We start from the raw sequence: 40,801 nt of genomic DNA on the forward strand, positions 1-40,801 counted from the left end.
GACATCGCCGAGGGCCGCGAGGTCGGCGACACCACCACCCTCGCCGACTCCTCGGTGATGAACCTGATCCAGTCCCAGCTGCCGTCCGGCAACACGGACGGCGAGAGCTGAGCCGCGGCTGACGTCGGCCCGGCCGGTGAGAGCCGTGGCCGGTGAGAGCCGACGCTGACGAGCCGCAGCCGGTGGGGGTGCCGTTCGGGCACCTCCACCGGGCTCCACCTCACCGCCCGCCCGGCCGGGCACCAGTGCTGATCCCAAACCAGCCTCAGCCCGGCAGCTGAACCAACACCACAACTCCGGCCGCAGACCGCGATCTGCGCGGCTGAGCCGCCGTCGGGTGCGCCGTCGCAACCGATGCCCCAAGGTCGAACCCGTGACGCCATCATGGGCCCGATGAAGACGAGCGAGCACACAGGTCAGCGACCGCCCGACCGGACGGTGATCCGCCGGATCCTGCGGGAGCCGTTCACCGCACGGTCCTGGCGCGGGGTGCTGTACTCGCTGCTGAGTCTGCCGCTGGCGCTGCTCGGCCTGGTCGCGGTGGTGCTGACGGTCGTGTTCGGCGTCCTCTCGGCTGGTTTGCTGGTCTCACCGGTGCTGGCCCTCTTCCTCGGCCTGGACCGCTGGTTCGGCGCTCTGCACCGACTACTGGCCCGTCTGCTACTGGAGTTGGAGATCCCGGCCCCGCACCGGCCGCGCCGCGCGCCCGGCCTCTCCGGCTTCCTCGGGCACCACCTCGGCGACCCCGCGGCCTGGCGGTCGGTGGCGTATCTGTCCCTGCGAGTGCCGCTGGGGCTGGTGCAGTTCGCGCTCGGCTTCGGCTGGTGGGCGTACGGGGTGCTGTTCCTCTGCTACCCGGTGCTGCGGCTGGTGGAGCCGATACGGGAGACGGACGCGCACGGGGTCAGGCACGAAGTCGGTTTCGAGGTGAACGGGTTCCACTTCGACACCTGGCAACGCGCTCTGCTGGTCAGCGCGGTCGGCCTGCTGCTCCTGCTGATCGCGCCCTGGCTGGCCCGCGGGCCACTGGCGCTGGACCGGTGGCTGCTCCCCCGGCTGCTGGGGCCGTCCGCGACCTCGCTCCGGCTGGCCCAGCTGCTCGAGACCCGCGAGCACGCGATCAACGAGGCGGCTGCCACACTGCGCCGGATCGAACGCGATCTGCATGACGGCGCGCAGGCCAGGCTGGTGGCGCTCGGGATGCGGCTCGGGCGGGCGGAGAGCCGGCTCGCCAAGGGGGACACCGTGAAGGCGCAGGAACTGCTCAAGGAGTCCCGACAGGAGACCAAGGAGATCATTCAGGAGCTGCGCGAACTGGTCCGCGGCATCCACCCACCCGCACTCGACTCCGGTCTCGGGCCCGCGCTCACCACCCTGGCGGCGCGGTCGGCCATCCCGACCGCGGTGAGGGTCGAGACACCCGGGCGTCCGGCCGCTCCGGTCGAGACGATGCTCTACTTCGCCGCCGCCGAACTACTGGCCAACGCGGGCAAGCACAGCGGCGCCGGACGGCTGGCGGTCTCGGTGCTGCAGCACGGGGACGGTCTGCGGCTGCTGGTCACGGACGACGGCCGGGGCGGCGCCCGGCTGGACGGCGCGGGAAGCGGGCTGCGCGGGCTGGCCGAGCGGGTACGCACCGCGGACGGTGTCCTGACGGTGGACAGTCCGCCCGGTGGGCCGACCACGGTGACCGTCGATCTCCCGGGCAGACTGTGACGGCGGCGCGGCCAAGCGCGCCGGCGGTCCGAGGAATCAACAGGGGGATGACCGTGCGAGTTGTAGTGGCCGAGGACACGGCGATCCTGCGGGTCGGTCTGGTGCAGTTGCTGGAGGACGAGGGCCACGAGGTGGTGGCCGCCGTCGCCGACGGCGAGCAGCTGAAGGCGGCGGCGGCCGAGCACCGGCCCGACGTCATCGTCTCCGACATCCGGATGCCGCCCACCCACACCGACGAGGGCCTGCGCGCGGTGATCGAGCTCCGGGCCGCCCAGCCCGGACTAGCAGTGCTGATCTTCTCCCAGTATGTGGAGGCGGAGTACGCGACCCGGCTGCTGGCCGCCGGCTCGACCGGGGTCGGCTACCTGCTCAAGGAGCGCGTGCTGGACGCCCAGGACTTCGTGGACGCGCTGGAGCGGGTGGCGCGCGGCGGTACGGCGCTGGACCCCGAGGTGGTGACCCAGCTGGTCGGCGCGAGCCCGAGCCGCCGGTCGGTGGACGCGCTCAGCCCGCGCGAGCGCGAGGTGCTCGGCCTGATGGCGGAGGGACGGTCCAACGGGGCCATCGCCGACCGGCTGGTGGTGACCGAGCGGGCGATCGAGAAGCACGTGGCGAACATCTTCCTGAAGCTGGACCTGCCCGTCTCCGCCGCCGATCACCGCCGGGTACTGGCCGTGCTGCGCCACCTCGGGGCCTGAACGTGCCCTGCGGCCGCCCGTAGGGCCCAGGCCGCCGCCAAGAGCCACCTCGGCGCCTGGGACCGCCTACCGCCAGACACCCGGCTCGGCATGCCCCGACAGAGGCGGACATAAGGAATAAAATACGACAAGACGGAAATCGCGCCACCGTTCCCAGTAGACTGTCAAAAACGCAACAAGATCTCTGAGGCGCGCCGGGAAGTCTGGTCGGCACCGCACCACTGGTGCATCCAGCTGCCGTCCCCGACTGGAGGTCCCCCGTGGCCACGCCGCCGTCCACCGATCGTCGCCAGTTCCTCGGCCTGCTCCCGCTTCCCGAACGCCGGTACATCACCGACGCACTGCGCACCGAGACCGTCGGCGGCATCCTGCTCCTCGCCGCCGCCGTGATCGCCCTCGCCTGGGCGAACGTCTGGCCGCACGGGTACGAGAGCGTCCTGAGCCGGACGATAGGCCCGCCGGGCCCGCTCCACCTGAACCTGAGCCTGGAGAACTGGGCCAAGGACGGGCTGCTGACCGTCTTCTTCTTCGTCGCCGGGATCGAGCTCAAGCGCGAGTTCGTGGCCGGCGAGCTGCGCAGCCCCAGCGCCGCCGCCCTGCCGGTGATCGCCGCGGCCTCCGGCGTCGCACTGCCGGCGATCGTGTTCACCGTCGCCAACAGCGGCCCGGGCGGCCATCCCGCCGGCTGGGCCATCCCAACCGCCACCGACATCGCCTTCGCCCTGGGCGTGCTCGCAGTGGCGGGCAGTCACCTGCCCTCGGCGCTACGGGCGTTCATGCTCACCCTCGCGGTCGTGGACGACCTGATCGCCATCCTGATCATCGCGATCTTCTACAGCTCCGGCATCAGGTTCTGGGCACTCGGGCTCGCCTTCGCCGGCCTGGTGCTGTTCTGGTTCCTGCACCGGCGCGGCGTCCACGGCTGGTACCTGTACGTGCCGCTGGCCCTGGTGATCTGGGCGCTGATGCACGAGAGCGGGATCCACGCCACGGTGGCCGGTGTCGCCATGGGCCTGATCCTGCGCTGCCACACCGAGGGCGACGAGAAGCACTCCCCCGGCGAGCGCATCGAGCACTTGGTGCGCCCGCTCTCCGCCGGCGTCGCGGTGCCGCTCTTCGCACTGCTCGCGGCCGGGACGACCATCTCGGCCACCACGCTGTTCCAGGTCTTCACCCAGGCGACGCCGCTCGGCATCATCCTCGGCCTGCTGGTCGGCAAGACGGTCGGCATCTTCGGCGGCGCCTGGCTTGCCGCCAGGTTCACCCGGGCCGAACTCAACCCGCAGCTCAGCTGGGCGGACCTGTTCGCGGTCGCCACGCTCGCGGGCATCGGCTTCACCGTCTCGCTGCTGATCAGCGAGCTGGCCTTCCCGCACGACGGCGCCCTCGCCGACCGTGCCAAGTCCGCCGTCCTGGTCGGCTCGGTGCTCTGCGCGCTGGTCGCCACCGTGCTGCTCAAGCTGCGCAACCGGCACTACCGGCAGCTGTGCGAGGAGGAGGACCGCGACTCGGACGGCGACGGCATCCCGGACGTCTACCAGCGCCAGGTCGGATGACTCGGCCGCGGTGACACATCGCCCGGGAGAGGCCCCCGGAGTGGTGCCTGACTGACCGGTAGGGGCATGATTCTGAGCAGTCGAGCAGACCGTGTTGACCGTGCTGACCGAGTTGACCGCGTTGAAGGAGAACAGCTGATGCCCTCAGGAACCGCAGACCCGTCCAGCGACGGCCGGGTGCCCTACGAGGGCGAGCGTTCGGTGGGCCAGCTCTTCGCTGCGGCCACCGCCGATCTGTCCGCCCTGCTGCACGACGAGATCGCGCTCGCCAAGGCGGAGATCCGGCAGGACGTCAAGCGCGGCGTCTCCGGTGGCGTCTCACTGAGCGTCGCGGGCGTGGTGGCGCTGGCCGCCATCCCGATGCTGAGCTTCGCCGCCGCGTACGGTCTGCACGCGCTGGGGCTGACGCTCGGCTGGTCGTTCCTGATCGTCGGTGGTGCCTACCTGGTGCTCGCGGCCGTGCTCGGACTGCTGGCGCTGCGTTCGTTCAAGAAGATCGAGAAGCCCCACCGCACCTTCGAGGGTGCCCAGGCGACCGCGGACGTCCTGAAGCACGCCCGCCCGCGCCCGGCCACCAAGGAGGAGATCGACCGGGCGCTGGGCCGCATCCCGTAGCAGCCGTCTCCGGCCGCCCGCCGGCGCCGAGGGAGGCCGGACGAGTGCCGGGGACGTGTTCGGCGCCGTGGGAGGCGGGCGAGTGCCGGGGACGTGTTCGGCGCCAAGGTATGACAGGCTCTCGGTATGCCGTTGGACCAGAAGCCCGTGCCCGCCCCGGCCTCCGACCCCGGGCCCGCCGAGACCGCCTGGACCGTCCGCTCGGACGGTCCCTGGACGCACCGCGACCTGGCGGCCAACGGTGCCCGCTTCCACATCGCGGAGGTGGGCGACGGCCCGCTGGTCCTGCTGGTGCACGGCTGGCCCGAGTACTGGTGGGCCTGGCGGCACCAGCTCACTGCCCTCGCCGAGGCCGGTTTCCGGGCGGTCGCCCTCGACCTGCGCGGCGTGGGCGGCAGCGACCGCACCCCACGCGGCTACGACCCCGGCAACTTGGCGCTCGACATCACCGGCGTGATCCGCTCGCTCGGTGAGCGGCGGGCCCACCTGGTCGGCCATGGCAGCGGCGGTTCGCTGGCCTGGGTGGCGGCCGTGATGCGCCCCTCGGTGATCCAGAGCCTGACCGTGGTCTCCGCCGCGCACCCGCGCCGTTTGCGCCGGGCCCTGCTGACCGACCGCAGGCAGATGGCCGCCTTCGACCACGTCCTCGGCTTCCAGCGGCCGTGGATACCGGAGCGCCGGCTGGTCGCGGACGACGGCGCCCTGGTCGCCGAGTACCTGGACGCCTGGAGCGGCCCGAACCGGCTGCCGGCCGACGCCGTCCGGGCGTACCGGCAGGCCATCCAGATCCCCAGCACCGCGCACTGCTCGATCGAGCCGTACCGCTGGCTGCTGCGTTCGATGGCCCGACCGGACGGCATCCAGTTCGCCCGGCGGATGAAGAAGCCGATCACCGCGCCCACCCTGCACGTCCAGGGTGCCGCCGACCCCGTGGTGCTCTCGCACACGGCGCTCGGCGCGGGCGACCACGTCGAGGCGCCGTACCGCTGGCGACTGCTGCCGGAGATCGGGCACTTCCCGCACGAGGAGGCGCCGGAGCAGTTCTCGACCGAGCTGATCAACTGGGTGCGGGAGCACAAGGCATAGCGGATCACTCGCCAAATTGACGGATGATCATATGACAATTGCATAGGACAAATGGACCGCCCTCATGCGGTTACCCCCCTCGGCCGACGGGCATCCATCCGGTATGACCTGGATGCCCGATCGCTACGCCTCGCCGCGCCGAAACCGCAGCAGCTCGCAGCACCTCGTTCAGCAGCCCGAATGGCCGTTCGGCGGCGATGGGCGGCCACGACGACCGGGTGCACACCGGATGGGCATCCCGCGCATCCTGGGGCGACGCGCCCGCTGGGTGAGCGCGCGCCTGCGGCGCGACGGCTGAGGGGCGCGCCCCGGCCTGGAGCACGCCCCTGCTATCCGCTGATCCCGGTCAGTTGACGACGGTGGGCCCCAGGCAGGCGAACCCCAGCATCACGAAGGTCACCGCACTCATGATCGGGACCAGGATGTTGGTCTCCATCTTGTTGCCGGTGCGCTTGATCAGGACGATCTCGTAGCGCTCCTTGTGCGGCCACAGCAGCGGCGCACCCATCTTGGTGAGGCAGTCGCCCAGCAGGTGCGCCACCGTGCCCAGGGCCACCGCGTACGGCAGCCAGCCGGGGGCGTCCGGCATGAAACGGTCCATGACCGCCGTGCCCAGCACGGCGAGTCCGACCACCGTCAGCCAGGTGTGGTGGCCGTGGCCGGGCGCATGGGCGTTGAGCGCCTTGAGCGCCATGGCCAGCAGGAAGAACGAGAAGCCGATGGTGAACCAGCGGCCGCCGAAGGTCACGCCCGCCCAGGTGCCGCCACCCATCAGCGCGACGAACAGCAGCGAGTGCGTGGCGTGCCGGTGGCCGCCGGAGGCCCAGGAGACGAACCGGCAGAGCGCCTTGGAGACCGGGCCCAGGAAGTTGGCGATGGTGCCGTCGTGGTGGTCCAGGTCGGGCAGCAGTGCGGCGCCCGCGCAGAGCACCGTCCCCATCAGTATGTCCGCCGGCCTCAGGTGGGTGCCCAGGAGCAGCGGGGGCAGGAACGGCGCGGAGACCGCGTACAGCATTGCGCCGCTTACCGCGTGCGAGTGACCCATCATGACGTTCTTCTGACCTCCCGTCGGCCCCGTTCCGGTACTGCTCGGTTGAGCCGAACGGGTGAGCGCGGCCGACGCTACCAGGAGCAACTGACGCACCGCCGGATCCTTGACCCGGCGGTGCGTCAGTGGAGGTCGGCGCGGGCGGTCAGAGTGCGCAGCCCTCGGTGTCCGCCCGGTCGGTGGCCTCGGTTCCGAGTGCGGCGTCCCGGCGGACCTCGTCGGCGGTCAGCACGTACCCCGTGTCCGAACTGTCCAGGGACTTGGCGAAGACCACCCCGTACACCTGCCCCTCCGGGCTGAGCAGCGGGCCGCCGCTGTTGCCCTGGCGGACCAGGGAGCGGATCGAGTAGACGTCCCGGACCACCTGGCCCCGGTGGTAGATGTCCGGGCCGTTGGCCTGGATACGGCCGCGGATCCGGGCGGGCTGGACGTTGAAGCCACCGTTCTCGGGGAACCCGGCGACGATGGCGCTGTCGTTGGTCCTGGCCTCGCCGGCGAACGGCAGCGCGGGGGCGTTCAGCTTCGGGACGTCCAGGACGGCGATGTCCCGCTGCCAGTCGTAGCGGACCACCGTGGCGTCGTACAGCTGTCCCGTGCCGCCGATCTGTACGGTGGGCTCGTTGACGCCGCCGACCACGTGGGCGTTGGTCATCACCCGGTGCGGGGCGAAGACGAACCCGCTGCCCTCCAGGGTCTTGCCGCAGGAGGTGGCCGTCCCGACCACCTTGACCAGGCTCTTCCGGGCCATCGCCACCGCTTCGCTGTCCGCCAGCGACGGGTCGGGCTCCTCCACCTCGGTGATCGGCTCGTGCTCGAAGGGATTGAACACCTGCGGGAAGCCGTTGCGGGCCAGCACCTTGGTGAAGTCGGAGAACCAGTTCGGTGCGTCGGACGGCAGCGTGCTCTGCACCCCGCCGAGCACCTTGGAGGTGCGCACCTGCTTGGAGATGGTGGGCAGCGAGGTGCCGGCCAGCGCGGAGCCGATCAACCAGGCCACCAGCAGCATCGACACCACGTTGACCACCGAGCCGCCGAACGCGTCGACGGTTCTGGCCTGGCGGCGGCCGATGTGGCCGCGCAGCTTCCAGCCGAAGTGCGTGGTCACGGCCTGGCCGACCGCCGCGAAGACGATCACCACCAGCACCGCGACCACCGAGGCCGTGCCGCCCGGGCTGAGGTGGCGCAGCAGCAGGGGCAGCAGTTGCACCGCGATCAGGCCACCGCCCAGGAAGCCCACGACGGAGAGCACGCCCACCACGAAGCCCTGCCGGTACCCCGACACGGCGAAGCCAAGCGCGGCGGTGATCAGCAGCAGATCCAGGACATTCACCCCGATACCCTCCCACGTGCACCCACCCGGAGGGCGGCGGCCCCGGTCGTCGCGGCCGTGGCGCACGGGCCGGGGCGCGCCACGGGAGCCGGTCGCGGCTTCACGGGCGGGCCGGCCGCGGGCCCGGCCCGCCGGTGCGTACGGCCCGGCCGGCGGCCGGGAGCGGAGGCGTGAGGGCGGAGTCCGCCGGCGTCAGCGGTTCGGGCCGCCGGCGCTGCGGAGGGCGAGACCGGCCGCCTCGTCGGAGAGGGTGAGGGTACGGGTGGTGTCCCATGGACGCTCCAGTCCGCCGTAGTGCAGCACACGGTCGATCACCCCGGCCGTGAAACCCCAGACCAGCCGTCCCGCGACCTGGAAGGCCGGGCCGAGGTGGCCCGAGGGGTGCCTCAGCCGGGCCCGGTTCACCGGGTCGGCCAGGTCGGCGATCGGCACCCGGAACACCGCACCGGTCTCGGCCGGGTCCACCGGCGCGACCGGCGTCTCCCGGCGCCACCAGCCGAGCACCGGGGTCACCACGAAGCCGCTGACCGGGATGTAGAGCGCGGGCAGGATCGCGAACACCTGCACGCCCGACGGGTCCAGGCCCGTCTCCTCCTGGGCCTCGCGCAGTGCGGCGGCCACCGGCCCGGCGCCGTCCGGGTCGCCGTCCACCGGGTCCAGCGCACCGCCCGGGAACGACGGCTGGCCGGCGTGCGAGCGCAAGCTGCGGGCCCGCTCGATCAGCAGCAGGTCGGGCCCCGACGGGCCGTCGCCGAAGAGCATCAGCACCGCGGAACGCCGACCGCCCTCGGCCGGCGGCAGGAACCTGCTCAGTTCCTCGGGCCGCACCGTCTCCGCGGCCTCGCGCACCGGCAGCAGCCACTCCGGCAGTCCGTCCCGCTCCACAACCCCGGTCACGTCCGTCACGCGGCACCCTCCGTCGTCGCCGTACCGTCTCCCTCGGTAGACGCGGTTGCCACGCCGTTCGTTGCGGCGGAGGCCGCCCGGCCCGGATAGTCGGCCGGCGGCTTGAGCCGCTGCCCGGGCTGACCACCCATCTCGTACTTCAGCAGCTTCCGCGCCTTCTCCGGGTCGGTCTCCCCCACGCCGTACGACGGGCAGAGCGGGGCGAGCGGGCAGGCGCCGCAGGCCGGCTTGCGGGCGTGGCAGATCCGGCGGCCGTGGAAGACCACGCGGTGCGAGAGCATCGTCCACTCGGACTTCGGGAAAATCTCGGCGACCGCCGCCTCGACCTTCTCCGGGTCCTCCTCGGCCGTCCAGCCGAACCGCCGGGCGAGCCGACCGAAGTGGGTGTCCACGGTGATCCCGGGCACCCCGAAGGGCTCTCCCGTCCGGGGATCCGTTGCGTTGCCGAGGACGACGTTGGCGGTCTTGCGGCCCACGCCGGGCAGGGTGAGCATCTCCTCCAAGGTCTTGGGCACCTCGCCGCCGAAGTCGTCCCGCAGCTTGATCGACAGGCCGATCAGCGCCTTCGCCTTGTTCCGGAAGAACCCCGTCGGCCGGATGATCTCCTCCAGCTCCTCCGGGTTCGCCGCCGCCATCTCCTCCGGCGTCGGGTACTCGGCGAACAGCGCCGGCGTCGTCTGGTTCACCCGCAGGTCGGTCGTCTGCGCCGACAGCACCACTGCCACCAGCAGCTCGAACGGCGTTTCGAAGTCCAGCTCCGGATGCGCGTACGGATACAGCTCCGCCAGCACGCGGTTGATCTTCCGGGCGCGGCGCACCATCGCCAGCCGCGACTCCGGCTTCCGGGGCTTCGCCGACTGCCTGGCCTTCGGGACCTTGCTCTCTGCCATGCAGGAAGGCTACGCCGCCGATGTCGCGGCGGGCAGCGGATCCCGCCGCATCCGGCGCTTCCCGATCCGTGCGGCAAGGGTGAGGGCCGTAGCCCTCAAGAGAGTTGAACGAGCACGCCCCGTGTCGCGCCGACCGGGTGTCAGCGCGGCACGGGGCAGAGGGCCGCGGAGTTGACGCGGCGCGGCTACTGCGGGAAGGGGATCGGCATTCCGGATGGCCGAGTGGGACCGGCCTCAGGCGATGGCGGGGTTGATCGAGGCACTGGCCGTGGCGGGCATGTACTGCTTGTTGCCCGCGAAGTGGGCCGTGTAGCCGGACCCGAGCCCTTGGGCCCACAGGATGGGATCGAGGATGTTGGATCCGCTGTTGAGCATCGCGACGCCGTCGGCGCCGGTCGCCACCGTACCCATCACCCGGCCACCGCCGGCCATGCTGAACGTGATAGGCGCGCCCTTGATCGGCGTACCGTCGGCGTCGAGAAGCGTCGCCCTGAGCGTGCCCCTGGCCTGACCTGCGACCGTGCCCTTGATGTCGTCCGCCGTGAGCTGCGGGTACTCCTTCTCCCCGTTCGGCTGCGGCGGGTACGGCTGCGGCGCGTTGTAGTAACCGGGCTGCGGCTGCGTGGTGTTGAAGTAGCCGGGCTGCGGCTGGTAGTAGTACCCGGGCTGCGGCTGGTAGTAGTACGGCTGGGGCTGGGGCTGAGGCTGCTGCGGCTGATAGTAGTAGGGCTGCGGCTGCGGCGGCGCAATGGGCTGCGTCATCAAGGACTCCTGTGAATTCAGACGGTGGGTCGCGCCGATCGCGCCGACCCGGAGTCAGCGTGGCACGAGTCACTGCGCTGCGCATGTGCAACGATTACCGTGAGTCACGGTCGCGTGCGGCGAACCCGCACGGCGGCGACCCGTCGCGCTCTGCGCCCACCGCCCGTCCGACGCCCGCGAGTTCCGGGTGGGGTGACATGGTGGGGTGACATGAGGGCGACCCCGGGCCCGCCTGCGGTGGCGAGGCCGGGAAGGCGGACCCCGGGAACTGCGGCGGCCGTCCTGACGGAGAGGCTCCGTGGACAGCGGAGAACCCACCCAACCGGGCGCGAATGCACCGGAGTTGAGCCTGGCCGGGCCGAACTCACCACCTACGGCACGGTGGAGCCGCGCGGCTCGACGTGGAAGTCGAACGGGACGGTCCCCGGGTCGACGGCCGTCACACCGCCGTCGACCGTGAGCACCGCGCCGTTGACGAAGGACGCGGCGGGCGAGAGCAGCCAGGCGATGGCCTCCGCGACCTCCTGCGGCTCACCGGGGCGGCCGGCGGGGATGAGCCGGGTCGCCTCCCGGTACGCCGCCTCGGTGCCACCCTCGCCCAGGCCGGCCTCGTCGACGAAGCGAGCCATCCGCCGGTCGGCCATGTCGGTCCGCACCCAGCTGGGGCACACGGTGTTGGCCCGCAGCCCGTACCGGCCGTAGTCGACGGCCAGGGAGCGGCAGAGCTGGAGCAGGGCGGCCTTGGACGTCGCGTACGCGGCGTTGCCGACCCCGCTCCGCAGTGCGGAGACCGAGGCGACCGCGACCACCGAGCCACGCGCCTCCAACAGGTGCGGCAGCGCGGCGCGTTGGAGCAGGAAGGGGCCTGTGACGTTGGTCCGCATCACGGTCTCCCAGTCCTCGATCGACAGGTCCCCGACGCCTCCGCCGCGCCCGACGCCCGCGTTGAGCACCAGCCCGTCGAGCCGGCCGTACGCGGCCAGGGTCGCCCCCACCAGGCCACGCACCGCGTCGGGGTCGCCGATGTCGGCGGGGTGATCGAGGGCGCCGGTCTCCTCGGCGAGGCGGCGCAGCGGTTCGGGGCGCCGGCCGGAGACGACCACGTGGTGTCCGGATTCGCGCAGCAGCCGGGCGGTCGCGGCGCCGATGCCCGTACCGCCCCCGGTGACGACGATAACTCGCTGGTCCACCATGGCGGTTCAGCCTCCCGAACGGTTGTCCACAGTGCGCGTGATCATATGTCAGGCGCGGTTCGGCGGGTCGTCCCGGGCCCGGCCCGGAGGGGGCCGAGGACAACTCGGTCAAGGCGTTGAACGAGCTCCGCGACCTGGTGCACGAGGGGCACCCGCCGCTGCTGGCCGACCGCGGCCCGGTGGACGCGGTCCGCACGCCCGCACTGGAACTCCCCGTACGGGCACAGGTGGCGGTGCACGACAACGACGTCGGCGGCGCCGCCCCAGAACAGTGGATTCCTCATCTCGGAGAGGACGGGTTGCCCGGCTCCAGATGGTCATCACCGACGCCGACGACCTGGAGGTGGCCGGGCAGGCCGGCAACGGCATCGAGGCGGTCCGGCTGGCCGAGGAACTGAGCCCCGACGTGGTGGTGATGGACATCCGGATGCCCGGCATGGACGGGATCGAGGCCACCCGACTGATCACCGCCGGCCCCGGTGCGGCGCACGTCCTGGTGCTGACCACCTTCGATGACGACGACTACGTCTACGCCGCGCTGCGCGCGGGCGCGTCCGGCTTCCTGGTCAAGGACATGGCGCTGGACGACATCCTCGCCGCGATCCGCGTGGTCGCCGCCGGGGACGCCCTGATCGCGCCGAGCGTGACGCGCCGTCTGATCGCGGAGTTCGCCGAGCGCCCCGCCCCCGCCCCCGCCCGGGGACGGAAACCGGTGGACGGTCTCACCGACCGGGAACGCGAGGTGTTGACCCTGGTCGGACGCGGCCTGTCCAACGCGGAGATCGCCGGCGAGCTGGTGATCAGCGTGGCCACCGTGAAGACGTACGTGACCCGACTGCTCGCCAAGCTCGACGCCCGCGACCGGGTCCAGCTCGTCATCATCGCCTACGAGACGGGGCTGGTCGCTCCGCCGCGGTGAGCTCCGCCGTGTGTGCCGCCCCCCGCGGGGGCCCGCCGCGCTAGCGGGTGCACAGGCCCAGCGTGAGGACCCTGGTGATGGTGTCGTTGACCTTGGGCGAGGCGGTCAGGTTGCGGTTGAGCGAGAAGGTGATCTGCCGCTTGCCGTCGCCGGTGGTGAAGCTGAAGGTCTCGTAGCCGGCGATGCTGCCGCTGTGCCCCCAGGCGGCGGTGCCGTCCGCACAGTAGGTGCGGCTCTCCAGTCCCAGGCCGTAGCCGCGGCCGTCGTCCACGGGGTGCGCGGTGCGCATCTCCTCGAGCAGGTCCGCCGGGAGCAGCCGGCCGTCGAACAGGGCGCGGTAGAAGCGGTTGAGGTCGTCCGCGGTGGAGATCATCGTGCCGGAGCCCCAGATGGCGTTCGGGTTGAAGGTGGTGAGGTCGGCCGGCGGGGCGGTGGGGCCGTCGGCCCATTCGTAGCCGTGCAGGTGCGGGCCGGAGAGTTCCGCGGTGGTCGGGAAGGAGGTGTCGCCCAGGTGCAGCGGGCGCACGATCCGCCGGGTGATCTCCTGGTCCAGCCGGTGGCCGGTGACGTGCTCCACCAGCAGGCCGAGGACGACGTAGTTGGTGTTGGAGTACGCCCAGGAGGTGCCGGGGGCGAACTTGGGGCCGAGCTCGGCGGAGATGGCGACCAGGTCGCGGGGGGTGTAGGTGGCCTTCTGGGCGGAGCGGAGCGGATCGGGCTCGGCGAGCAGCTTGGTGAGGAAGTCGGCGAGTCCGCTGGTGTGGGAGAGCAGCTGGCGCACCGTGATGTTCCGCCCGTTCGGGACCAGCCCGGGCAGCTCGCGCTCGATGGGGTCGTCCAGGCCGATCCTGCCCTCCGCCACCAGCTGGAGCACGACCGTCGCCACGAAGGTCTTGGTCACGCTGCCGATCCTCAACCGGTCCCCGGCCCGGGCGCGCCGGCCGTCGGCCAGGTCGGCGACCCCGGCGGCCGTGCGCCAGGTGCCCCGCCCGTCCCGGACCTCGGCGACCAGGCCCGGCACGCCCTCCGCCACCGCCTCGTCGAGCGCGCGCTGGACCGCGGCCCGGTCCACGGCGTCCGGCCGGCCCGCGGCGGCGCCGTTCCCACCGCTCGCGAAGGCCGGGCCGGTTCCGCCCGCGAGGGACGCGACGGCGAGCAGGACGGTGGCCAGGCGGGCGCCGGTGCGGTTTCCGGTCTTGGTGGTGGTGAGCACGGTGTTCGACCTCTCGGGAGTGTTCTCTGCGGCAGGAAGGATCCTGCCGGGATCACACCCGCCGGACATCGCCGTTGACGGTGAATCGGATCCTCCCTCCCCCGGGGGACGGCTCCCGCTCGCGGCGAACTCGGCTCCCCCGCACCGGGGATCCAGGACGTCGCCGTCCCCGGCCGGCACACCGGACGTCAGCAGGACCAGGCCGGAGGACGACAGCCCCACTCGCTCCAGGAGCGGTCACCGCCGGCGAGGTCGCGGTACCGGGCCAGGTCGGCGCCCGTGGCCGGGCCGAGATCGCAGCGGCCGCGCCGACGTCTCGGTCACCACAGTCCGCGCGGCCTCCTGGTCGCACAGGTTTTCGTACACAATTGCTGACAGCGGAACCTCCAGCCGAAGGGTCAACCGTGTGTACCGCGTTCGTCAGCATAGATCCGGGCTCCGCCACGCCGGTCGTCGTCCTGGCCGTGCGGGACGAGTACGTCGGCCGCGACTGGCTGCCGCCGGACAGGCACTGGCCTTCACGGCCCACCCTGGTCGGCGGCCGGGACCTGCTGGCGGGCGGCACCTGGCTCGCGGTGCATCCGGGCGGCGGCGGCGAGCCGTCCGGGATGGCGTGCCTGCTCAACGGCTTCGGCCGGGCCGCCGATCCGGCCCTCCGGCTGTCGCGCGGTGATCTGCCGCTGCTGGCGGCGGCCGACGGCGGCGCGCTGGAGGGCCTCGACCTGGAGCGCTACGACCCGTTCCACCTGGTCCGCGCGCAGGCCGGCGAGGTCCGCGTACTGAGCTGGTCCGGGCACGAGCTGCGGGAGCGGCGGCTGCCGCCCGGGCTGCACGTCGTGGTCAACGACGGGCTCGAGGGCGAGGCGGAGAACCGCACTTCCTCGCAGCGGGCCAGCCGGATGATGGCCGCCCGGATCGCGCACTTCCGCCCCCGCCTGGCAGCCGCCCGGCGCCCGGAACCGATGGCGAGCCCGGCCGGCCGCCCGACCACCGAGGCGTGGGGCCAGTGGCTGCCGATAGCCGCCGGGGACGGCCTGGAGCTCGACGAGCCCGCCGCCCTGATCCAGCGCCGCGACTTCGGAGACGGACGGATCTGGGGAACCACCTCGGTCTCGCTGGTCGCCCTCGGACGCTCCGGCGTGCGGTACGACTTCAACCCGGCGCCGGGAAGTCACGACTGGCACCAGGTCGGCCTGGGCGGCCAGGCCCGTACCGCGGTGATCTGACCGGGCGCCGCCCAACCCGCCGGCCGCTCAGCGAGTGGTGCAGCCGCCGTTGGCGAACGGGGTCCGGCCGGTGATCCACCAGCTGTCCGTGGCCGGGAGGTTTACGACCGGGATGCGGGTGGAACCGCCACGGCCCAGGACCCGGCACAGCCGAGCCGGGCCCTCCCGGGGCGCGGCTCACCGGCCGTGCCCCGGTGGGCCGCGCTCACCGGGGTGGCAACTGCTCCCCGAGACCGGTCAGTTCCAGCAACTCCAGCAGCTCCCGGCCAGCGCCGCGCAGGCGGATCTCGCGGCCGCCCCGCCGAGCAGTCAACTGCAGCCCGGCCAGAGCGCCGACAACGCCGAGGGTTCCGCCGTCCGCCGGGTCGAACGCGCTCACGTCGCACTCCACCACTCGGGGGCCGTCCGCGCGGGACTCCCGCAGCTGTCCGTGCAGCCCGTCCCAGTCCGCCGGCCCTGGTCGTGCGACCAGAACAAGTACCTGTGTCTCTTCGGTCTCCATACCGAAAGGGACCCGTCCTACCTCCCGGACTCATCGGTGCCGTCCGGACCTCGTTCCGTCACCCCGGCCTCGGCCCGGGCAACCGGCCGGGTCGTAGGATGACATTCCGACCGACCAAGGAGACTTGATGACCAGTCAAATCGACCGGACCGGCGATCTGTTGAACGACCTGTGGCAGTCCTGGGCCGAGCGCGGACGGCAGCTGACACCCGAGGCCTGGGCGGCTCCGACCCGGCTGCCCGGCTGGTCGGTGCAGGCGCTGTTCGGCCATGTCGCGCCCGACCCGGCGATGTTCGCCCAGCTGCGGGACGTCCTGACGGAGGGGCCGGCCGTCGTCACCAGCGGGGCGGAGATCCTCCGGATCTACAACCGGCCGGGCGGTGTCGCCCACACGGCCGCCGGGACGATCGAGGAGCAGGCCCGCGAGGTGGCCGAGGCGGTGTCGCCGGAGCAACTGGTCAGGCGGTTCGCCGTCGAGGCTCCGGAGGCGTTGGCCGAACTCGCGGACGTACCGCCGACCGCAGTGGTCGCGCATCCGATCCTGGGGGCGGTGACCTACGGGGCGCTCGGCGAGGTCGCCGTCATGGAGGCCACGGTCCATCTGCTCGACCTGGTCGCGGCGGTCGGCGGCCCGCCGCCGCCCGCGGCCGCCCTGGCGGCCACCCGGGAGCTGCTGGCCGGTGTGCCCGATCCGGTCGCCTTCATCGAGGCCGCGACCGGCCGGGCCGATGGCCCGGTACTGCCCGTCATGCGGTGACGACGCCGCCCGTCGTGCGGTGATCCGGCCAGCGCCCCGGTGGGGCGGCTCGCGGTGGTACGGCTCCGAGGTGCCCCTCCGAAGGCCAGCTCGGCCGGACCTGCCGCCCGGCTCACCGGTTCGGCGGACCCCGCCGTCTTCAGGCTGGCTTCAGAAACGGCGTGCGATCCTGCGGCCCATGACGACCGCCCCACTCCAGCAGAACGGCCAGACGGCACCGTCCCGGCACGCGACGGCCCGGCACGCGCTGAGCAAGGTGCCGGAGGTGACGGCACTCTTCTGGATCATCAAGGTGCTGACCACCGGAATGGGCGAGACCGCCTCGGACTTCCTGGCGCACGTGATGGACCCGATGATCGCGGTCGCACTCGGCGGCACCGGCCTGGTGGTCTCGCTGGTGGTGCAGTTCAGCGTCCGCCGGTACGTGGCGTGGATCTACTGGACCACCATCGTCATGGTCAGCGTGTTCGGCACCATGGCCGCCGACGTCATGCACGTCGCCCTCGGCGTGCCGTACCTGGTGGCCACCCCGTTCTTCCTGCTCGCGCTGGCGGCGGTCTTCGGCGTCTGGTACGCGACCGAGCGGACGCTGTCCATCCACAGCATCCACACCCGGCGGCGCGAGGTCTTCTACTGGGCCACGGTGCTGGCCACCTTCGCGCTCGGCACGGCCGCGGGCGACCTGACGGCGACCACCATGGACCTGGGCTACCTGGGCTCGGGGGTCATGTTCACGGCACTGATCGCCGTCCCCGCCCTCGCCCACCGGTGGCTCCGGCTGGGCGCGATCCCGTCCTTCTGGATCGCCTACGTGCTGACCCGCCCGCTGGGTGCCTCGTTCGCCGACTGGATGGCGGTCTCGCACGAGCGCGGCGGCCTGGACCTCGGCCTCGGGCCGGTCACCGCCGGCTGGACGGCCGCCATCCTGACCCTGGTCGGCTACCTGGCGGTGTCCCGCAAGGACGTCTCCCGCTGACCCGTCCCGCCTTCCGGTCCCCGGTGTGAACCCTGCGTCGTGGCGCGGGGATCCGCCGGGGATCGTCGTTGTCCCGGAGTAGCGTTTCGCACCAGGTGCTGACCCAGGCGGGAGGCCGGGATGACGACAGGTACGGGGCACACGGGCCACGGCACGACGGCGGGCGCGGGCCACCTGGGCCATGGCATGACGAGCGGCTACGCGCCGGTCCACGGCCTCCGGATGTACTACGAGGTCCGGGGCGGCGGGCGACCGCTGGTGCTGCTGCACGGCGGCATGCACACCATCGGACTGACCTTCGGTCCGCTGCTGGACGAACTCGCCGAGAACCACCGGGTGATCGCCGTCGAGCTGCAGGGCCACGGCCACACCGAGGACACCGACCGGGAGATGACGCTCGGCAACCACGCGGCCGACGTCGCCGCGCTGCTCGGCGAACTCGGCGTGGCACAGGCCGACTTCTTCGGCTTCAGCCTCGGCGGCATGGTCGCGCTGGAGCTGGCGGTGACCAGGCCCGAGCTGGTGCGCAGGCTGGTGCTGGGCTCGGTGCCGTACCGTCCCGACGGGTACCACGAGCTGCCTCCCGGTTCGGACCGGCTGCCCACCGAGGCCGAGCTCCGGTCCTGGGAGCAGGCGTACCGGCAGGTCGCCCCGGATCCGGACCACTTCGGCGAGCTACTCCGTCGCACCTCCGCGATGGTGTCGGCGGTGGAGGGCTGGTCGGCCGAGCAGCTCCGGGAGCTCGGTTCCCCCACCCTGCTGCTGCTCGGCGACCACGACTTCGTCCGGCTCCCGCACGCGGTCGAGATGCTCGACCTGATCCCCGACGCCCGGCTGGCGGTGCTTCCCGGTGCGACGCACACGGAGGTGGCCCGGCGGCCGGAGCAGGTGCTCTCGCTGATCGGCCCCTTCCTGGCGGCCGGGGACGAGGGCGACGCGGCACGTTCCGCCGATCTGCCAGGACCAGCCAGTCCGTGACAAGCTGTTCCCTGCTTACCCATCAAGCAGAGGGAGAACCATGAGCACGGTACGACTCACCACCAACTTCGGCGACATCGACATCGAGCTGGACGCCGCCAAGGCTCCGAAGACCGTCGAGAACTTTCTGAGCTACGTCCGCAGCGGCCACTACGACGGCACGATCTTCCACCGGGTGATCGCGGGCTTCATGATCCAGGGCGGTGGCTTCACCGGGGACATGGCCCAGAAGCCGACCCAGGCCCCGATCCAGAACGAGGCGGACAACGGCCTGACCAACGTCCGCTACTCCATCGCGATGGCCCGGACCAGCGACCCGCACTCGGCCACGGCCCAGTTCTTCATCAACGTGTCGGACAACGACTTCCTCAACTTCAAGGCGAAGAACACCCAGGGCTGGGGCTACACCGTCTTCGGCAAGGCCGTGGCGGGCACCGACGTCGTCGACAAGATCGCCGGGGTCCGCACCGGCTCGCTCCGCGGCCACGGCGACGTCCCGACCGAGCCGATCGTGATCGAGAAGGCCGAGGTCGTCTCCGAGGGCTGACCTCGGCGGCACGCGGCTCCGCCCGACCGGCCGTGTGCGCGGAGGTCCCCGCGGGGGCCGGCCGCGCACCGGCCAGGCGGAGTACCGCGCCCCCGGGCGCCGTCTCAGGAGCCCCGGGGCCCGCGCTGGCGCGGTACGAACCCCCGGCCGCCGCCGGCCGTGCAGCCGCCGGCCTCGCCCCCCAGCGCACAGCCGCCCGACTCGGCCTGCCGTACCGTCCACGGCAGGGTGCCGTAGAAGGAGACGGCCGCCGCGCCGCAGCGCGGGGTCAGTCCGGTGACGGCCTTCGGCAGCCGGCCGCCGGGCTCGACCCACCGGAGCGACCAGGCCAGCCGGAAGTCGCTGCCCGCGGCCAGCCCGGACCGCTCCAGGATCGGCCGCACCACCTCCTCGGCGATCCGCGCGCAGACGATCGCCTCCAGCACCACCAGCACGCCCGGCCGCAGACACCGGCTCACCGCCTCCGCGGCGCCCCTGACCGCGTCGAGGTCCAGAGCACGGGCCCCGGTCCGCGGCACTGCCGCGCAGACCACCACCGTCCCGACGGTCCGCAGAACCCGCTCGTCGGTGCTCGCGGCGAAGCCCTCGCGCAGCATCCGGTCCACGGCGTGCTCGTCCCGGTCGAAGAGGACGACCCGCCACCCCGCGTGGCGCGCGGCGCGGGCGAGCGCGCGCCCGACACGCCCGAGCCCGACGACGGCCAACCCCTCGCGCACTGCCCTCTCCCCTCTATCAGCCCTGATGTCAACTGACCTGCCATCGGGGCTCGTTACGCGACCCAGCGGGTTTTCGCCTCAGGTTAGGGACAGCTCCGGCCATGGCGGCTCGGGTTCTTTCGGGGAGTTTTCACACCATGTCGAAGATTTTGCATTCCGCCCCGGCCCTCCTGCGACGGCCGGCTCCCGGGCAGGTCAGCCGGTTTCCGCGCGGGCCGGTCGGCATTCCGCGCGGGCCGGCCCGGCGAGCCGCTCTCCGCTCAGCCGTGGCCGAAGCGGAAGCCCACCCCGCGCACCGTGACGATCCAGGTCCCGGAACCCAGCTTGTTGCGCAGGCTGTTGACATGGGTGTCGATCGTCCGGCTCCGGCTCACCTCGGCGTTGCCCCAGACCTGACGCTCTATCTGCACCCGCGACACCACCGCGTCCGGCTGCGAGGCCAGCAGGTGCAGCAGGTCGTACTCCTTGCGGGTCAGCTCCACCGGCCGCCCGTGCACGCTGACCTCCCGGCAGCCGGGCGCGATGCGCAGCGCACCGCGGGTGATCGGCCGGGCGACGGCGGGCCACGGCCTGACCCGCCGCATCACGGCCTCCATCCGGGCGATCAGCTCCAGGAACCCGTACGGCTTGACCAGGTAGTCGTCCGCGCCGGACCGCAGGCCGAGCACCCGGTCCAGCTCGGTGCCCCGGGCGGTCACCGCGATCAGCGGGGTGTCACCCGCGGCCCTGATCTCCCGGCAGACCTCCAGGCCGTCGAGGTCGGGAAGGTCGAGGTCCAGCAGCACCATGTCGGCGCTGCGGTACGCGCGCAGCGCCTTGCCGCCGGTGTCCACCCGGACCGCGTCATGGCCGTGCCGGCGCAGGCCCTGGACCAGGCGCTCGGCCGCAATCGGATCGGCCTCCACCACCAGCACCCGCCAGCCGCCCCGGCGCGCCGATCCGTGACGTGCCGACGGTTCGGTGCGTTCTCCCGGCATTGACTCCCCCATGCATCCGCCCTGAGGCGCTCTCCCTCCCGAGGCACGGCTCAGGAGGAGCCCGTGCCGGGGCTCCTCCTGATGCCGTTCAGGACGATGGCGAGGATCCCCTCCAACTCGCGGTGCAGGGGCCACTGTTCCTCGGCCCTGGTCCAGCGGTAAAGGGCGCCCAGGTAGGTGTCCCGCAGGATGTTCCCCACCCGGGCCGAGTCGATGCCGGCGGCGAACTCCCCTCCAGCCCGCCCCCGTTCGACGATCTCGGCGAAGATGTGCGCGGCGTACGGCTCCTCCAGCAGCGGCTGGCCCGCCTGCACCCAGGCCTTCAGCATGGCCGGGGTGGTGTGCCGCTCCTCCTCGTTGATCCGGCTGAGCACCGTCATGCAGCGCTGCAGCCGGAGTTCGAACTCGCCCCCCTCCGCGAACACATCCCCCTCCAACTCGGCCTTCAGCCGGGCCCGGCGCCGCTCGCCCCACTCCGCGATGAGGTCTTCCTTGCGCTGGAAATGGTTGAAGAACGTGCCCCGCGCGACATCGGCACGCTCGGCGATCGCGTCGACCGACGTGGCGTCATACCCTTGCTCGGCGAAGAGCTCCAAGGCGGCCTGGTAGACCCGCTCCCTGATCCGCTGTTTGTTGCGCTCGCGTCGCCCTGGTGCCGCTGCTGCGGTCGGCCGCTCCATCCGCTGCTCCTCCCCCGCGCCTCGGTGGTGTTACCGGCCGACTACTGACAGCCCCTGCGCAAGTTATACCAGAACACAATCTTGGTCTGTAGTACATGTTTGACCTGCGGCCTCCCCCTGGTCCGCCACGGTCACCAGCCCGGCGCAGAGCTCGCCCGCGCTCTCCGGCCCCAGCAACCGGTCGACCGAAACCCGTACCGCACACTCCCGCTCCAGGCGGCGGCGCAGCTGGACCGCCATGATCGAATCCAGCCCCTGCTCCCGCAGCGACCTGTCCTGGTCCAGTCGCGCCACCGGCAGCCCCAGCACCGCGGCCGCCCGGGCCAGCAGGGCGTCCCGGCCCGCCCGCGCGGACACCGGCTCACCGGCCAGCACCAGCCGCTCGATCTCGGACGGGCCCGACGGCTGCGGCGGCACCCACCCCGGCGCGACCGTGCCGGCGGCCCGGAGCGGCCCGGGTGCGGGGACGGGGGCGGGGCCAGCACTCCCGCCGTCGACGCGGTGCAGCGTGATGCCGCAGAACTCCGCCAGCACCACGCCGTCCAGGCCGAGCAGCGCGACATCGGCCCGGTCGGGACCGTCCTGGTCGGCGGGGCGGAACCTGGCCAGGGTCCAGTACTCGGCCGGCAGCTCCGCCACGGCCAGGATCACCCGGGTGATCCCGGTCGGCACATAGGCCACCCGGTCGGTCTCCTCCCCGGCCCCCGGCCAGGTGGCCAGCAGCGGCTGCAACGCCGCCTCCCAAAGCGCGCCCTGCCGGGCGACCTCCCCGTCCGCTTCCCCGGCACCCGGGGCCGCCAGGGCGTCCGGCCGGGACATCCGGGCCACCGACTCGCCCTCGGTGCGCCACATCCGCCGGACGGTCCGCAGGTGGGGCGGTATCTCGTAGCCGCGCTCGCGCGCGAGGGCCAGGAAGGCGTCCGCCGAGAGGTAGCCGGTGCAGCGGGCGAGCGCGCTGTCCAGGCAGTACTCGCGCCCGGCGGAGAGCCGCCCGCCGGCCTGGTCGTCGGTCCGCAGCCGGGCGTGCAGGCCGAACACGGCGTTGCCGGCCGGGCCCACGGCGTGCACCGTGGTCTCCCACAGCTCGGCCCCGGCCTCCCGGACGACGGCCGTCGGCCGCCAGCGCACCCGCAGTCCCTCGGCCCAGCCCTCCTCGACCAGCTCGGAGCCGAAGCGGGCCTCCTCCAGCACCCACCGGCCCTCGGCAGCGGGTGCACCGGCGGAACGATTCAGCGCGCCCAGCAGGTACACCGCCCCCGGCAGCGGCAGACTGCCCCGGAAGGAGGTGCCGCCGACCCGGGCCAGCGGCAGGAGCAGGCACCGCTCCGACGAATCCGCCCAGCGCGGGATCCGGCCGTCCAGGGCGGGCTCGTCCCGGTACTGCTCGGTGTCCCAGGTGTAGCCCGGCAGCGGCACCCGCTGGGTGTCGCCGTACCAGCGCTGCCAGTCGATCCGGGTGCCGTGGGCGAACAGGCGCCCCGCCGCTCTGGCCATCGCGAGCTGCTCCGACTGCCCCCGGTACAGGCTCGGTACCACCCGGGGCAGGGCCCCGGCCGCCCTCAGGGTGTCCTCGGTGGCACCGGTCAGCAGCGGGTGCGGGCTGATCTCCAGGAACACGTGCTCACCGCGCCCGGCCAGCGCCGTCACCGCCCCTGCGTACCGGACCGGCCTGCGCAGGTTGTCCATCCAGTACGCCGCGTCCAGCTCGCCGCCCGGCACGGGACGGCCGTGCACGGTGGAGTACAGCTCGACCGTGCCGGGCCCGGGCCGCAGCCCGGCGAGCTCGGCGAGCAGGTCCTCGCGCAGCTCGTCCATGTCCGACGAGTGCGAGGCGACGTCCACCCTGACCGGGCGGCAGAACACCTCGCGCTGCCGCAGTTCGGCCGCGACGGCGTCCAGCACCTCCCGGTCGCCGGCCAGCACGCTGGAGGTGGGCGAGTTCTCCACGGCCAGCCCCACCCCGGCGCCGAACGTGGCGGCCAGCGCCTGCGCCCGCTCGCCCGGCAGCTCGACCAGCAGCATCGCGCCCCGGCCGGACAGCCTGGCCATCAGGGCGCTGCGCCGGCAGATCACCGCGGCCGCGTCCGCCATCGTCAGGGCCCCCGCGACCCGGGCGGCGGCGCTCTCCCCCATGCTGTGGCCGAGGCAGACCAGCGGCTGAACGCCGTGGCTGCGCCAGGCCTCGGCCAGCGCCACCTCCATCGCCCAGAGCAGCGGCTGCACCACGGCCACCCCGCCGTCCACCTCGCCCTCCTCCGCGGTCAGCGCGGCCAGCGGCGACCAGCCGGTCTCGGCCCGTACGGCCCGGTCGCACTCGGTCATCGCCGCCCGGAAGGCCGGCCACCCCTCCAGCAGCTCGCGCCCCATCCCGGCCCACTGGGAGCCCTGGCCCGGGAAGACGAACACGGTCGGCGCACCGTCCGCCGCCGCCTCGGCCGCGATGGCGCCGTCCGGGGTCTCCTCCCCGGCGGCCAGCGCCCGCAGCGTCTCGGCCAACCCGTCATGGTCCGTGCCCACCGCCCACAGCCGGTACGGCTGCGCGTCGCGGCGCTGCGCCGCACTCGCGCACAGGTCGCGCAGCGCTTCCCCGCGCCCGGCGCCGGCCAGGTGTCCGGCGTAGGCGCGCGCGAGGCGCCGCAGCGCCCGGGGCGACCGGGCCGAGAGCACCAGCAGCTCGGGGGTTCCCGGTGCCGGGCGCTCGAGCTCCGGGGCGGCCGCCGACCGGTACGCCCCGACCACGACGTGGGCGTTGGTCCCCGACAGGCCGAAGGAGCTGACCCCCAGCAGCGCCGTCGGACCGGCCGGCCGCAGCGGCCCGCGCTCCGCGGCCACCCGCAGCGGCAGGGCGCCCTCGGCGAGCAGCCGCTGCGGGGTGCGGCAGTGCAGCGAGGCGGGCACCTCGCCGTGCCTGGCCATCAGCACCGCCTTGATCAGGCCGGCGATCCCGGCCGCCGCCTCGGCGTGCCCGATGTTGGACTTCACCGAGCCGATCAGCAGCGGCCGCTCGGCCGGCCGCGCCCCGTCCATCGCCTCGGCCAGCGCGCTCAGCTCGACCTCGTCCCCGGCGACCGTCCCGGTGCCGTGCGCCTCGACGTAGTCCAACTGCGCGGGGGTGATGCCCGCGGTGTCGCAGGCCTCGCGGAGCATCTGCACCTGTCCGTCCACGGCGGGTCGCAGCAGGAAGCCGCTGGCCCGGCCGTCGTTGGTGACCGCGCTGCCGAGCAGCAGGGCGTGCACCTGGTCCCCGTCCCGCTCGGCGTCCTCCAGCCGCTTGAGCACCACCACGCCGATGCCCTCGCTGCGGACGAAACCGTCCCCGTCGGCGTCGCCGAACTTGCACCGGCCGTCGGCGGCGAGCATCCCGGCCTGCGAGTACGCCACCGCGTCGTCCGGGGCCAGGATGACGTTGACGCCCGCCGCGATCGCCAGGTCGCTCTCCCCGGTGAGCAGGCTCTGCCGGGCGGAGTGCACGGCGACCAGCGAGGAGGAACAGGCGGTGTCGGTGACGATGCTGGGACCGCGCAGGTCCAGGGCGTAGGAGAGGCGTCCTGCGGTGACCGCACGGATCCGGCGGCCCGCGGAGTCGTGGATCCCTCGCCGGGACAGCGGCTGCGGCAGGTCGGCGTACTCGGCGGTGGCCTGCCCGACGAACACCCCGGACCGGCTGCCCGCCAGCGAGGAGGGGCGGATGCCCGCGTCCTCCAGCGCCTCCCAGGCGACCTGGAGCAGCAGCCGCTGCTGCGGGTCCATGGTCCTCGCCTCGGCCGGCGAGATGCCGAAGAAGGCGGCGTCGAAGCCGAAGACGTCCGTCAGGAAGCCGCCGTGGCGCGAGACCGTCTTGCCCGCGATGCCCGGTTCGGCCTGGTAGTACGCGTCGATGTCGAAGCGGTCCGCCGGGACCGGTGTCACCGCGTCGGTGCCCGCCATGAGCAGCGACCAGTACCGATCGACCCCCTCGGCCTGCGGAAACCGGCACCCCAGGCCGACCACCGCCACCGGCCGGCTGAGCTCCCCTTGCCTGCCACGCCCCATAGCCACAGATCTTCCCGTTCCGAAGGACGACTCATGTCGATTGATGTGCTGGAGTCCAAAGATGGACTCGACTGCATGTTATTGGCCCATACCTGACCCCGACACTGCCGTCTTGACCTTCTCTTTACCGGATCTGTACGCACTTCCGGTGATGCCCCGCCCAGGATTCGAAGGTCACGGTGAGTACAAATGGCCGCGCACCACGCCCCGCGCCCCACCCCTCCTCATATGATCGGAGCGACATGCGTCATCCTTGGTGATGCAGTCTTGACGAGTAGGACCGCCCCACACCCAGCAGGAGGAAGCTCGTGGACGACGTTCTGCGGCGTGCCGCGCTCTTCGCGGCTCTCGACGACGATCAGGCCGCCGAGCTGCGCGCTTCCATGACCGAGGTGACACTCGCCCGCGGCGAGTCGCTGTTCCACGAGGGCGACCCGGGCGACCGGCTCTACGTCGTGGTCGAGGGCAAGGTGAAGCTGCACCGCGCCTCGCCGGACGGCCGCGAGAACATGCTCGCCGTCCTCGGCCCCAGCGAGATGATCGGCGAGCTGTCGCTCTTCGACCCGGGCCCGCGCACCGCGACCGCCACCGCGCTCACCGAGGTCAAGCTGCTCGGCCTCGGGCACGGCGATCTGCTGCCGCTGCTGCACGCCCGCCCCGAGGTCTCCATCGCGCTGCTCCGGGCCATCGCCCGCCGCCTGCGCCGGACCAACGACGTGATGTCCGACCTGGTCTTCTCCGACGTGCCCGGCCGGGTGGCCAAGGCACTGCTCGACCTCTCCCGCCGCTTCGGCGTGCAGTCCGAGGAGGGCATCCACGTCGCCCACGACCTGACCCAGGAGGAGCTGGCCCAGCTGGTCGGCGCCTCCCGCGAGACGGTCAACAAGGCGCTCGCCGACTTCGCCGGCCGAGGCTGGCTGAAGCTGGAGGCCCGCGCGGTCGTCCTGATGGACGTCGAGCGGCTCTCCCGCCGCTCGCGCTGAGCACCGGTCACTGAACCGGCAGGGGCCCGAGGACAGCTCCCCGGGTCCTGCCGGCGTGCCCTGACCCGTGACGGCAGGCTCCGCCGGGCGTCAGATCAGGCCGTGCTCCTCCAGATAGCTGAGCTGGGCCTGGACCGACAGTTCGGCCGCCGGCCAGAGGGAGCGGTCCACGTCCGCGTACACCCGGGCCACCACCTCCGCGGCCGTCCGGCACCCGTCCTCGACCGCCGTCTCCACCTGGGCGAGCCTGGTGGCCCGGTGCGCCAGGTAGTAGTCGACCGCGCCGAGCGCGTCCGCGAGCACCGGGCCGTGTCCCGGCAGCACGGTCCGTACGCCGTGCTCGGCCGCCATGGTGTGCAGCCGCCGCAGTGAGTCCAGGTAGTCGCCGAGCCTGCCGTCCGGATGGGCGACCATCGTGGTGCCCCGGCCGAGCACGGTGTCCCCGGTGATGATCGCGCCGTCGGCCGGCAGGTGGAAGGTCAGCGAGTCCGCGGTGTGCCCGGGCGTGGCGACCACCCGCAGCTCCAGACCGCCGACGTCGAGCACCTGTCCGCCGTGCAGCCCCTCGGAACCCAGCCGGTGCGCCGGGTCGAGGGCCCGCACCTCGGTGCCGGTCAGCTCGGCGAAGCGGGCGGCCCCCTCGGCGTGGTCGTGGTGCCCGTGGGTGAGCAGCGTCAGCGCCACCCGCTTGCCGCGCTGCTCGGCGGCGTCGACGACCCGACGCAGATGGCCCTCGTCCAGCGGGCCCGGATCGACCACCACCGCGAGGTCCGAGCCCGGTTCGGAGAGCAGCCAGGTGTTGGTGCCGTCCAGGGTCATCGGCGACGGGTTGGGCGCCAGCACGCACAGCGCCCGGGCGGTGGCCTCACCGCCGACGGTGGCGGCGGGGTCGCCCGGCAGCAGTCCGCTCACCGGCCGCCCTCGCTGCTCCGGATCAGTGAGCGCAGCGGGAGGGCGCGCTCCAGCGGGCGCTTGCCGGTCTCGCCGGCCGGTGCGGCGTCGTAGCGGCTACCGGCCGGCGTACGGGCGGGGAGCGAACGGATCGGCGCGGCGTCGCCCGGCAGGGCGCGTGCCGGGCGCGGAGCCACTTCGTCGTGGTTCATCGGGCGGGATTCCTTCCTGGGTTCGCAAAGTGGCCGTGGGGGCACGGGCCGGTCCATCAGCGGGTCACGGCGGGAAGTGGCCGTCGATGGTCAGCTCCTCGTACCCAGACCATCGCACCGTCAGGCGGTCGCCGGCCACCGTGGCCCGGCCGAGGACGGGTTCGACCCGCCGGTCCGCCGCCGCCGTGAGCGCCTCCGCCGCCGTCCGCACCGGCAGCAGCTCGCGCAGCACCGTCACGGTCGGCGGCAGCATGCCGTACCGGCCCTCCGCATGACCCCGGACGGCCTCGGCGGGCGGCAGCCAGGCGACCCGGTCGGCCTCGCCGACCTGGAGCGCGGCCTGCTGGTCGGCGGGCAGCGCGGCGACGAAGAACCAGGTGTCGTACCGGCGCTCCTCGAAGGCCGGGGTGACCCAGCGGGCCCAGGCGGCCAGCAGGTCGCTGCGCAGCAGCAGCCCGTTGCTCTGCAGGAAGTCGGCGAAGGAGAGCCGGTGGGCCTCCAGGGCGGCCCGCTGCTCGGTCCAGTCCCGGGGCGCGGCGGTGCTGTGGGCGTCCGGCCCGGCCAGCAGCACACCTGCCTCCTCGAAGGTCTCCCGGACGGCCGCGCAGACCACCGCCTGCGCGGTGCGGGCGTCCACGCCGAGCCGCTCGGCCCACTCCCGCGGCGAGGGCCCGGCCCAGGCGAGTTCGGCCTCGGCGTCGCGCGGGTCGACTCCGCCGCCCGGGTAGGCGTACATCCCGCCCGCGAAGGCCATGGAGGTGCGGCGGCGCAGCAGGTACGCCTGCGGACCCTTGGCCGCGTCGCGCAGCAGCACCACCGTGGCGGCGGGCTTCGGCACGGGCGGGGTCAGCTCGCCGGAGTCCACCGCCCGGATCCGGGCGGGCCAGGAAGGCGGCATCGGGGCCGACGGTGCTCGGTGATCCATGCCCGGATGCTAAGCGGGCGAGGCCCGGCTTGGACAGAGCCCGGAGGAACCGCGGCGGCCGGGGTCGGGCCATGACCGGCCCCGGCCGCCCCGTACCGTCCGTCAGGCGCCGGCCCGGACCCGGACCTGGATCTCGACCTCGACCGGGGCGTCCAGCGGCAGGACCGCGACGCCGACCGCGCTGCGGGCGTGCACACCGGCCTCGCCGAGCGCCTCGCCGAGCAACTCGCTGGCACCGTTGATCACGGCGGGCTGGCCGGTGAAGTCGGGGGCGGAGGCGACGAAACCGACCACCTTGACGACCTGCTCGATCCGGTCCAGGTCGCCGATCACGGACTTCACGGCGGCCAGCGCGTTGAGCGCACAGGTCTGCGCCAGCTGCTTGGCCTCGTCCGGGGTGACCTCGGCGCCGACCTTGCCGGTCTTCGGCAGCTTGCCCTCGACCACCGGCAGCTGGCCCGAGGTGAAGACGTACTCGCCGGAACGGATCGCCGGGACGTACGCGGCCACCGGCTTGGCCACCTCGGGGAGGGTCAGGCCGAGCTCGGCCAGCTTCTCCTCAACCTTGCTCATCAGCTCTTCTCCCGCTTGAGGTAGGCAACCAGCTGCTCGGGGTTGTTCGGCCCCGGGACGACCTGGACGAGCTCCCAGCCGTCCTCGCCCCAGGTGTCGAGGATCTGCTTGGTGGCGTGCACGAGCAGCGGCACGGTGACGTATTCCCACTTGGTCATGGCGCTGACTCTAGACGAGGACCGGCCACCGCCCGTGCCGCACGCACCGGGTCCGCCGGGCCGCGCACCGCGGGTGTGAGGTGAGCCACAAAGCGGGCATGAATCCGCCGGGGTGCCAGGGTGCTCCCCGCATCGCGAGCCGCCGCTGGTTACCCTCGCGGGAAGGGCACCCCAGGGGTGCCGGCCAACGGACGGACGGAGACGGAGCGTGGCGAGCACTCCCGGCCCAGCGGACCGACCCACCTCGAAGGGTGCCCCCGCGGGGCGCTCCGGGGCGGGCGGGCCCGGCGCACCGGACGGGGAGAGCGCGCCGGACGCCACCGGCGGCCCGGACTGGGAGGGCGTCCGGCTGCACGTCGTCAGCGGCAAGGGCGGGACGGGCAAGACCACGCTGGCCGCCGCGCTGGCCATAGCCCTCGCCGCCGAGGGCGGCCGGACACTGCTGATCGAGGTCGAGGGCCGGCAGGGCATCGCCGAGCTGTTCGGGATCGCCGCACTGCCCTACGAGGAGCGGAAGATCGCCGCCGTCACCCCGGCCCAGCTCGGCCTGCCCGGCAAGGGCTCCGGGGAGATCTTCGGGCTGGCGATCGACACCGAGCTGGCACTGCTCGAGTACCTCGACATGTTCTACAAGCTCGGCCTGGCCGGGAAGGCCCTGCAGAAGGTCGGATTCGTCGACTTCGCGACCACCATCGCACCGGGTGTCCGGGACGTGCTGCTGACCGGCAAGGCCTGCGAGGCGGCCCGCCGCAAGGGCCCCGACGGACGCCGCGCCTACGACGCGATCGTGATGGACGCGCCGCCCACCGGTCGGATCACCAGATTCCTGAACGTCAACTCCGAGGTGGCCGGGCTGGCCAGGATCGGGCCGATCCACGGCCAGGCGCAGGCGGTGATGCGGGTGCTCAGGTCGCCGGAGACCGCGGTGCACCTGGTCACCCTGCTGGAGGAGATGCCGGTGCAGGAGACCGTGGACGGCGTCACCGAACTGCACGAGGCCCGTCTGCCGGTCGGCGGCGTGCTGGTGAACATGGTCCGCCCGCCGGTCCTGGACGCCGCCGCGGTGGCGGCGGTTGACGGGGACCACCGCGAGGAGGTCGCGCGGGCGCTCGGCGAGGCCGGCCTCGGCGGCCGCTCACGGACGGCGGCGACGGTCCGCACGGCGGTCGAACCGCTGCTGGACCCGTTGCTCGAACAGGCCCGTGAGCACGCCGAGCGGGTCGAGCTGGAGCGCGAACAGCGTTCGGCGCTGCAGCAGTTGAGGCTGCCGACATACGAACTCCCGCTGCTCGGCGAGGGCGTGGACCTCGGCGGCCTGTACCGGCTGGCGGGCGAGCTGAAGCGACAGGGGGCAGCATGACGGCACTGCTGGCGATCGACGCACTGATCGACAACCCGAAGACCCGGATCGTGGTCTGCTGCGGCTCCGGCGGGGTCGGCAAGACCACCACCGCCGCCGCGATCGGTCTGCGGGCGGCGGAGCGCGGCCGGAAGGTGGTCGTGCTGACCATCGACCCGGCCCGCCGGCTCGCCCAGTCGATGGGCCTCACCGAGCTGGACAACACCCCGCGCCCGGTCAAGGGCACCCGGCAGATGGAAGGTGCGCCGCGAGGGGGGTTCCCCCGGACGGAGTCCGGGGGAGGCTCGGTTGAGGGTGGTGGTGGGCGACGGGCGACGGAAGGTGCGCCGCGAGGGGGGTTCCCCCGGACGGAGTCCGGGGGAGGCTCGGTTGAGGGTGGTGGTGGGCGACGGGCGGGCGAGTTGCACGCCATGATGCTCGACATGAAGCGGACCTTCGACGAGGTCGTGCTGGCCCACGCGGAGCCCGCCCGGGCGAAGGCGATCCTGGAGAACCCCTTCTACCAGTCCCTGTCGGCCGGTTTCGCCGGCACCCAGGAGTACATGGCGATGGAGAAGCTCGGCCAGCTGCGAGCGGCCGACGAGTGGGACCTGATCGTGGTCGACACCCCGCCGTCCCGCTCCGCACTGGACTTCCTGGACGCGCCGAACCGCCTCGGCTCCTTCCTGGACGGCAAGGTGATCCGGCTGCTGACCGCCCCCGCCAAGGTCGGCGGGCGCAGCGCGATGAAGTTCCTCAACGTCGGCATGGGCCTGCTGACCGGCACCCTCGGCAAGATCTTCGGCGCCCAGCTGCTGACGGATGTTCAGACCTTCGTCAGCGCCATGGACTCGATGTTCGGTGGCTTCCGCGAGCGGGCGGACCGCACCTACCAGTTGCTCAAGGCGCCGGGCACGGCCTTCCTGGTGGTGGCGGCGCCGGAGCGGGACGCACTACGCGAGGCGGCCTACTTCGTGGACCGGCTGGCCGCGGACGAGATGCCGCTGGCCGGGGTGGTGCTCAACCGGGTGCACGGCACCGACGCGCCCCAGCTCACGGCGGAACGGGCACTGGCGGCGGCCGAGGCGCTGGAGGAGAACGGCGCACCGAACTCCGCGGCAGCCGAGTCACTGGCTGCCGGACTGCTCCGACTGCACGCCGAACGCATGCAGATCATGGACCGGGAGCGGCGCACCCGGGACCGCTTCGTGTCGGTCTACCCGGACGTGCCGATCGTGGAGGTCGGCGCGCTACCCGGCGACGTGCACGACCTGGACGGCCTGCGCGCCATCGGCGACCGCCTCGGCAGGACGGAGTGACCTGCGGGCGGCGTGGCCCGCGGGGCGGTGCGGCGACAGGCGGAGCCCGGCGTGATGGAGGCCGACGTGACGGGACCCGACGCGGCGAAGCCCAACGTTGTACTGCGGGACGCGGCGTAGCCCGGCGGGGCGAGGCGAGCCGCCCGCCCATGGCCGGCCCGGCCGCGCTCAGCCCGCCTGGGCGTAGTCGGTGAGGATGACGCCGGTCGCCAGCGACTCCTCGTACTCCGTCCGGGCCGTCTCCAGCAGCCGGCGCCAGGACATCACCGTCGGCCTGCGGCGTAGCAGCGCCCGGCGCTCGCGCTCGGTCATGCCGCCCCACACGCCGAACTCGACCCGGTTGTCGAGCGCGTCCGCCAGGCACTCGGTGCGCACCGGGCAACCGCTGCACACCGCTTTGGCGCGGTTCTGCGCCGCCCCCTGAACAAACAGCTCGTCCGGATCACTCGTGCGGCAGGCGGCCTGCGCACTCCAGTCGTCCACCCAGCCCATGCTGGCGCCGTCCTCTCCCGAATCGGGGCTCCCCCACGGCGGCAACGGCATATTCACCGTTGCCAGTTGAGGACGTTACGGAAGAACGACAGCGCGCAACAGCCCCTACGGGCTCAATCTCAAATGACCCGATCGGACTATGGGTATCTGACTTCTCACTCGTTGGAGTGATCGCAGGTCGCAGCGCTTGTCAGAGCCACTCGGACCACTCTCGTCACGCTGCGCCATGGAGTCGCCATCAGGGCCCGATTCCAACCACCCCAAACCGTGGTGAATCGGACAAAGCTCATCACTCACAAGAGTGATGACGATGAACAGAGCGAAGCTGTCGCAGTCTTGTGACAAGCGTAGGCGAACACCTGCCCTCTCGCCGGGTATTTGGCAACGTAGGGTTTCCCCCATGGCACCTCAGCGACCCTCCCGACATCCTGTCGACATGGCCGGCCTCGGACTCAAGTTCCTGGGCACCAGTGTGCTGGCCGGACTGCTGGTCGCGGGCATGGCGATGCCCGCCGTCGGCGCACTCGGGCTGACCGCGAAGGACACCGCCGAGAGCTTCGACAACATCCCGGACGACTTCAAGACCCCGCCGCTCTCCCAGGCCTCGTACATCTACGACGCCAAGGGCGGCGTGATCGCCAAGGTCTTCGACCGGGACCGCACCGTCCTCACCAAGGACCAGATGGCCCCGATCATGCGGCAGGCCCAGGTCGACATCGAGGACAACCGCTTCTTCGAGCACGGCGCCATCGACCTCAAGGGCATCATCCGCGCGGCCAGCAAGAACGCCGAGTCCGGCTCCGCCGCCCAGGGCGCCTCCACGCTGACCCAGCAGTACGTGAAGAACGTCAACGTGGAGCAGGCCGGTGACGACCAGGACGCGTTCCTGGAAGCCACCAGGAAGAGCATGGGTCGCAAGATCCAGGAGCTGAAGTACGCCATCAAGCTGGAGGAGGACCTGAGCAAGGATCAGATCCTCACCAACTACCTGAACATCACCTTCTACGGCCACCAGGCGTACGGCGTCGAGGCGGCCGCCAACCGCTACTTCAGCAAGAGCGCCAAGGACCTGACCATCCCCGAGGCCGCGATGCTGGCCGGTCTGGTGCAGAACCCGTCGGCGTACGACCCGGTCCTGCACCCCCAGGCCGCGCAGAACCGCCGCAACACGGTGATCAACAAGCTGCTGGAGTACAAGCACATCACCCCTGAGCAGGCCAAGGACGCGCTGGCCTCCCCGCTGGGCATCAAGTACAAGGAGCCGCTGAACGGCTGCATCACCGCCCAGGCGGGCATGGGCTTCTTCTGCGACTACGTTCGGCACGTGGTGAAGATGGACCCGGTGTTCGGCAAGACCCAGGCCGACCGGCAGAAGCTCTGGAGCCAGGGCGGCCTGAAGATCTACACCACCATCGACCCCGAGAAGCAGGCGGCGGCGTACAAGGCGGTCACCACCAAGGTCAGCCCGACCGACTCCGTCTCGGCCGCGATGACCATGATCAAGCCGGGCACCGGCGAGATCCTCGCGATGGCCCAGACCCGCCCCTACGGCCTGGACGCCAAGCAGAACCAGACGGTGCTCAACCTCAACGTCGACGCGGCGATGGGCGGGGGCAACGGCTTCTCCCCCGGCTCGACCTTCAAGCCGATCCTGGCGGCGGCCGCACTGGAGTCGGGCACGCCGATCACCCAGCAGTACCCGTCCGAGCACCAGATCCCGTACCCGACCATGAGCACCTGCAACGGCAGCTGGAAGGCCGACGGCAGCACGGTCGAGAACGAGAGCTCGAGCGAGGTCGGGCCGTACGACATGAAGGAGGCGATGGCCAAGTCGGTCAACACCTACTTCGTCGAGCTCGGCAAGGACGTCGGCCTCTGTCCGATGAAGCAGATGGTCAACAAGCTCGGCATCAAGACCCTGGCCAGCGGCGCACCGCTGATCCAGCGGCCCTCGACGATCCTCGGCGCGGTCGAGGTCAGCCCGATGCGGATGGCCGCCGTCTACGCCGCCTTCGCCGCCCGCGGCCTGTACTGCGACCCGATCGCGATCAGCTCGGTGGTCGGTGCCGACGGCAAGAAGCTGGCCGTCCCGCAGGCCAACTGCACCCAGGCGATGGCCGGGACCACCGCCGACGGGGTCAACACCCTGCTGAAGACGGTGATCGAGAAGGGCACCGCGACCAACATCAAGATCAACGACGGCCGCGAGTTCGCCGGTAAGACCGGTACCACCGACAACCGCTACGCCGCCTGGTTCAACGGCTACACCCCCGACCTCGCCACCGCCGTCTGGCTCGGTGGCCCCGGCGGCAACGTCTCCATGCGCAACATCACCATCGGCGGCGAGTACTTCGACTCCGTCTACGGCGCCACCGGCCCCGGCCCGATCTGGCAGATGGCCATGAACGACGCCGTGGCGGGCACCCCGAAGAGCGGCTTCCAGCTGGTGTCCATCCCCGACCCGGCCAACCCCCCCGGCGGCACCGAGCCCGCCAACCCGGCGCCGCCCGCCGGCGACGGGGGTGCCAACGGCAACGGCACCACCGGCCTGATCAACGGCGGCTTCACCCTGCCACCGGGCATCATCGGCGGCGGCAACGGTGGGCCCGGCAAGGGCGGCAAGCACCACTGACACCTGCCGTACGACGAAGGGGTGCCCCCACAGCGGGGGCACCCCTTCATCGTGTCCGTCCTCTTCGTTTCCGTACCGGCCGGGCCTTGGCGGATCAGCCAGGACGCCGGCGGATCAGCCCGACAGTGCGGCCTTCACCGCGGCGGCCACCCGGCCGCCCTCGGCGACGCCCTCGACCTTCGGACGCACCAGCTTCATCACCGCGCCCATGCCCTGCGGTCCGGTAGCACCGCTCTCGGCCACCGCGGCAGCGACGATCGCCTTCAGCTCCTCATCGCTGAGCTGCTTGGGCAGGTAGTGCGCCAGCACCTCGCCCTCGGCGCGCTCCTGCGCGGCCGAATCCACCCGCCCGGCGTTCTCGAAGGCCTCGGCCGCCTCCCGGCGCTTCTTCGCCTCCCGGGCGATCACCTTCAGCACCTCGTCGTCCGTCAGCTCGCGCTTCTCCTTGCCTGCCACCTCCTCGCTGGTGATGGCGGCCAGTGTCAGCCGGATCGTGGACGCGCGCAGCTCGTCCCGGGCCTTGATCGCAGCCGTGAGGTCCCCGTGCAGCTGCTCCTTGAGCGTTGTCATGCTGATGAGTGTCCCACCTGCGGAAACCCGACGCCCCTGAATAACCGGCCCGGGAACCCGCGTCGCCCCGCCGGAACCACTCCCCTGGATCCGCGCCACCCCGCCGGACCCACACCCAGCCCTGCCGACCGGCCGTCAACGCGCCTTCTCCCGTTCGCCGGACAGAGCGGCGGCGGTCGGGAGAGGATGCCGCAATGTCGCGCAACGGAACCGATGCCCACCGGACCGAGAGCGACCTCCCGCCCCTGGTGGCCCAGGCGGTCGCCGCGGCCCGGGAGGCCGACTTCGCGAACTCCTGCCGCCCGGAGCAGGGCCGGCTGCTGCGCGCGCTCGCCGGCGGCGCCCATGCCCGGATCGGCGAGACCGGCACCGGCTTCGGCGTCGGACTGGCCTGGCCGGCCACCGGGGCCCGCGAGGGCGTCCGGCTGGTCAGTGCCGAGCGCGACGAGGCACGGGCCGCCGCCGCGGGACGGCTCTTCGCCAGGCACCCCGCCGTCCGGGTCCTGCACTCGGACTGGACCGAGCTGTACCGCCACGCCCCTACGACCTGCTGGTCCTCGACGGCGGTGGCCAGGCCAAGGGCGGCCCGCCGGCGCTGCTGCCGGGCGCCCCCGGGGAAGCCGCGGATCCCGTCCGGCTGCTCACTCCCGGCGGGGTCCTGGTGATCGACGATTTCACCCCGTCCCCCGGCTGGCCCCCGCTGCACCGGGGGGTGAACCCGACCGAACCCGGCTGCACAGGCTGCGGCACCCCGCGCTGCGCGCCGTCGAACTGCCGCTGGCGCCGGACCTGAGCGTGATCCTCGGGGCCCGTGCGCCACTCGGCGCCGACGCACCCGACCGGCTGTCAGCTCCCTCCTGACAGCCGGGATCCACCGAGGTCCGCGGCGGGGATCCGCAACACCGGCGGCCCCGATCCGCCGGGGCCGACAACCGGCGAATCCGGCTGCTCAGAGCGGGGAACCGCCCGTTCACACGCGCTTTCGGCGTCTGCGACCATGGACCGATGCGACCGCTGTACTCCGTCCCCCTCGGCATCGCCGCCACCGGCGCCGCCTGTCTCGTCTACTCCGTCGGCTACGAGGTCCGCTCGTTCCGGCTGCGCCGGGTCGACGTCCCGATCCTGCCGAAGGGCGCACGGCCGATCCGAGTGCTCCAGGTCTCCGACATCCACATGGTCGCCGGACAGCGCAAGAAGCACCGCTGGCTGCAGAGCCTGGCCGCGCTCCGCCCCGACCTGGTGGTCAACACCGGCGACAACCTCTCCGACCCGGACGGCATCCCGTACACGTTGGACGCCCTCGGGCCGCTGATGGAGTTCCCCGGCGTGTACGTCTTCGGCTCCAACGACTACTACGGCCCCGCCAAGAAGAACCCCGCGCGCTACCTGAAGGCGCTGCGCACCGGGGTGCACGGGCTGAACAACCCCGACGGGACCGGCCGGCGCGGCATCACCGGCGCCTGCCACATCGAGTGGGAGCAGCTCCGGGACGGCTTCGACGCGGCCGGCTGGCTCAACCTCACCAACACCCGGGGGCGACTGAAGGTCGCCGGACTCGACATCGAGTTCACCGGCCTGGACGACCCGCACATCCGCCGCGACCGCTACGCCGAGGTGGCCGGCGGCCCGTCCGCCGACGCTGACCTCTCGCTCGCCGTGGTGCACGCGCCCTACCTGCGGGTGCTCGACGCCTTCGCCGCCGACCGCTACCCGCTGATCCTCGCCGGCCACACCCATGGCGGGCAGCTCTGCATCCCCTTCTACGGCGCCCTCGTCACCAACTGCGACCTCGACACCGACCGGGTCAAGGGACTCTCCTCCCACCAGGCCGACGGCCACCGTTCCTACCTGCACGTCTCGGCCGGCTGCGGCACCAACCGCTACACCCCCATCCGGTTCGCCTGCCCGCCCGAAGCCACCCTCCTCACCCTCACCCCCAAGCCCTGACCAGCCCCCGCACGTCAATCCGCCCCTTTCGTCCCTTTTGGAGGGGCGGATTTCACCTCTCGGCGCTCGTCCGGTAGAGTTCTACTCGTTGCGACGGAGACGGAAGCAACAAAGGAAAGACCGGGGTGTGGCGCAGCTTGGTAGCGCGCTTCGTTCGGGACGAAGAGGCCGTGGGTTCAAATCCCGCCACCCCGACCCAGGTCAGAGGGCCCATCAGAGAAATCTGGTGGGCCCTCTGGCGTTGCTGCCAGCAGCAAAGTACAGCAACCACAGAGACCCCTGCCGACCTACAAGCAGGCGACGCGGACCAGGGCGCTCGCCACCGAGACTGATCGACGCCAGCAAGGTGTCGGCGATCTCCCAACCGTGACCCTCTAACGGTCGATGAGAAGTGACCCCTTCCGTGATCGAGTGATCAACCTGGCTCTACGCGAGTCAGGAGGAAGAGCGAGGAGGGCCGCCGCCCCAAGCTCCACAACTACGGCAAGCGCGCCCAGGCCGAAGCCCGCGCCTTCGAAAAGGAACTCTGCCTCTACCAGGTCCCCACAGGCGACCGGACCGGCGAGCGCCGCCCTGCCCAGGCTGAGATGCACAAGGCCGACCGCCTCGGCTGGCAGCAGACCAGCCGCGCCTGGCTGCAGGACCGTATCCGCGACACCATCCCCCACGCCGCCAACGTCGACGACAACTCCTCGCCTATCTCCAGGCCGACGGCGTCCAGGTGAAGATCCGCCCTCTGCCCTGCGGCGACCTCCAGGGCTACTCCGTCGGCCGACCCGGCGACGCCAACGCCCACGGCGAGCAGATCTACATCCCAGGCGGGGGGATCGCCCTCGACCTCTCCCTGCCCAAGCTCCGTTCCCGCCTCGCCGCCACCGCCCCGGAGGAGTACCCCACCGCCCGCCGCAACCGGCCCTCCACCACCTGGCAGCGCACCACCGACGCCCTCGACACCCTCCACCAGCACCTCGCCGAGGACACGGCCGCCGGGACCGGTGGGGACGACGCGCTGGCGCAGGCGCAGATCACGGCGCTGGGCGACATCATCAACGCCACCGCCCAGCAGGCTCCCGCCGAGCTCCAGGCCGAACTTCGAGCCGCCACCCGGGCGTTCGCCCGCGCCCAGCGCTCCCAGATCCGCGCCGACCACCAGGCCGTCGCCGGCCTTCGCCAGGCCGTCCGCGACATCGCGTACGCGGGCGACGGGCCTGGCGGCAGCACCCTTGCCGTCATGATCGCTGCCCTCGTCTGGGCGGCGGTCCTCGCCGGTCAGCTTCCACCGGCCCTCGGTGAGCCACCGATCCACGTCGCGCCGGTGCTCGGCGATCTCGTTTGCCGGAGCCAACCACGACACGTACAGGTACAGCTCTGCCAGCACCAGGCGCTCCATCGGCTGGGTCCGATCCAGTTCGTAGTGCAGGCCGTAGTGCACGACGCGGCGGCGGCCAGTCTCGTCCTCGGTCCAGCCGGACTGCTCGGCGTTGGCCGGGTCCTGGGTGCGCCGCCAGATGCCCTCCTCGACGGCCGGGCGGCGCTGCCCACCAGCCTCCGAAGAGAAGTTTTCCTCCCAGACGCTGCCCTGAGTGCGGGTCAGGGAGTCGATCGCGGGATGGGGCAGGAACACGATGGTCCTCCTGCTCAGACCAGCGTTCAGAATCGCTTCACCACCGGGCTGAAGCCCGGCGCACTGCGATTAATTCCGGTAGCTCAGGTCGGACGTCAGGATGTCGGCGCGCTGCTTCCCGTCGCGCCCCCGCACGATGTTCCGGGCCAGGCCAACCGCGACTTCCACGGCGAGCGTGCCGCAGGTGACCAGCGCAACCGAGTCCTCGGGCCGTCCAACCGCGTGGCACAGCCGTTCCATCAGCTCCATCTGGATGTGGGGCTGCATTACGGCGGCGCCGGCGAACGTCGCCTGGGCGAACTGCGCCTCGATGCGGGAGATGACCCGCGAACTGCCCTGCCGACGTTCACTCGAGGTGGAGCCAGGGGCCGCGCGCAGCCACGACATCGAGGTCCGGCAGGGGCCTGGACGACGTGAGCAGCCGCTGGCGACGGGGCATGTGCTGATCCACGGAGACGAAGTCCCTTCTGGTTGTAGTCACATGGCTTGCAGCTGGTTGCCCTGGCGCATCCGGCGAAGGGGTCAGGCGGCATGCCCGGGCCGGGAGCCGACAGTCGCGCGCGGCGACCGTATCGGCGCGGGCGTGGGAATCGGGAGCGTGCGGAGCGCGGCCCGCACCACCCGGCGCGGCGCGGCCAGGAGTTGGCGCCGCATCACCTGCTGTCAAGCAACGCCACCCCTCCGCCCAGACCCGCTTGCCCCGCACTGTGCGCTCGGGCCCGTGGGCGAGGGCCAGGTGTTCGACCAGGAACATCCCCCCGGCCGGCCTCGGCGTCCGGGCCCATCTCCTGGTGCTGGGGCATGGCCGCCGAGCCGTCGTAGACCTCGGTGACCAGGCGCCGCCGGTCGAGGTTGGCGTGGATCCCGACCGTGATCACCGCTCCGGTGGTGTGCCGTACCGCGTTGGTGACCAGCTCCGACACCACGGTGTTCAGGGCGAGAATGCATTTTCCGCGCGGGGGGCCGCTTTGGGGGGCCAGGATTGGGCACAGGTCGGTCAAAGGCTTGGGAGACGGGCATGATGGCACCCGACGAGCGCAAGGAGACCGCCGCCGTGGCGACCCCGTTCGCGGCGCCGTGCCCGCTGGACGGAAACGGCGGGGCATCTACGACGGCGTGATGCACATGCTCGGCGCCCTCGACCTGGCTGCCGGCAAGATCTACTACCGCGTCCGCGGGAGAAAGCGCTGGCGCAAGCCTCTACCTGCGCAGGTCCCTGCGGGCCTGGTGGCCCGGGGAGAAGCCGTACGTCGTGCTGGACGACTTCTCCCTGCGCAAGCACCCGAACGTGCCCGTATGGGCCACGGACAACCGGGTCAAGCCGGTCTTCCTGCCCCACCCAGGGCTCATGACTGAACTGGATCGAGTCCGAGTTCGCTGCCCTGCGCCCCCGACTCACCCATCCGCACCTGGGCCCATGACCCGGCCAAGGCTGCATGACGAGCCGCTAGATAACCGGGTTCGGCGGCACCACCACCGGAGCCCCTGTCACGATGGTGGTACTGGCAGGGCCGGTCGCACCGGTGGCCCCGGTCGCACCAGTGGCGCCGGTCGCACCGGTATCACCAGTCGGCCCGGTGGCCCCGGTCGCGCCAGTGGCGCCGGTCGCACCGGTAGCACCAGTCGGCCCGGTGGCCCCGGTATCACCGGTCGGCCCGGTCGCGCCGGTCGGCCCGGTCACACCAGCACCAGTCGGCCCGGTGGCACCAGCCGCACCAGTGGCCCCGGTATCACCGGTCGGCCCGGTCGCGCCGGTCGGCCCGGTCACACCAGCACCAGTCGGCCCGGTGGCACCAGCCGCACCAGTGGCCCC

At 72.3% G+C, this 40,801-nt stretch carries 39 protein-coding genes and 1 tRNA gene; 18 read left to right on the forward strand and 22 right to left on the reverse strand.

From position 1 onward, the window contains the following. Positions 1-393: 393 nt before the first annotated feature. The 5 genes from ACZ5ON_RS33120 (at position 394) to ACZ5ON_RS33140 (ending at position 5,671) form a co-directional block, all read left to right on the forward strand. A complete protein-coding gene (locus ACZ5ON_RS33120; RefSeq protein ID WP_465600481.1) occupies positions 394-1,716 on the forward strand; it encodes a sensor histidine kinase in 1,323 nt (440 codons plus the stop codon). Between the two features lie 47 nt (positions 1,717-1,763). After that, on the forward strand, positions 1,764-2,414 hold the full coding sequence (locus ACZ5ON_RS33125) for a response regulator transcription factor (RefSeq protein ID WP_465600483.1): 651 nt from the start codon (positions 1,764-1,766) through the stop codon (positions 2,412-2,414). Positions 2,415-2,674: 260 nt separating this feature from the next. Then, on the forward strand, positions 2,675-3,970 hold the full coding sequence (gene nhaA / locus ACZ5ON_RS33130; protein ID WP_465600485.1) for a Na+/H+ antiporter NhaA: 1,296 nt from the start codon (positions 2,675-2,677) through the stop codon (positions 3,968-3,970). A 138-nt stretch (positions 3,971-4,108) separates the two neighbouring features. Continuing rightward, positions 4,109-4,585 (forward strand): phage holin family protein, encoded by a 477-nt coding sequence (locus tag ACZ5ON_RS33135; RefSeq protein ID WP_465600487.1) that lies wholly within the window; start codon positions 4,109-4,111, stop codon positions 4,583-4,585. 126 nt (positions 4,586-4,711) lie between these two features. Then, positions 4,712-5,671, forward strand: coding sequence for an alpha/beta fold hydrolase (locus ACZ5ON_RS33140; RefSeq protein ID WP_465600489.1), 960 nt, complete (start codon positions 4,712-4,714; stop codon positions 5,669-5,671). Positions 5,672-6,017: 346 nt separating this feature from the next. Here the strand turns inward: ACZ5ON_RS33140 and ACZ5ON_RS33145 are convergent, their stop codons facing one another. The 6 genes from ACZ5ON_RS33145 to ACZ5ON_RS33170 form a co-directional block, all read right to left on the reverse strand. Next, positions 6,018-6,719, reverse strand: a complete 702-nt coding sequence (locus ACZ5ON_RS33145) for a metal-dependent hydrolase (protein WP_427395574.1) — start codon at positions 6,717-6,719, stop codon at positions 6,018-6,020. 145 nt (positions 6,720-6,864) lie between these two features. Beyond that, a complete protein-coding gene (locus tag ACZ5ON_RS33150; RefSeq protein ID WP_465600492.1) occupies positions 6,865-8,049 on the reverse strand; it encodes a MarP family serine protease in 1,185 nt (394 codons plus the stop codon). 192 nt (positions 8,050-8,241) lie between these two features. Continuing rightward, the gene (locus tag ACZ5ON_RS33155; RefSeq protein WP_465600494.1) at positions 8,242-8,955 is read right to left on the reverse strand and encodes an NUDIX hydrolase; all 714 of its coding nucleotides are present in this window, start codon (positions 8,953-8,955) and stop codon (positions 8,242-8,244) included. Next, positions 8,952-9,845: an endonuclease III gene (gene nth / locus ACZ5ON_RS33160; RefSeq protein WP_465600497.1), complete on the reverse strand. Its 894-nt coding sequence runs from the start codon at positions 9,843-9,845 to the stop codon at positions 8,952-8,954. The genes ACZ5ON_RS33155 and nth overlap by 4 nt, the downstream gene beginning before the upstream one ends. Positions 9,846-10,079: 234 nt before the next feature. Then, positions 10,080-10,607 carry an Ig-like domain-containing protein gene (locus ACZ5ON_RS33165; RefSeq protein WP_465600501.1) on the reverse strand — a complete coding sequence of 176 codons (528 nt, stop codon included), beginning with the start codon at positions 10,605-10,607 and terminating at the stop codon, positions 10,080-10,082. Positions 10,608-10,978: 371 nt separating this feature from the next. After that, a complete protein-coding gene (locus ACZ5ON_RS33170) occupies positions 10,979-11,800 on the reverse strand; it encodes an SDR family NAD(P)-dependent oxidoreductase (RefSeq protein ID WP_465600504.1) in 822 nt (273 codons plus the stop codon). A 313-nt stretch (positions 11,801-12,113) separates the two neighbouring features. On the opposite strand from ACZ5ON_RS33170, the gene ACZ5ON_RS33175 reads away from it, so the two are divergent. Continuing rightward, entirely contained in the window at positions 12,114-12,719 is a 606-nt protein-coding gene (locus ACZ5ON_RS33175; protein WP_465600506.1) for a response regulator, read from the forward strand. Positions 12,720-12,759: 40 nt separating this feature from the next. Here ACZ5ON_RS33175 and ACZ5ON_RS33180 read toward each other — a convergent pair whose 3' ends face one another. Then, the gene (locus ACZ5ON_RS33180; RefSeq protein ID WP_465600509.1) at positions 12,760-13,932 is read right to left on the reverse strand and encodes a serine hydrolase domain-containing protein; all 1,173 of its coding nucleotides are present in this window, start codon (positions 13,930-13,932) and stop codon (positions 12,760-12,762) included. Between the two features lie 404 nt (positions 13,933-14,336). On the opposite strand from ACZ5ON_RS33180, the gene ACZ5ON_RS33185 reads away from it, so the two are divergent. Next, the gene (locus ACZ5ON_RS33185; protein WP_465600512.1) at positions 14,337-15,158 is read left to right on the forward strand and encodes an NRDE family protein; all 822 of its coding nucleotides are present in this window, start codon (positions 14,337-14,339) and stop codon (positions 15,156-15,158) included. A 205-nt stretch (positions 15,159-15,363) separates the two neighbouring features. Here ACZ5ON_RS33185 and ACZ5ON_RS33190 read toward each other — a convergent pair whose 3' ends face one another. Next, positions 15,364-15,660, reverse strand: coding sequence for an STAS domain-containing protein (locus tag ACZ5ON_RS33190; RefSeq protein ID WP_465600515.1), 297 nt, complete (start codon positions 15,658-15,660; stop codon positions 15,364-15,366). A 127-nt stretch (positions 15,661-15,787) separates the two neighbouring features. On the opposite strand from ACZ5ON_RS33190, the gene ACZ5ON_RS33195 reads away from it, so the two are divergent. The 4 genes from ACZ5ON_RS33195 to ACZ5ON_RS33210 all read left to right on the forward strand — a co-directional run bounded on the left by ACZ5ON_RS33195 (position 15,788) and on the right by ACZ5ON_RS33210 (position 18,918). Continuing rightward, entirely contained in the window at positions 15,788-16,417 is a 630-nt protein-coding gene (locus tag ACZ5ON_RS33195; protein ID WP_465600517.1) for a maleylpyruvate isomerase N-terminal domain-containing protein, read from the forward strand. A gap of 178 nt (positions 16,418-16,595) precedes the next feature. After that, positions 16,596-17,393: a COG4705 family protein gene (locus ACZ5ON_RS33200; RefSeq protein ID WP_465600520.1), complete on the forward strand. Its 798-nt coding sequence runs from the start codon at positions 16,596-16,598 to the stop codon at positions 17,391-17,393. Between the two features lie 120 nt (positions 17,394-17,513). Next, positions 17,514-18,371 carry an alpha/beta fold hydrolase gene (locus tag ACZ5ON_RS33205; protein ID WP_465600522.1) on the forward strand — a complete coding sequence of 286 codons (858 nt, stop codon included), beginning with the start codon at positions 17,514-17,516 and terminating at the stop codon, positions 18,369-18,371. Positions 18,372-18,411: 40 nt separating this feature from the next. Continuing rightward, on the forward strand, positions 18,412-18,918 hold the full coding sequence (locus ACZ5ON_RS33210) for a peptidylprolyl isomerase (RefSeq protein ID WP_465600525.1): 507 nt from the start codon (positions 18,412-18,414) through the stop codon (positions 18,916-18,918). 104 nt (positions 18,919-19,022) lie between these two features. Here the strand turns inward: ACZ5ON_RS33210 and ACZ5ON_RS33215 are convergent, their stop codons facing one another. From ACZ5ON_RS33215 to ACZ5ON_RS33230, 4 genes are all read right to left on the reverse strand, one after another. After that, on the reverse strand, positions 19,023-19,634 hold the full coding sequence (locus ACZ5ON_RS33215) for an NAD(P)-binding domain-containing protein (RefSeq protein ID WP_465600528.1): 612 nt from the start codon (positions 19,632-19,634) through the stop codon (positions 19,023-19,025). A gap of 260 nt (positions 19,635-19,894) precedes the next feature. Next, complete coding sequence (locus ACZ5ON_RS33220) at positions 19,895-20,611, reverse strand: response regulator transcription factor (RefSeq protein ID WP_465600530.1); 717 nt, start codon at positions 20,609-20,611, stop codon at positions 19,895-19,897. A gap of 50 nt (positions 20,612-20,661) precedes the next feature. Beyond that, positions 20,662-21,291: a TetR/AcrR family transcriptional regulator gene (locus ACZ5ON_RS33225; protein ID WP_465600533.1), complete on the reverse strand. Its 630-nt coding sequence runs from the start codon at positions 21,289-21,291 to the stop codon at positions 20,662-20,664. Positions 21,292-21,354: 63 nt separating this feature from the next. Beyond that, a complete protein-coding gene (locus ACZ5ON_RS33230) occupies positions 21,355-25,323 on the reverse strand; it encodes a type I polyketide synthase (protein WP_465600536.1) in 3,969 nt (1,322 codons plus the stop codon). A 308-nt stretch (positions 25,324-25,631) separates the two neighbouring features. Between ACZ5ON_RS33230 and ACZ5ON_RS33235 the strand changes: the two genes are divergently transcribed. Next, positions 25,632-26,306: a Crp/Fnr family transcriptional regulator gene (locus tag ACZ5ON_RS33235; RefSeq protein WP_045303663.1), complete on the forward strand. Its 675-nt coding sequence runs from the start codon at positions 25,632-25,634 to the stop codon at positions 26,304-26,306. Between the two features lie 90 nt (positions 26,307-26,396). Here the strand turns inward: ACZ5ON_RS33235 and ACZ5ON_RS33240 are convergent, their stop codons facing one another. The 5 genes from ACZ5ON_RS33240 to ACZ5ON_RS33260 form a co-directional block, all read right to left on the reverse strand. Then, positions 26,397-27,218 carry an MBL fold metallo-hydrolase gene (locus ACZ5ON_RS33240; protein ID WP_465600539.1) on the reverse strand — a complete coding sequence of 274 codons (822 nt, stop codon included), beginning with the start codon at positions 27,216-27,218 and terminating at the stop codon, positions 26,397-26,399. Next, positions 27,215-27,409, reverse strand: a complete 195-nt coding sequence (locus ACZ5ON_RS33245; protein WP_465600542.1) for a hypothetical protein — start codon at positions 27,407-27,409, stop codon at positions 27,215-27,217. Before ACZ5ON_RS33245 ends, ACZ5ON_RS33240 begins: the two co-directional genes overlap by 4 nt. A gap of 64 nt (positions 27,410-27,473) precedes the next feature. Further along, positions 27,474-28,334: an NUDIX hydrolase gene (locus ACZ5ON_RS33250; RefSeq protein ID WP_465600544.1), complete on the reverse strand. Its 861-nt coding sequence runs from the start codon at positions 28,332-28,334 to the stop codon at positions 27,474-27,476. Positions 28,335-28,436: 102 nt separating this feature from the next. Beyond that, the gene (locus tag ACZ5ON_RS33255; RefSeq protein ID WP_465600546.1) at positions 28,437-28,907 is read right to left on the reverse strand and encodes a RidA family protein; all 471 of its coding nucleotides are present in this window, start codon (positions 28,905-28,907) and stop codon (positions 28,437-28,439) included. Next, positions 28,907-29,065: a DUF4177 domain-containing protein gene (locus ACZ5ON_RS33260; RefSeq protein WP_095874066.1), complete on the reverse strand. Its 159-nt coding sequence runs from the start codon at positions 29,063-29,065 to the stop codon at positions 28,907-28,909. The genes ACZ5ON_RS33255 and ACZ5ON_RS33260 overlap by 1 nt, the downstream gene beginning before the upstream one ends. A gap of 349 nt (positions 29,066-29,414) precedes the next feature. On the opposite strand from ACZ5ON_RS33260, the gene bagA reads away from it, so the two are divergent. Together bagA and ACZ5ON_RS33270 are read left to right on the forward strand one after the other, a co-directional pair. Continuing rightward, positions 29,415-30,425: an ATPase BagA gene (gene bagA, locus ACZ5ON_RS33265; protein WP_465600570.1), complete on the forward strand. Its 1,011-nt coding sequence runs from the start codon at positions 29,415-29,417 to the stop codon at positions 30,423-30,425. After that, on the forward strand, positions 30,422-31,723 hold the full coding sequence (locus ACZ5ON_RS33270) for an ArsA family ATPase (protein ID WP_465600548.1): 1,302 nt from the start codon (positions 30,422-30,424) through the stop codon (positions 31,721-31,723). Before bagA ends, ACZ5ON_RS33270 begins: the two co-directional genes overlap by 4 nt. Positions 31,724-31,891: 168 nt before the next feature. On the opposite strand, the gene ACZ5ON_RS33275 is transcribed toward ACZ5ON_RS33270, so the two are convergent. Next, positions 31,892-32,215, reverse strand: a complete 324-nt coding sequence (locus ACZ5ON_RS33275; protein ID WP_033333275.1) for a WhiB family transcriptional regulator — start codon at positions 32,213-32,215, stop codon at positions 31,892-31,894. A 436-nt stretch (positions 32,216-32,651) separates the two neighbouring features. Here ACZ5ON_RS33275 and ACZ5ON_RS33280 point away from each other — a divergent pair, with 436 nt between their 5' ends. Continuing rightward, complete coding sequence (locus tag ACZ5ON_RS33280; protein WP_465600551.1) at positions 32,652-34,847, forward strand: transglycosylase domain-containing protein; 2,196 nt, start codon at positions 32,652-32,654, stop codon at positions 34,845-34,847. A gap of 114 nt (positions 34,848-34,961) precedes the next feature. Here the strand turns inward: ACZ5ON_RS33280 and ACZ5ON_RS33285 are convergent, their stop codons facing one another. Beyond that, on the reverse strand, positions 34,962-35,417 hold the full coding sequence (locus ACZ5ON_RS33285; protein ID WP_465600553.1) for a GatB/YqeY domain-containing protein: 456 nt from the start codon (positions 35,415-35,417) through the stop codon (positions 34,962-34,964). 194 nt (positions 35,418-35,611) lie between these two features. On the opposite strand from ACZ5ON_RS33285, the gene ACZ5ON_RS33290 reads away from it, so the two are divergent. From ACZ5ON_RS33290 to ACZ5ON_RS33300, 3 genes are all read left to right on the forward strand, one after another. Continuing rightward, positions 35,612-36,082: a hypothetical protein gene (locus ACZ5ON_RS33290; protein ID WP_465600556.1), complete on the forward strand. Its 471-nt coding sequence runs from the start codon at positions 35,612-35,614 to the stop codon at positions 36,080-36,082. A 340-nt stretch (positions 36,083-36,422) separates the two neighbouring features. Continuing rightward, a complete protein-coding gene (locus tag ACZ5ON_RS33295) occupies positions 36,423-37,364 on the forward strand; it encodes a metallophosphoesterase (protein WP_465600559.1) in 942 nt (313 codons plus the stop codon). Between the two features lie 121 nt (positions 37,365-37,485). Next, positions 37,486-37,559 (forward strand) — tRNA-Pro (locus ACZ5ON_RS33300). Positions 37,560-37,896: 337 nt separating this feature from the next. Here the strand turns inward: ACZ5ON_RS33300 and ACZ5ON_RS33305 are convergent. The 3 genes from ACZ5ON_RS33305 to ACZ5ON_RS33315 all read right to left on the reverse strand — a co-directional run bounded on the left by ACZ5ON_RS33305 (position 37,897) and on the right by ACZ5ON_RS33315 (position 39,914). Then, positions 37,897-38,988 (reverse strand): hypothetical protein, encoded by a 1,092-nt coding sequence (locus ACZ5ON_RS33305; protein ID WP_465600562.1) that lies wholly within the window; start codon positions 38,986-38,988, stop codon positions 37,897-37,899. Between the two features lie 69 nt (positions 38,989-39,057). Beyond that, positions 39,058-39,375, reverse strand: a complete 318-nt coding sequence (locus tag ACZ5ON_RS33310; RefSeq protein ID WP_465600565.1) for a hypothetical protein — start codon at positions 39,373-39,375, stop codon at positions 39,058-39,060. 266 nt (positions 39,376-39,641) lie between these two features. Further along, entirely contained in the window at positions 39,642-39,914 is a 273-nt protein-coding gene (locus ACZ5ON_RS33315; RefSeq protein WP_465600567.1) for an ATP-binding protein, read from the reverse strand. Between the last annotated feature and the right edge of the window lie 887 nt (positions 39,915-40,801).

The sequence above is a fragment of the Kitasatospora sp. NPDC032150 genome (genome assembly GCF_055579945.1).

Bases quoted from the DNA above. Each gene is read 5' to 3' on its own strand.
- ACZ5ON_RS33120 (WP_465600481.1), top strand. From the start codon at position 394: ATGAAGACGAGCGAGCACACAGGTCAGCGACCGCCCGACCGGACGGTG.
- ACZ5ON_RS33125 (WP_465600483.1), top strand. From the start codon at position 1,764: ATGACCGTGCGAGTTGTAGTGGCCGAGGACACGGCGATCCTGCGGGTC.
- ACZ5ON_RS33135 (WP_465600487.1), top strand. From the start codon at position 4,109: ATGCCCTCAGGAACCGCAGACCCGTCCAGCGACGGCCGGGTGCCCTAC.
- ACZ5ON_RS33140 (WP_465600489.1), top strand. From the start codon at position 4,712: ATGCCGTTGGACCAGAAGCCCGTGCCCGCCCCGGCCTCCGACCCCGGG.
- ACZ5ON_RS33145 (WP_427395574.1), bottom strand. From the start codon at position 6,719: ATGATGGGTCACTCGCACGCGGTAAGCGGCGCAATGCTGTACGCGGTC.
- nth (WP_465600497.1), bottom strand. From the start codon at position 9,845: ATGGCAGAGAGCAAGGTCCCGAAGGCCAGGCAGTCGGCGAAGCCCCGG.
- ACZ5ON_RS33165 (WP_465600501.1), bottom strand. From the start codon at position 10,607: ATGACGCAGCCCATTGCGCCGCCGCAGCCGCAGCCCTACTACTATCAG.
- ACZ5ON_RS33170 (WP_465600504.1), bottom strand. From the start codon at position 11,800: ATGGTGGACCAGCGAGTTATCGTCGTCACCGGGGGCGGTACGGGCATC.
- ACZ5ON_RS33175 (WP_465600506.1), top strand. From the start codon at position 12,114: ATGGTCATCACCGACGCCGACGACCTGGAGGTGGCCGGGCAGGCCGGC.
- ACZ5ON_RS33190 (WP_465600515.1), bottom strand. From the start codon at position 15,660: ATGGAGACCGAAGAGACACAGGTACTTGTTCTGGTCGCACGACCAGGG.
- ACZ5ON_RS33195 (WP_465600517.1), top strand. From the start codon at position 15,788: ATGACCAGTCAAATCGACCGGACCGGCGATCTGTTGAACGACCTGTGG.
- ACZ5ON_RS33200 (WP_465600520.1), top strand. From the start codon at position 16,596: ATGACGACCGCCCCACTCCAGCAGAACGGCCAGACGGCACCGTCCCGG.
- ACZ5ON_RS33205 (WP_465600522.1), top strand. From the start codon at position 17,514: ATGACGACAGGTACGGGGCACACGGGCCACGGCACGACGGCGGGCGCG.
- ACZ5ON_RS33210 (WP_465600525.1), top strand. From the start codon at position 18,412: ATGAGCACGGTACGACTCACCACCAACTTCGGCGACATCGACATCGAG.
- ACZ5ON_RS33220 (WP_465600530.1), bottom strand. From the start codon at position 20,611: ATGCCGGGAGAACGCACCGAACCGTCGGCACGTCACGGATCGGCGCGC.
- ACZ5ON_RS33225 (WP_465600533.1), bottom strand. From the start codon at position 21,291: ATGGAGCGGCCGACCGCAGCAGCGGCACCAGGGCGACGCGAGCGCAAC.
- ACZ5ON_RS33230 (WP_465600536.1), bottom strand. From the start codon at position 25,323: ATGGGGCGTGGCAGGCAAGGGGAGCTCAGCCGGCCGGTGGCGGTGGTC.
- ACZ5ON_RS33245 (WP_465600542.1), bottom strand. From the start codon at position 27,409: ATGAACCACGACGAAGTGGCTCCGCGCCCGGCACGCGCCCTGCCGGGC.
- ACZ5ON_RS33250 (WP_465600544.1), bottom strand. From the start codon at position 28,334: ATGGATCACCGAGCACCGTCGGCCCCGATGCCGCCTTCCTGGCCCGCC.
- ACZ5ON_RS33255 (WP_465600546.1), bottom strand. From the start codon at position 28,907: ATGAGCAAGGTTGAGGAGAAGCTGGCCGAGCTCGGCCTGACCCTCCCC.
- ACZ5ON_RS33260 (WP_095874066.1), bottom strand. From the start codon at position 29,065: ATGACCAAGTGGGAATACGTCACCGTGCCGCTGCTCGTGCACGCCACC.
- ACZ5ON_RS33270 (WP_465600548.1), top strand. From the start codon at position 30,422: ATGACGGCACTGCTGGCGATCGACGCACTGATCGACAACCCGAAGACC.
- ACZ5ON_RS33275 (WP_033333275.1), bottom strand. From the start codon at position 32,215: ATGGGCTGGGTGGACGACTGGAGTGCGCAGGCCGCCTGCCGCACGAGT.
- ACZ5ON_RS33280 (WP_465600551.1), top strand. From the start codon at position 32,652: ATGGCCGGCCTCGGACTCAAGTTCCTGGGCACCAGTGTGCTGGCCGGA.
- ACZ5ON_RS33285 (WP_465600553.1), bottom strand. From the start codon at position 35,417: ATGACAACGCTCAAGGAGCAGCTGCACGGGGACCTCACGGCTGCGATC.
- ACZ5ON_RS33290 (WP_465600556.1), top strand. From the start codon at position 35,612: ATGTCGCGCAACGGAACCGATGCCCACCGGACCGAGAGCGACCTCCCG.
- ACZ5ON_RS33295 (WP_465600559.1), top strand. From the start codon at position 36,423: ATGCGACCGCTGTACTCCGTCCCCCTCGGCATCGCCGCCACCGGCGCC.
- ACZ5ON_RS33310 (WP_465600565.1), bottom strand. From the start codon at position 39,375: ATGTCGTGGCTGCGCGCGGCCCCTGGCTCCACCTCGAGTGAACGTCGG.